Source organism: Streptomyces sp. NPDC047049 (assembly GCF_040643995.1).
Classification (GTDB): Bacteria; Actinomycetota; Actinomycetes; order Streptomycetales; family Streptomycetaceae; genus Streptomyces; species Streptomyces mooreae.
Map to the genome: position 1 here is coordinate 456,166 of NZ_JBEYVM010000002.1, position 57,671 is coordinate 513,836.

At 72.3% G+C, this 57,671-nt stretch carries 45 protein-coding genes, 2 tRNA genes and 1 pseudogene (2 of these 48 only partly in view); 39 read left to right on the plus strand and 9 right to left on the minus strand.

Annotated elements, in window-relative coordinates; all coding sequences use genetic code 11:
- Both mrdA and rodA read left to right on the plus strand, forming a co-directional pair.
- On the plus strand, positions 1 to 249 hold the final stretch of the coding sequence (gene mrdA, locus ABZ851_RS06060; RefSeq protein ID WP_361122771.1) for a penicillin-binding protein 2. Its footprint begins 1,902 nt before the window's first position; only the last 249 of its 2,151 coding nucleotides appear in the window; its start codon lies off the left edge, out of view; it ends in the stop codon at positions 247 to 249.
- A gap of 29 nt (positions 250 to 278) precedes the next feature.
- Positions 279 to 1,460, plus strand: a complete 1,182-nt coding sequence (rodA, locus tag ABZ851_RS06065) for a rod shape-determining protein RodA (protein ID WP_361123752.1) — start codon at positions 279 to 281, stop codon at positions 1,458 to 1,460.
- 11 nt (positions 1,461 to 1,471) lie between these two features.
- Here rodA and ABZ851_RS06070 read toward each other — a convergent pair whose 3' ends face one another.
- Entirely contained in the window at positions 1,472 to 1,912 is a 441-nt protein-coding gene (locus ABZ851_RS06070; protein WP_361122774.1) for an ATP-binding protein, read from the minus strand.
- Positions 1,913 to 2,122: 210 nt separating this feature from the next.
- On the opposite strand from ABZ851_RS06070, the gene ABZ851_RS06075 reads away from it, so the two are divergent.
- From ABZ851_RS06075 to obgE, 9 genes are all read left to right on the plus strand, one after another.
- Positions 2,123 to 3,769 (plus strand): CYTH and CHAD domain-containing protein, encoded by a 1,647-nt coding sequence (locus ABZ851_RS06075; protein WP_361122777.1) that lies wholly within the window; start codon positions 2,123 to 2,125, stop codon positions 3,767 to 3,769.
- 181 nt (positions 3,770 to 3,950) lie between these two features.
- Positions 3,951 to 5,876, plus strand: a complete 1,926-nt coding sequence (locus ABZ851_RS06080; protein ID WP_129296425.1) for a TIGR03960 family B12-binding radical SAM protein — start codon at positions 3,951 to 3,953, stop codon at positions 5,874 to 5,876.
- A gap of 77 nt (positions 5,877 to 5,953) precedes the next feature.
- The gene (locus ABZ851_RS06085) at positions 5,954 to 6,526 is read left to right on the plus strand and encodes a GNAT family N-acetyltransferase (protein ID WP_361122780.1); all 573 of its coding nucleotides are present in this window, start codon (positions 5,954 to 5,956) and stop codon (positions 6,524 to 6,526) included.
- A 52-nt stretch (positions 6,527 to 6,578) separates the two neighbouring features.
- Positions 6,579 to 7,727 (plus strand): hypothetical protein, encoded by a 1,149-nt coding sequence (locus ABZ851_RS06090; protein ID WP_361122783.1) that lies wholly within the window; start codon positions 6,579 to 6,581, stop codon positions 7,725 to 7,727.
- A 48-nt stretch (positions 7,728 to 7,775) separates the two neighbouring features.
- On the plus strand, positions 7,776 to 8,576 hold the full coding sequence (locus ABZ851_RS06095; protein ID WP_361122786.1) for a TIGR03936 family radical SAM-associated protein: 801 nt from the start codon (positions 7,776 to 7,778) through the stop codon (positions 8,574 to 8,576).
- Between the two features lie 220 nt (positions 8,577 to 8,796).
- Positions 8,797 to 12,642, plus strand: a complete 3,846-nt coding sequence (locus ABZ851_RS06100) for an Rne/Rng family ribonuclease (protein WP_361122789.1) — start codon at positions 8,797 to 8,799, stop codon at positions 12,640 to 12,642.
- A gap of 234 nt (positions 12,643 to 12,876) precedes the next feature.
- Positions 12,877 to 13,197 (plus strand): 50S ribosomal protein L21, encoded by a 321-nt coding sequence (gene rplU / locus ABZ851_RS06105; RefSeq protein WP_006605648.1) that lies wholly within the window; start codon positions 12,877 to 12,879, stop codon positions 13,195 to 13,197.
- A 14-nt stretch (positions 13,198 to 13,211) separates the two neighbouring features.
- Positions 13,212 to 13,469 (plus strand): 50S ribosomal protein L27, encoded by a 258-nt coding sequence (gene rpmA, locus ABZ851_RS06110; RefSeq protein WP_018088248.1) that lies wholly within the window; start codon positions 13,212 to 13,214, stop codon positions 13,467 to 13,469.
- A gap of 176 nt (positions 13,470 to 13,645) precedes the next feature.
- Positions 13,646 to 15,082, plus strand: a complete 1,437-nt coding sequence (gene obgE, locus ABZ851_RS06115; RefSeq protein ID WP_336049055.1) for a GTPase ObgE — start codon at positions 13,646 to 13,648, stop codon at positions 15,080 to 15,082.
- 159 nt (positions 15,083 to 15,241) lie between these two features.
- Here the strand turns inward: obgE and ABZ851_RS06120 are convergent, their stop codons facing one another.
- Positions 15,242 to 17,329 (minus strand): hypothetical protein, encoded by a 2,088-nt coding sequence (locus ABZ851_RS06120; protein ID WP_361122794.1) that lies wholly within the window; start codon positions 17,327 to 17,329, stop codon positions 15,242 to 15,244.
- 467 nt (positions 17,330 to 17,796) lie between these two features.
- Between ABZ851_RS06120 and proB the strand changes: the two genes are divergently transcribed.
- The 5 genes from proB (at position 17,797) to ABZ851_RS06145 (ending at position 22,920) form a co-directional block, all read left to right on the plus strand.
- Positions 17,797 to 18,894 (plus strand): glutamate 5-kinase, encoded by a 1,098-nt coding sequence (gene proB / locus ABZ851_RS06125; protein ID WP_361122797.1) that lies wholly within the window; start codon positions 17,797 to 17,799, stop codon positions 18,892 to 18,894.
- Positions 18,895 to 19,139: 245 nt separating this feature from the next.
- Positions 19,140 to 19,634, plus strand: coding sequence for a hypothetical protein (locus ABZ851_RS06130; protein WP_361122800.1), 495 nt, complete (start codon positions 19,140 to 19,142; stop codon positions 19,632 to 19,634).
- A gap of 72 nt (positions 19,635 to 19,706) precedes the next feature.
- Positions 19,707 to 20,975: a glutamate-5-semialdehyde dehydrogenase gene (locus ABZ851_RS06135; RefSeq protein WP_361122803.1), complete on the plus strand. Its 1,269-nt coding sequence runs from the start codon at positions 19,707 to 19,709 to the stop codon at positions 20,973 to 20,975.
- Positions 20,976 to 21,037: 62 nt separating this feature from the next.
- Positions 21,038 to 21,688 (plus strand): hypothetical protein, encoded by a 651-nt coding sequence (locus tag ABZ851_RS06140; protein WP_361122806.1) that lies wholly within the window; start codon positions 21,038 to 21,040, stop codon positions 21,686 to 21,688.
- A 107-nt stretch (positions 21,689 to 21,795) separates the two neighbouring features.
- A complete protein-coding gene (locus ABZ851_RS06145; RefSeq protein WP_361122809.1) occupies positions 21,796 to 22,920 on the plus strand; it encodes a hypothetical protein in 1,125 nt (374 codons plus the stop codon).
- Here the strand turns inward: ABZ851_RS06145 and ABZ851_RS06150 are convergent.
- Complete coding sequence (locus ABZ851_RS06150; RefSeq protein WP_361122812.1) at positions 22,917 to 24,035, minus strand: M48 family metallopeptidase; 1,119 nt, start codon at positions 24,033 to 24,035, stop codon at positions 22,917 to 22,919. The two genes, ABZ851_RS06145 and ABZ851_RS06150, sit on opposite strands and share 4 nt — an antisense overlap.
- Positions 24,036 to 24,188: 153 nt before the next feature.
- Here ABZ851_RS06150 and ABZ851_RS06155 point away from each other — a divergent pair, with 153 nt between their 5' ends.
- From ABZ851_RS06155 to ABZ851_RS06185, 7 genes are all read left to right on the plus strand, one after another.
- Entirely contained in the window at positions 24,189 to 24,338 is a 150-nt protein-coding gene (locus ABZ851_RS06155) for a hypothetical protein (RefSeq protein WP_164993054.1), read from the plus strand.
- 160 nt (positions 24,339 to 24,498) lie between these two features.
- Positions 24,499 to 24,660 (plus strand): hypothetical protein, encoded by a 162-nt coding sequence (locus tag ABZ851_RS06160; protein ID WP_336049048.1) that lies wholly within the window; start codon positions 24,499 to 24,501, stop codon positions 24,658 to 24,660.
- A 51-nt stretch (positions 24,661 to 24,711) separates the two neighbouring features.
- The gene (nadD, locus tag ABZ851_RS06165; RefSeq protein WP_311623709.1) at positions 24,712 to 25,323 is read left to right on the plus strand and encodes a nicotinate-nucleotide adenylyltransferase; all 612 of its coding nucleotides are present in this window, start codon (positions 24,712 to 24,714) and stop codon (positions 25,321 to 25,323) included.
- Positions 25,324 to 25,347: 24 nt separating this feature from the next.
- Positions 25,348 to 27,174 (plus strand): LytR C-terminal domain-containing protein, encoded by a 1,827-nt coding sequence (locus tag ABZ851_RS06170; protein WP_361122817.1) that lies wholly within the window; start codon positions 25,348 to 25,350, stop codon positions 27,172 to 27,174.
- Positions 27,175 to 27,482: 308 nt separating this feature from the next.
- The gene (gene rsfS, locus ABZ851_RS06175) at positions 27,483 to 27,917 is read left to right on the plus strand and encodes a ribosome silencing factor (protein WP_088797625.1); all 435 of its coding nucleotides are present in this window, start codon (positions 27,483 to 27,485) and stop codon (positions 27,915 to 27,917) included.
- On the plus strand, positions 27,914 to 28,567 hold the full coding sequence (locus ABZ851_RS06180) for a histidine phosphatase family protein (protein WP_336049075.1): 654 nt from the start codon (positions 27,914 to 27,916) through the stop codon (positions 28,565 to 28,567). The genes rsfS and ABZ851_RS06180 overlap by 4 nt, the downstream gene beginning before the upstream one ends.
- Before the next feature lie 112 nt (positions 28,568 to 28,679).
- A tRNA-Ala gene (locus ABZ851_RS06185) sits at positions 28,680 to 28,752 on the plus strand.
- A 133-nt stretch (positions 28,753 to 28,885) separates the two neighbouring features.
- On the opposite strand, the pseudogene ABZ851_RS06190 reads toward ABZ851_RS06185, so the two are convergent.
- A pseudogene (locus ABZ851_RS06190) lies at positions 28,886 to 29,053 on the minus strand (transcriptional regulator); the annotation flags it as partial.
- 179 nt (positions 29,054 to 29,232) lie between these two features.
- Here ABZ851_RS06190 and ABZ851_RS06195 point away from each other — a divergent pair.
- Positions 29,233 to 29,481 (plus strand): hypothetical protein, encoded by a 249-nt coding sequence (locus ABZ851_RS06195; protein WP_361122821.1) that lies wholly within the window; start codon positions 29,233 to 29,235, stop codon positions 29,479 to 29,481.
- A 3-nt stretch (positions 29,482 to 29,484) separates the two neighbouring features.
- Positions 29,485 to 29,718 (plus strand): hypothetical protein, encoded by a 234-nt coding sequence (locus tag ABZ851_RS06200; protein WP_004571982.1) that lies wholly within the window; start codon positions 29,485 to 29,487, stop codon positions 29,716 to 29,718.
- A 120-nt stretch (positions 29,719 to 29,838) separates the two neighbouring features.
- Here the strand turns inward: ABZ851_RS06200 and ABZ851_RS06205 are convergent, their stop codons facing one another.
- Positions 29,839 to 31,209, minus strand: a complete 1,371-nt coding sequence (locus ABZ851_RS06205; RefSeq protein ID WP_361122824.1) for a glycosyltransferase 87 family protein — start codon at positions 31,207 to 31,209, stop codon at positions 29,839 to 29,841.
- A 199-nt stretch (positions 31,210 to 31,408) separates the two neighbouring features.
- Here ABZ851_RS06205 and ABZ851_RS06210 point away from each other — a divergent pair.
- The 8 genes from ABZ851_RS06210 to ABZ851_RS06245 all read left to right on the plus strand — a co-directional run bounded on the left by ABZ851_RS06210 (position 31,409) and on the right by ABZ851_RS06245 (position 44,548).
- Positions 31,409 to 31,481, plus strand: a tRNA-Ala gene (locus ABZ851_RS06210).
- Positions 31,482 to 31,843: 362 nt separating this feature from the next.
- Entirely contained in the window at positions 31,844 to 33,802 is a 1,959-nt protein-coding gene (locus ABZ851_RS06215) for a S53 family peptidase (RefSeq protein WP_361122827.1), read from the plus strand.
- Positions 33,803 to 34,116: 314 nt separating this feature from the next.
- Complete coding sequence (locus tag ABZ851_RS06220) at positions 34,117 to 37,020, plus strand: class I tRNA ligase family protein (RefSeq protein WP_361122830.1); 2,904 nt, start codon at positions 34,117 to 34,119, stop codon at positions 37,018 to 37,020.
- A 268-nt stretch (positions 37,021 to 37,288) separates the two neighbouring features.
- Positions 37,289 to 38,134, plus strand: a complete 846-nt coding sequence (locus ABZ851_RS06225; RefSeq protein ID WP_361122833.1) for a hypothetical protein — start codon at positions 37,289 to 37,291, stop codon at positions 38,132 to 38,134.
- 241 nt (positions 38,135 to 38,375) lie between these two features.
- A complete protein-coding gene (locus ABZ851_RS06230) occupies positions 38,376 to 39,221 on the plus strand; it encodes a DegV family protein (RefSeq protein WP_336049041.1) in 846 nt (281 codons plus the stop codon).
- Between the two features lie 700 nt (positions 39,222 to 39,921).
- Positions 39,922 to 40,653 carry a ComEA family DNA-binding protein gene (locus ABZ851_RS06235; protein WP_361122836.1) on the plus strand — a complete coding sequence of 244 codons (732 nt, stop codon included), beginning with the start codon at positions 39,922 to 39,924 and terminating at the stop codon, positions 40,651 to 40,653.
- Positions 40,650 to 43,688, plus strand: coding sequence for a ComEC/Rec2 family competence protein (locus tag ABZ851_RS06240; RefSeq protein ID WP_361122839.1), 3,039 nt, complete (start codon positions 40,650 to 40,652; stop codon positions 43,686 to 43,688). Before ABZ851_RS06235 ends, ABZ851_RS06240 begins: the two co-directional genes overlap by 4 nt.
- Positions 43,689 to 43,750: 62 nt before the next feature.
- The gene (locus tag ABZ851_RS06245; RefSeq protein ID WP_361122842.1) at positions 43,751 to 44,548 is read left to right on the plus strand and encodes an arylamine N-acetyltransferase; all 798 of its coding nucleotides are present in this window, start codon (positions 43,751 to 43,753) and stop codon (positions 44,546 to 44,548) included.
- A 117-nt stretch (positions 44,549 to 44,665) separates the two neighbouring features.
- Here the strand turns inward: ABZ851_RS06245 and ABZ851_RS06250 are convergent, their stop codons facing one another.
- A complete protein-coding gene (locus ABZ851_RS06250; protein ID WP_093493720.1) occupies positions 44,666 to 44,932 on the minus strand; it encodes a hypothetical protein in 267 nt (88 codons plus the stop codon).
- A gap of 158 nt (positions 44,933 to 45,090) precedes the next feature.
- Between ABZ851_RS06250 and holA the strand changes: the two genes are divergently transcribed.
- Positions 45,091 to 46,074, plus strand: a complete 984-nt coding sequence (gene holA / locus ABZ851_RS06255; protein WP_361122844.1) for a DNA polymerase III subunit delta — start codon at positions 45,091 to 45,093, stop codon at positions 46,072 to 46,074.
- Between the two features lie 219 nt (positions 46,075 to 46,293).
- Here holA and ABZ851_RS06260 read toward each other — a convergent pair whose 3' ends face one another.
- Both ABZ851_RS06260 and rpsT read right to left on the minus strand, forming a co-directional pair.
- Complete coding sequence (locus tag ABZ851_RS06260; protein WP_361122846.1) at positions 46,294 to 47,316, minus strand: hypothetical protein; 1,023 nt, start codon at positions 47,314 to 47,316, stop codon at positions 46,294 to 46,296.
- 653 nt (positions 47,317 to 47,969) lie between these two features.
- Positions 47,970 to 48,236: a 30S ribosomal protein S20 gene (gene rpsT / locus ABZ851_RS06265; RefSeq protein ID WP_093492649.1), complete on the minus strand. Its 267-nt coding sequence runs from the start codon at positions 48,234 to 48,236 to the stop codon at positions 47,970 to 47,972.
- A gap of 215 nt (positions 48,237 to 48,451) precedes the next feature.
- On the opposite strand from rpsT, the gene lepA reads away from it, so the two are divergent.
- From lepA to ABZ851_RS06290, 5 genes are all read left to right on the plus strand, one after another.
- A complete protein-coding gene (lepA, locus tag ABZ851_RS06270) occupies positions 48,452 to 50,326 on the plus strand; it encodes a translation elongation factor 4 (protein ID WP_088797614.1) in 1,875 nt (624 codons plus the stop codon).
- A gap of 305 nt (positions 50,327 to 50,631) precedes the next feature.
- Complete coding sequence (locus tag ABZ851_RS06275) at positions 50,632 to 52,518, plus strand: AMP-binding protein (RefSeq protein ID WP_336049036.1); 1,887 nt, start codon at positions 50,632 to 50,634, stop codon at positions 52,516 to 52,518.
- A gap of 367 nt (positions 52,519 to 52,885) precedes the next feature.
- Positions 52,886 to 55,057 (plus strand): ATP-binding SpoIIE family protein phosphatase, encoded by a 2,172-nt coding sequence (locus tag ABZ851_RS06280; protein ID WP_361122851.1) that lies wholly within the window; start codon positions 52,886 to 52,888, stop codon positions 55,055 to 55,057.
- A gap of 100 nt (positions 55,058 to 55,157) precedes the next feature.
- On the plus strand, positions 55,158 to 56,390 hold the full coding sequence (gene hemW / locus ABZ851_RS06285; RefSeq protein WP_361122853.1) for a radical SAM family heme chaperone HemW: 1,233 nt from the start codon (positions 55,158 to 55,160) through the stop codon (positions 56,388 to 56,390).
- A 107-nt stretch (positions 56,391 to 56,497) separates the two neighbouring features.
- Entirely contained in the window at positions 56,498 to 57,067 is a 570-nt protein-coding gene (locus ABZ851_RS06290; protein WP_361123756.1) for a Uma2 family endonuclease, read from the plus strand.
- Here the strand turns inward: ABZ851_RS06290 and ABZ851_RS06295 are convergent.
- Positions 57,045 to 57,671 carry the 3' portion of a DUF3097 domain-containing protein gene (locus ABZ851_RS06295; protein ID WP_361122856.1) on the minus strand. Its footprint extends 207 nt past the window's final position, so only the last 627 of its 834 coding nucleotides appear in the window; its start codon lies off the right edge, out of view — the gene reads right to left on this strand; the stop codon is at positions 57,045 to 57,047. The genes ABZ851_RS06290 and ABZ851_RS06295 overlap by 23 nt on opposite strands.

Consider the following 57,671-nt stretch of genomic DNA (forward strand, 5'->3'; position numbering starts at 1 on the left):
TACACGATCGTTATGACGATCGCCCAGGGTGGTACCGGCTCCGGCGCCTCCGGTCCGGCCGTACGCAACATCTACAACGCCCTGTACGGAGTCGACGAGAAGGGGGGCATCAACCCGAAGGCCGCCCTGCTGCCGAAGCCCCAGGGCTCGCTCCCCAAGATCGAGGGTGACGGGACCATCGAGGCTCAGCCCATCAAGCCCTATGTCCTGCCGTCGCCGTCGCCGTCCCCATCGGAGAGCCCACAGTGACGACCAGCCCTACCTCCCGGGCGTTCTCGATCCGGCGCTACACCCCCGAGCTCGGTACCTGGGGCAAGCTGACGGCGCGTGATTCGGTGCTGCGCAAACTGGACTGGGCGCTGCTGCTGTCCTGCCTGGTGCTGTCGCTGATGGGGTCGTTGCTGGTCTTCTCCGCCACCCGCAACCGCACCGAGCTCAACCACGGCGACGAGTACTACTACTTCCTGCACCATCTGCTGAATCTCGGTATCGGCCTGGCGCTGGCCGCCGGCACGATCTGGCTCGGGCACCGCACCCTCCGCGGCGCGGTCCCGATCCTCTACGCCCTGTCGGTCGTGCTGGCGCTGCTGGTCCTGACGCCGCTGGGCGCCACCATCAACGGTTCGCGTTCCTGGCTGGCGATCCCCGGCGGCTTCTCGCTCCAGCCCGCGGAGTTCGCGAAGATCACCATCACGCTCGGCATGGCGATGATCCTGGCGTCCCGGGTCGACGCGGGGGACCGCCCGCACCCCGGCCACCGCACCGTCGTCACGGCCCTCGGCCTGGCGGCCGTCCCGGTCGCCGTGATCATGCTGATGCCCGACCTCGGCTCGGTGATGGTGCTCGGCGCCGTCATCCTGGGCGTCCTGCTCTCCTCCGGTGCCTCCAACCGCTGGATCCTCGGGCTGGTCGGCACCGGCGTCGTGGGCTGTGTCGCCATCTGGCAGCTCGGTCTGCTGGACGCCTACCAGATCGCCCGGTTCGCCGCGTTCGCCAACCCGAGCCTCGATCCGGCCGGCGTCGGCTACAACACCAACCAGGCACGGATCGCGATCGGCGGCGGCGGACTGACCGGCTCCGGGCTCTTCCACGGCAGCCAGACCACCGGCCAGTTCGTCCCCGAACAGCAGACGGACTTCATCTTCACCGTCGCCGGGGAGGAGCTCGGCTTCCTGGGCGCGGGCCTGATCATCGTGCTGCTCGGTGTCGTCCTGTGGCGCGCCTGCCGGATCGCACGCGAGTCCACCGAGCTCTACGGCACCATCGTCGCCGCCGGGATCATCGCGTGGTTCGCCTTCCAGTCCTTCGAGAACATCGGGATGACCCTCGGCATCATGCCCGTCACCGGCCTCCCCCTGCCGTTCGTCTCCTACGGCGGCACCTCGATGTTCGCGGTCTGGATCGCGATCGGGCTGCTCCAGTCGATCCGCGTACAGCGCCCCCTGTCGGCCTCGCGCTGACCCGTCTCACCTCACTGCCTGAGGTGGAGCTCGAACCACAGCGAGGTGGGCCGCGGCAGGTCCTCGGGCGGCGTCGTGCCCCAGTCGTCGGCGAGGTGGCCGGTCAGCAAAAGCCCGTAGTCGTCCGGCTGCTCGCCGGGCGCCGGGCGCGGAATCCGGACCGGTGCCCGGTCGTGCACGCTGATCCGCAGGCCGTGCCCGGCGGTCAGCATCCGCAGCAGGATGTCCGCCGTGTGCGGGGTGTGCAGATGCGCGCGGGTCACCGCCTCCGAGGTGAGCAGCACGGCGGTGTCGAGGAGCGGGGAGAGCTGGGTGCGGCGCAGCACGGCGTGGACGAAATCGCGGGCGGCCTTGGGGGCGGTGGGGGTGCTCGGTGCGGTGAGAACGTACGGCCGGGCGCCCGCCGAGACGCGGAGGCGTGTCCGGGTGACGGGCGCGGTTGAGGGGTGCACGGTGTCTCCCTCCCCTGGGGGCGAGTGAGTGGCGAGCGGGTTTGCCCGCTTGATTCGTACTCTGTGTACTCAATTCGTCACACAGAGTAACGCAGTTGGCGTGTGCGGCGCTACCCGTTCCCGCGGACCCCTGCCGCGGACCGCGCGGTGGGGCGGTTTTCCCCGCCCGGGTGGGTGGCCCGGGCGGGGGTGGGTGGCTAGCCTCGATGCATGGCGGACACCGTGCGGGAAATCGAACGGAAGTACGAAATCGACGACGGTGCGCGGCTGCCCGACCTGGCCGGTGCCGGCCGGGTCGCCAGCGTGGCGGAATCGGGTGTCGAGGAGCTGGACGCCTGCTACTACGACACTCCTGACCAGCGCCTCGCCGCCGACGCCCTCACGCTGCGCAGACGCACCGGCGGCAGGGACGCGGGCTGGCACCTGAAGCTGCCGGTCGCGCCGGGCGTCCGGGACGAAGTGCGGGCGCCGCTGTCCGACGCACCGCCCCCGGAGCTGACCGCGCTCGTCCGGTCCCGGGTGCTGGAGGGGGAGCTGGTGCCCCTCGTCCGGCTGCGGACGCGGCGCACGGTCCGGGTGCTGCGCGACGCCGCGGGCGCACCGCTCGCGGAGCTGGCCGTGGACGAGGTACACGCACAGCGGGCGGGGGAGTCCGCCAAGGGCGGCGCGGGCGCGTCCGGGGCCCGGTGGCGCGAGATCGAGGTGGAACTGCTCGGGGACGGCGACAGCGGGTTGCTGGACGAGGTGGGCCGGGCCCTGGTCGCGGCCGGGGCGCGCCCCGCCTCCTCGGAGTCGAAGCTGGCGCGGGCGCTCGCCGAGACGGGCCTGGCGCGCGAGCGCGCCGCGCGTCCCGGCGCCGGAGGGGGAACGTCCCGCCCGCAAGGCTCCGGCAAGCGCGGAGGCAAAGCCATGACGGCGAAGAACAGGGCCACGGCCGGGAAGAACAAGGCCACGGCCGGCAAGAAGAAGGAACCCACCGCCGGAGACGTGGTGCTCCGGTACGTCCGCGAGCAGGTACGGGTGATCATCGAGCTGGATCCGGCGGTACGGCGCGATCTGCCCGACTCGGTACACCGGATGAGGGTCGCCACCCGCCGGCTGCGCAGCGCCTTCCGCTCGTACACGAAGGTGCTCGACCGCGCCGCCACCCGGCCCATCGGCCTGGAGCTCCAGTGGCTGGCGGCGGAGCTGGGGGTGGACCGGGACCGGGAGGTGCTGACCGCGCGGCTGGAGCAGGCGCTGGCCGAGGTGCCCCGGACGCTGCGGCTCGGACCGGTGGCCGCCCGGCTGCGCATCTGGTCCGAGCGGCGCCGGGCCGACGCGCGCAGGGAAGTGCTCTCCGTCTTGGACGGACCGCGCTATCTGGAGCTGCTGAAGACCCTGCACGCCCTCCTTCAGGAGCCGCCGCTGTGCCCGGCCGCGGACCGGCCGGCGCCCGACGTGGTGGCCGGCGCCGTGCTGAAGGACTACCGGCGGCTGGCCCGCCGGGTGGAGGCCGCGCTGGCGGCCCCGGCCGGGCAGGCGCGGGACGAGGCGCTGCACGGCGCCCGCAAGGCCGCCAAGCGGACGCGGTACGCGGCGGAGGCCGCCCGTCCGGCGCTCGGCCGGCCGGCGAAGAAGTTCGCCAAGCGGATCAAGCGGGTCCAGCAGCTGCTGGGCGACCACCAGGACAGCGTGGTGGCGCGCGGCGCGCTGCGCGAGCTGGCCACCCAGGCACAGCGGGCCGGTGAGGGCGGCTTCACCTTCGGTCTGCTCCACGGGCGCGAGGAGGCCCGTGCGGCGGACCGGGAGCGGGAGCTGCCACGCCGGTGGAAGAAGGCCTCCCGGCGCAAGCACCGGGCCGCGCTCCGGCCGTGAGCGCACGGCGGGCGGGCCGCCCACCGCACGACGGCCGGCCGTCCCGCCATGCGCCCCCGGTGCCGCCCGCCACCCGCCTGCTCAGCAGGCGTGCCGCGGCCTGCCGCATCGCCGTGCGAGGGGGGTGGCTTCGAGCGGTTACGCTTGAGAGTCGCCCCCTGCCAGCTCACGAAGGTTCGAGATGTCTGCCGAGTCGGTCTTCCCGCAGCTCGAGGCCCTGCTCCCGCATGTGCAGAAGCCCATTCAGTACGTCGGCGGTGAGCTGAACTCCACCGTCAAGGACTGGGACTCCTGTGATGTGCGGTGGTCGCTCATGTACCCGGACGCCTACGAGGTCGGTCTGCCCAACCAGGGCGTCATGATCCTCTACGAGGTCCTCAACGAACGCGAGGGCGTGCTGGCCGAGCGCACGTACAGCGTGTGGCCGGACCTCGAAGCGCTGATGCGTGAGCACCACGTCCCGCAGTTCACGGTCGACGCGCACCGCCCCGTCGGCGCCTTCGACGTGCTCGGTGTCTCCTTCTCGACCGAGCTGGGCTACACCAACCTCCTCACCGCCCTGGACCTCGCCGGTATCCCGATGGAGTCCAAGGACCGCACGGAGGACCACCCGATCGTCCTGGCGGGCGGCCATGCGGCCTTCAACCCCGAGCCGATCGCGGACTTCCTGGACTGCGCGGTCGTGGGCGACGGCGAGCAGGCGGTGCTGGAGATCACCGAGATCATCCGCGCCTGGAAGGCCGAGGACCGGCCCGGCGGCCGCGATGAGCTGCTGTTCCGCCTGGCGAAGACCGGCAGCGTCTACGTCCCCAAGTTCTACGACGTCGAATACCTGGCCGACGGGCGGATCTCCCGTGTCGTGCCGAACCGCTCCGGCGTCCCGTGGCGGGTGTCCAAGCACACCGTCATGGACCTGGACGAGTGGCCCTACCCCAAGCAGCCGCTCGTCCCCCTGGCCGAGACCGTCCACGAGCGGATGTCGGTCGAGATCTTCCGTGGCTGCACCCGCGGCTGCCGTTTCTGCCAGGCCGGCATGATCACGCGCCCCGTACGGGAGCGAAGCATCACCGGCATCGGCGACATGGTGGACAAGGGCCTGAAGGCCACGGGATTCGAGGAGGTCGGCCTGCTGTCGCTGTCCTCCGCGGACCACACCGAGATCGGCGACATCGCCAAGGGGCTCGCCGACCGGTACGAGGAAGACAAGATCGGCCTGTCGCTGCCCTCGACCCGGGTGGACGCCTTCAACGTCGATCTTGCCAACGAGCTGACGCGCAACGGCCGTCGCTCCGGTCTGACCTTCGCGCCCGAGGGCGGCTCCGAGCGGATGCGCAAGGTCATCAACAAGATGGTCTCCGAAGAGGACCTGATCAGGACGGTCTCCACGGCCTACGGCAACGGCTGGCGGCAGGTGAAGCTGTACTTCATGTGCGGTCTGCCGACCGAGACCGATGAGGACGTGCTCCAGATCGGCGACATGGCGGTCAAGGTCATCGCCGAGGGCCGCAAGGTCTCCGGGCAGAACGACATCCGCTGCACGGTCTCCATCGGCGGCTTCGTCCCCAAGCCGCACACCCCCTTCCAGTGGGCGCCGCAGCTGTCGGCGGAGGAGACGGACGCCCGTCTCGAAAAGCTCCGGGACAAGATCCGCGGCGACAAGAAGTACGGCCGCTCCATCGGCTTCCGCTACCACGACGGCAAGCCCGGCATCGTCGAGGGCCTGCTCTCGCGCGGCGACCGCCGCGTCGGCTCGGTCATCCGCGCCGTCTACGAGGGCGGCGGCCGCTTCGACGGCTGGCGCGAGCACTTCTCCTACGACCGCTGGATGAAGGCCGCCGAGGAGACACTGCCCGGCTTCGGAGTCGACGTCGCCTGGTACACCACCCGCGAGCGGGAGTACGAAGAGGTCCTGCCCTGGGACCACTTGGACTCCGGCCTCGACAAGGACTGGCTCTGGGAGGACTGGCAGGACGCGCTCGACGAGACCGAGGTCGAGGACTGCCGCTGGACCCCGTGCTTCGACTGCGGCGTCTGCCCGCAGCTCGACCTCGACATCCAGATCGGCCCCACCGGCAAGAAGCTGCTGCCCCTGACCGTCGTCAAGTAGCGCCTCCCGTATGCCTCTTCGGCCCGGTCCCCGCACCCCGGGGGCCGGGCCGTGGTGTACTCCCGCACAATGACGTGATGTCACCGCAGCTCATCGCCCCCACCGTCCGCGTCCATGCCTCCTTCCTCGCCGCGATGGACGAGTTCCGTGCCGACGGCGCCGAGCAGGTGGCGCACTCCAGCCTCGCCCGCGAGCTGCGGACTTGGGCCACCCGCTGGCCGACCGCGGAGGGGTTCGCGGAGTATGTCGACGCGATCAGCGGCGCACCGGGTGAGGAACGCGCCGACGGGGTGGTCCCCAAGACCACCCGGTGGTGGGTGGCGGACGGCAGCTATCTGGGACGGGTCACCTTCCGCCACCGCCTCACCGACGAACTCCTCCACTACGGCGGCCACATCGGCTATGCCGTACGCCCCGGTGCCCGCCGCCGTGGTCACGCCACCGCGATGCTGCGCGCCGCACTGCCCGTCGCCCGTCACGAGCTGGGCATCGACCCGGTGCTGGTCACCTGCGACCACACCAATACCGGCTCGCGTAAGGTCATCGAGGCCTGCGGCGGGGTCTTCGAGGACCAGCGGGGGGAGAAGCTGCGCTACTGGATCCACGCGGCCGCGCCCGGCGTCGGAGAACAGCCGCACCGGCGCGTCTGAAGGGCCGCGGGACACGTCGTACGGGTACGGAAGAACAAGGGGGAGGGGCCGGATGGAGCCCACCGACAACGAGCGGCGGGTGCCCGCCCGTTACGCGCCGGGTGAGGGCTGTGTGACCCAAGTGGTCCGTATTCCGGTACGGATCGTGGTGCTGGTGCTCGTGGTGCCGGTGCGCCTGGTGTGGGACGCGCTGACCGCCGCCGGCCGGGCCGTCGACCGGAGCGTGCTGCGCCCCCTCGGCCGCGGCCTCGCCCGGCTGTGGCGCACCCTCGTGGTCGTCCCCCTGGCCTGGGCCTGGCGCACCCTCGTCGTGCTCCCGCTCGGGTGGACCTGGCGCACGCTGGTCGTCGCCCCGCTGGGGTGGCTGTGGCGCGCCGTCCTCGCCCCGGCCGGCCGGGGGACCGGCAGGGCGGTGGCGTGGCTGGTGCGGCGGCTGCTCGTGCTCCCCGCGCAGTGGCTGTACACCCACGTACTGACCCCGGTGGGGCACGGCCTCGCCTGGCTGCTGCGCGGACTGGGCACGGCCCTGGGATGGCTGGGCCGCGCATTGTTCGTGTGGCCGTGGGTGGCCCTGTGGCGGTATGTGCTGGCGCCCGTCGGCCGGGGGACCGGCGCGGTCCTGGCATGGCTGGTCCGCCTGCTCGTCGTCGTGCCCGCCCAGTGGCTGTACGCCCAGGTGCTGACACCGGCCGGACGGGGCCTCGCCTGGCTGGTGCGCGCCCTCGGCACCGTTCTCGCCACCCTCGTGCGGTGGCTCGTGGTCGTGCCGCTGGTCACCCTGTGGCGGTATGTGCTGGTGCCCGCCTGGCGGCTGCCGGCCGCCGTGGTGACGGTGGTGGTGCGCGAGACCGCAGCGGCGCTCGGGCACTGCTGGCGGGCCGCCGGGATCATCTCCAGGGCCCTCGGCCGCTTCCTCGCCGCGGTGCTGCGGTGGGTCCTCGTCGAGCCGCTGCGGTGGGTGTACCGCACGGTGCTCACCCCTGTCGGGCACGGCATCCGGGACGGCATCTGGCGGCCGGTCCGGCAGACCCTGCGCACCGCCCGCGCGACCGTGCGGCAGACCCGCGGGGAGATCCGGCGGGCACTGTTCGGCGCCCCCGCGGCGCCCCGGCCGGCCACCGCTGCCGAGCCCCGGCGGGAACCGGAAGCCCCCGGCACACGTACTCTAGGTAGCAGTACGACCGCACTCACGAAGGACTGAACGACACTGGGCAAGCGACAGCCCGAAGGCCCGCCGCCCGCACCGGCGGTGCAGCGCATCCGACTGCGCTACACCAAGCGCGGCCGCCTCCGGTTCACCAGCCACCGCGACTTCCAGCGCGCTTTCGAGCGGGCGCTGCGCCGCGCCGAGGTCCCCATGGCCTATTCGGCGGGCTTCACCCCGCACCCCAAGGTGTCGTACGCCAACGCCGCCCCGACCGGTACGGGCAGCGAGGCCGAGTACCTGGAGATCCAGCTCACCGAGCACCGCGATCCGGACACGCTGCGCACCCTGCTCGACGCGTCGCTGCCGCCCGGGCTCGATGTGACCGACGCGGTCGAGGCCCGCACCAGCGGCCTGGCCGACCGGCTCCAGGCCTCGGTGTGGGAGCTCCGGCTCGACGGGGTCGAGCCCCAGGAGGCCGGCCGAGCGGTCGAGGCGTTCCTCGCCGCGGACGAGGTGCTGGTCGAGCGGCGGACGAAAAACGGCATGCGGACCTTTGACGCACGGGCCGCGGTGACGCGTCTGGAGGCCACCGGTCACGCCGGCGATAGGCCTGACGGCAAAGCCTGTGCGATACTGCGGCTGGTTGTTCGGCATCTGACACCTGCCGTTCGACCCGACGACGTCCTGTCCGGCCTCCGAGCTACGGCCGACCTGGCGCCGCCGGTCCCCGCAGCGGTGACCAGGCTGGCGCAGGGGCTGCTCGATGAGGAGACCGGCGCGGTGACCGACCCGCTTGAGCCCGACCGCGACGCTGCCACGGCCGCCCCACCCACGGCCGCCGGGCTGAGTGCCGCGAAGGTGACGAGCGGGGCCTCCCCGGCAGCCGGGGACGGTACTGCGTAGGACCGCCGTCGTCGCGTCGCCGATCAGCCAGGGAGCCACCCCGGTCCGGCAGACGCACTGACCAGGAGACTTTCGCCGGTCCCTGCCCTACGGGGATCGGCGAGCGAGACGACAGCTCCCGTGCGGCGCCCACGCCCCGGACAGCGGGACCGCGCTCATCACGCGGACCGCGGCCGGAATCAGGCGCGGCGCCCGGGAGCGTGACGGGAGAACCGCCCGCATGCTCGAGCCCATTGAGCCCACCCGCGCCACGCAGTCCCAGGACCGTGGTGCCGACGACAATCACTCACCCAGCGACACGCTGCCGCCGCGCCGCCGGCGCCGTGCGGCCTCCCGGCCGGCCGGTCCTCCGGTGGCCGGTGGCGCCGCCGCAGCCGAGGTGGTGAGCACCGAGGCCACCGCCGCTGCCGAGGCCGGTCCGGCCCTCGGCGAGGAGGCCGCCGCCTCCGCGGTGACCACCGGGGACGAGGCCAAGCCGGCCCGCTCCCGCCGCCGCGCGACCCGTAAGGTCACCTCTCCCGCCGGAGCCCCGCAGCCGGCCGGTGACGAACCGGCCGAGGCCCCCGCCGAACCCGCCGCCGGGACGCCCGCGCCCGCCGCCGAGGCGCCCGCCGAGGAGCCGCAGGCCGAGGACGCCGCGCCGCGCCGAGGCCGCCGCCGGGCGACCCGCAAGGTGTCCGCCCCGGCCGGTGCCCCGCAGCACGAGGCCGGTCAGGAGCCCGCCGCCGAAGAGCCCGCGCCCGCCGCCCCGGCCGCCGCCGAGGAGCCCGCGCCCGCCGCGCAGCCCGCCCCGGCCGCCGCCGAGGAGCCCGAGGACGCCGCACCGCGCCGTACCCGCCGCCGGGCGACCCGTAAGGTCACCGCTCCGGCCGGAGCCCCGCAGGCGAGCGACGCCGGCGAGGCGGTCGTGGAGACCGCCGCGCCCGCCGCCGAGGCCGTGGCACCGGCCGCCCCGGCCGAGAGCGCCGAGGAGACCCCGGCCGCCGCCGAGGACGCGGGGCCCGCCCGCGCCCGCCGCCGTGCCACCCGTAAGGCCACCGCCCCCGCGGGCGCGCCGCAGGCCGCGGAAGCGGAGGCCGAGCAGACTCCGGCCGCCGAGGCCGCGACCCCCGGGACCGCCGACACCGGGACCGCCCAGGACGAGACCGCCGAAGCCCCCCGCCGCCGGGCCCGCCGCCGAGGTGAGCGAGCCGCCGAGCCCGCCGCCGAGGCGCCCCGCGCCGAGGAGGAGCCCGCGCAGGAGGCGCCGCAGCGCGGCCGCCGCCGGGCGCAGCGGCCCCCGACGGCCGTCTTCCAGGCACCGGTCTTCACCGAGCCGATGTTCCAGACGCCGGAGACCGCGGCCGCCGCCGCTGCCGCGGCGCGCCAGGAGGAGACCGCCGCCGAGCCGGCCGTGGAGGAGCAGCCCGCCGGTGCGCGCCGCCGTCGCCGCCGTGGCGCCCCGGCCGAGCCCGAGCAGGTGTCCGCCGCCCCCGCCGAGGAGCCGGCGGCGGAGGAGGCCGGAGCGGCGGCCGAACCGGAGACCGAGCAGGCCGCCGGCGGCCAGGGCGAGGACGAGTCCGACGGCCGTCCCTCGCGCCGCCGCCGCCGTGGTGGCCGTCGCCGCCGTCGCGGTGAGTCCGCCGAAGGCGCCGAGGAGTCCGCCGAGGACCGCGGCGCCGAGGAGCGCGAGAGCGAGCGGGCCGAGCCCGAGGAGGCCGACGAGCAGCCCGAGGCGGAGGAGGAGGCCGAGGAGCAGCCGGGCGGCGGCTCCAGCAGCAGCCGCCGTCGCCGTCGCCGCCGCCGTCGCACCGGTGACGCCGGCGAGGACGGGTCCACCGGCACCGACGACCCGGAGCGCACGGTCGTCAAGGTCCGCGAGCCCCGTAAGAAGGACGAGGGCACAAGCGCCGACGAGGTGCAGTCGATCAAGGGATCGACGCGCCTGGAGGCCAAGAAGCAGCGCCGCCGGGAGGGCCGCGAGCAGGGCCGCCGCCGGGTGCCGATCATCACCGAGGCGGAGTTCCTGGCCCGCCGCGAGGCCGTCGAGCGGGTGATGGTCGTCCGCCAGAGCGGCGAGCGCACCCAGATCGGCGTCCTCGAGGACAACGTGCTCGTCGAGCACTTCGTCAACAAGGAGCAGGCGACCTCGTACGTCGGCAATGTCTACCTCGGCAAGGTGCAGAACGTCCTGCCGTCGATGGAGGCCGCCTTCGTCGACATCGGCAAGGGCCGCAACGCCGTGCTGTACGCCGGTGAGGTCAACTTCGAGGCGCTGGGCATGGCCAACGGCCCGCGCCGCATCGAGACCGCGCTGAAGTCCGGCCAGTCCGTGCTGGTGCAGGTCACCAAGGACCCGATCGGCCACAAGGGCGCCCGGCTCACCAGCCAGGTCTCGCTCCCCGGCCGCTACCTGGTCTACGTGCCCGAGGGCTCGATGACCGGTATCAGCCGTAAGCTCCCCGACACCGAGCGGGCGCGGCTGAAGCAGATCCTCAAGAAGATCGTCCCCGAGGACGCGGGCGTCATCGTGCGCACCGCCGCCGAGGGCGCGAGCGAGGACGAGCTGGCGCGCGACGTCCAGCGGCTGCAGGCGCAGTGGGAAGAGATCCAGAAGAAGGCGAAGGCCGCTTCCACCAGCTCCCCGTCGCTCCTCTACGGCGAGCCGGACATGACCGTCCGGGTGGTCCGCGACATCTTCAACGAGGACTTCTCCAAGGTCATCGTCAGCGGTGACGACGCGTGGCAGACCATCCACGGCTATGTCGCGCACGTGGCCCCGGACCTCACCGACCGGCTGCAGAAGTGGACTTCGGACGTCGACGTCTTCGCGACGTACCGCATCGACGAGCAGCTGATGAAGGCGCTGGACCGCAAGGTCTGGCTGCCCAGCGGTGGTTCGCTGGTGATCGACAAGACCGAAGCGATGGTCGTGATCGACGTCAACACCGGGAAGTTCACCGGTCAGGGCGGCAATCTCGAGGAGACGGTCACCAGGAACAACCTGGAGGCGGCCGAGGAGATCGTGCGCCAGCTGCGGCTGCGCGACCTCGGCGGCATCGTCGTCATCGACTTCATCGACATGGTGCTGGAGTCCAACCGGGACCTGGTGCTGCGGCGGATGCTGGAGTGCCTGGGCCGGGACCGTACGAAGCACCAGGTCGCCGAGGTCACCTCGCTCGGCCTGGTCCAGATGACCCGTAAGCGGGTCGGCCAGGGCCTGCTGGAGTCCTTCTCCGAGTCGTGTGTGCACTGCAACGGCCGTGGCGTCATCGTCCACATGGACCAGCCGACGACGGCCGGCGGCGGTGGCAAGCGCAAGAAGAAGGGCAAGGGCACCCAGCCCGAGCCGCACGTCCACGAGGCCGAGGCCGTCGAGCCCGCCCCGGAGGCCGGGGCCGCGGAGGCCGCCGCCCCCGAGCTGGAGCCCGCCCCCGTGACGGAGGCCGAGCTGCAGCCCGCGGTGGAGGGGACCGACGAGTGGTTCGGCAGCCCGGCCGAGGCCGAGGCGGCCGCCGGACGCGGCCGTGGCCGCCGCCGGGCGAGCCGGAAGGTGTCCGCTCCGGCGGGTGCCCCCAAGGCCGCCGGTGGGGCCGCCGAGATCGTGGTGCCGGCCGAGCCGGCCCCGGCAGCCGAGCCGGAGCAGGCCCCCGAGCCGGTCGCCGAGGCGCCGGCCGCGGAGCCCGCGCCGGCCCGTCCGCGCCGTCGCGCGACCCGGAAGGTGACCGCTCCGGCGGGCGCTCCCAAGGCCGCCGGTGAGGCCGCCGAGATCGTGGTGCCCGCCGAGCCGGCGCCGTCGGCCGAGCCGGTCGGCGAGCCGGAGCCCGCCGCGGACGCCGGGGCGGAGGCGGAGCCCGCGGCCAAGAAGACCGCGAAGAAGACGGCGGCCAAGAAGGCCACCGCCAAGAAGACCGCGGCGAAGAAGACCACGGCCAAGAAGGCGGCGGCGAAGAAGACCGCCACCACCGCCAAGAAGGCCACGGCGAAGAAGACCACCGCCAAGAAGGCGACGACCAAGAAGGCGGCGGCCAAGAAGACCGCTGCTGCCGAGGAGTCGTCGGTGGCGCAGGCGGAGGGCGTGGCGTAAGCCGCGGCGCAGCACGGCCGTGCCCCGGACCGTCAGCGGTCCGGGGCCGGTTTGACCCCCTGGTCAAGGCCCCGTAATCTTGACCGTCGGTGTCTGTGACACCGAACCCCTGAGCAAACACCTCTCGGTCCGCCGAGGGAGGCCGCTCGTCCACTCGGATTCCACGGGCCCCATCCCGAGCCCGTGTGAGCGGCTGGCATCAGAGGATCCGTTCCTAGCGAAAGAGAGTTCCGCGTGTACGCGATCGTGCGCACCGGCGGACGCCAGCAGAAGGTTGCTGTTGGCGACGTCATCGAGGTTGACCGCATTTCCACCAGCAAGGTCGGCGACACCGTCGAGCTCTCGACGCTGCTGGTTGTCGACGGCGACTCGGTCACCAGCGACCCGTGGGTCCTGGCCGGCGTGAAGGTCCAGGGCGAGGTCGTCGACCACCACAAGGGCGACAAGATCCGGATCCAGAAGTACAAGAACAAGACCGGTTACAAGAAGCGGATCGGCCACCGCCAGCTCCACACGGCGCTGAAGATCACCGGCATCGACGCTCCGGCGAAGTAAGGGACTGAGGAGACATGGCACACAAGAAGGGCGCATCGTCCACTCGGAACGGTCGCGATTCCAATGCTCAGCGGCTCGGCGTGAAGCGCTTCGGCGGTCAGGCCGTCCTCGCCGGTGAGATCCTGGTCCGCCAGCGTGGCACCCACTTCCACCCGGGCACGGGCGTCGGCCGCGGCGGCGACGACACCCTGTTCGCGCTGGCTGCCGGTGCGGTGCAGTTCGGCACCCACCGTGGCCGCAAGGTCGTGAACATCGTTCCGGTCGCCGAGTAATTCCGGCCTGACCGAGCGATAGCTCAGCATCAGCATCACTCAGGGGCGGACCGCCTTCTCCCGCGCGAGCGGGAAGGCCGGTCCGCCCTTGCGTGTTAGGACAGAGATGTGCGCGCTGTACAGGACAAGCGCGCAGCACAGCGACATACCCGTAGTTATCTGGAGGCACCCCCACCATGACCACCTTCGTGGACCGCGTCGAGCTGCACGTCGCCGCGGGTAACGGAGGCCACGGCGTGGCCTCCGTGATGCGGGAGAAGTTCAAGCCGCTGGGCGGCCCGGACGGCGGCAACGGCGGCCGGGGCGGCGATGTGATCCTCGTCGTCGACCAGGACGTCACCACCCTTCTCGACTACCACCACCACCCGCACCGCAAGGCCACCAACGGCCAGCCCGGCGCGGGCGACAACCGGTCCGGCAAGAACGGCCAGGACCTGGTCCTGCCGGTCCCCGACGGCACCGTCGTCCTGGACCGCGCGGGCAATGTGCTCGCCGACCTCGTCGGCCAGGGCACCACCTTCGTCGCCGGGCAGGGCGGCCGCGGCGGCCTCGGCAACGCCGCGCTGGCCTCCGCCCGCCGCAAGGCCCCCGGTTTCGCGCTGCTCGGCGAGCCCGGTGAGGCCCGCGACATCGTGCTGGAGCTCAAGACCGTCGCGGACGTCGCGCTGGTCGGCTACCCGAGCGCCGGCAAGTCCTCGCTGATCTCGGTGCTCTCCGCCGCCAAGCCCAAGATCGCCGACTACCCCTTCACCACCCTGGTGCCCAACCTCGGTGTGGTGACGGCCGGTTCGACCGTCTACACCATCGCGGACGTCCCCGGGCTGATCCCCGGCGCGAGCCAGGGCAAGGGCCTGGGCCTGGAGTTCCTGCGGCACGTCGAGCGCTGCGAGGTGCTGGTGCACGTCCTGGACACCGCGACCCTGGAGTCCGACCGCGACCCGGTCTCCGACCTCGACATCATCGAGGAGGAGCTGACGCAGTACGGCGGCCTGGACAACCGGCCCCGGATGGTCGTCCTCAACAAGATCGACGTCCCGGACGGCAAGGACCTCGCCGACCTGGTCCGCCCCGACCTGGAGGAGCGCGGCTACCGCGTGTTCGAGGTCTCCGCGGCCGCCCACACCGGCCTGAAGGAGCTGTCGTTCGCGCTCGCCGACGTCGTCTCCAAGGCCCGCGCCGCCAAGCCCGTCCAGGAGGCCACCCGTATCGTCATCCGGCCCCAGGCCGTCGACGACGCCGGCTTCACGATCACGGCGGAGGGCGAGAACTTCTTCCGGGTGCGCGGCGAGAAGCCCGAACGCTGGGTCCGCCAGACGGACTTCAACAACGACGAGGCCGTCGGCTACCTCGCCGACCGCCTCAACCGCCTCGGCGTCGAGGACGAGCTGCGCAAGGCGGGCGCGCACGCGGGCGACGGCATCGCCATCGGACCCGAGGACAACGCGGTCGTCTTCGACTGGGAGCCGATGATGGCGGCCGGCGCGGAGATGCTGGGCCGGCGCGGCGAGGACCACCGTATGGAGGCGCCCCGGCCGGCCGCGCAGCGCCGCAGGGACCGGGACCTGGCACGGGACGAGGCCGACCAGGAGTACGAGGGCTTCCGGCCCTTCTGAGGCCGCCGGGCGGCCCGCCGGGCGGACTGCCCCGGCACAGCGGCCACGGCAGCGGCCGCAGCAACGGGGAAGGCCCCCGGGAGTTCTCCTCCCGGGGGCCTTCCCCGTTGTCGGTGTGGTCCCGCGCCGCGGCCGAAGCCGTGAGCGGCCCGCTGCGGCCTAGACGGCGGCCGTGGTGTCCGAGGCGCCACTGGCCTCGTTCTCGGCCGTCTCGGAGGCGTCCACGTCCTCCTGAGAGCGCTGGCCGGGGATACCGGACAGCCGGTTCTCCATCCGGATGCGCCGCTCGTCGGCCTTCGCGGCCAGCTCCAGCGCGGCCTGGTTGAAGCGGACCGACGACGGCGGGTCCGACGGGCCCAGCAGGTGCTCCTTGAGCTCGGCCCGCTCCGCGGCCAGGGTGTCGCGCTCCGGGTTGCGGACCGCGTCGAGCAGACCGGCCACCTCGTGCGCGTCGGGCGTGAGGATCGTCGCGGCCCGCACGGTCGGGAAGTTCGCCCGGAAGTCGTCCTCGCTCATCCCCGAGGTGTTGGCGACCGCGTACGGCTTCTCGCTGCTCAGGTAGTCGGAGACCACGCTGGAGACATCGCTGATCAGCACGTCGGCCTGGTTGAAGCAGCTGAAGATGCCGGGGCGGGCGGTGGTGATGACGCGGTGCTCCCACCGGGGGAAGGAGTTCCAGTACGCCGCCTCCCAGGCGGTGACGGCTGCTTCGACGGCGGCGGCGCGGCCCTCCTCGGGGGTGCCCTGCAGGCCCATCCGCTCCAGCTCGTCCGCGCTCTTGCGGAAGGCGGAGGTGGTCAGCGCGCTGAGCTCTTCGGCGCGGCGGGTCAGCTCGGCGGCGGCCTCCGGGCCGGGACGCTCCCCGCTGCGCCGGGTGTTCGCCTCCGCGATCATCGCCTGGATGCGGGTGTTGGCGGCGCCCGCCCGGGGGTCCACGGAACCGGTCATCGGGTGCGGCTTGTACAGCAGCTGCACGTTCTCGTCGGCGAGCAGTTCGCGGACGATGTTCTCGCCCGCCAGGATCACCGAGGTGTTGCCGGGGTTGCCGTCCCAGCCCTCCCAGGTCGGGGCGTACAGCACGGTGGTCATCCGGCCGGCCGGGGCGCCCGCGTACGGCTGGATCGGGGCCAGCTGGGGGCGGCCGACCTCGATGACGTCCTTGTCCTCGACGCCGATGTCGGCGAGCTGGTAGCGGTCACGGGCCGCCGGGCCCGCCACCCACACCTCGTCGTACGCCTTGGCGTACGGGTTGCAGGAGGACAGCTTGTCGCTCTCGCCGTGGTTGGTGAAGGCGTGCTTGATGGAGGGGATGCGCAGGATCTGCGAGGTCTTGCCGGAGTTCGCCGGGTGCAGCAGGACCTTGAGCGTGGAGTGCTCCAGCCGCATCAGGTTGGCGACCTTGGGGATGCAGACGATCGGCACGTCCGTGGCCTCGATCTTCTGCACCATGAAGCGCTCACGGAGCACGATGATCGGGTTGCCGTCGAGGGAAGCCAGGGTGCTCAGCCACATGTTGGCCTGGTAGGCGGAGGAGGAGCCGCCGGAGAAGTACATGCCGACCGTCGGCCGGTACTCGGCCAGCCAGTCGTCCAGCCACGCCAGGGCCTGCTTCTCGCTGGCCACCCGCTTCTTGGGCAGCAGCCAGGTGCCCAGGTAGAGGGTGCCGCCGGCGGACAGGGTCAGGGAGACGGCGAGGCCGATGCCGCCCCAGTAGGCGTCGGTGGTGATCGCGGTGAGCATCATGCCGACCGTGGTGGGCACGGAGAAGCGCAGCAGCCGCCGGCCCGTCTGGCGGGAGAGGATGCGCGGCGGGGCGTCACACAGTCGCAGCGCGCTCGCGTCGATGTTGCGGGTCACGAACGGCAGACTGCGGGTCCTGCGGACCAGCACCGCGACCGCCTGGCACACGAAGTGGGTGCCGTAGAAGAGGAGCAGCGTGATGGTGAGCGGCGCCTGCTCCTCGAGCGGGTTGATGCCGTCGATGTGCAGCAGGCCGACCAGTATCAGCATGTCGCGCAGCAACTGGCGCACCGTGACATCGAACCGGATCCGGCCGAGCACCGCGAGCAGGCCGGGCTGCTTGTGCTGGAGGACCAGGTCGAGACCCAGGTTGACCACGGATGCGGCGATGAACAGCGGGATGACGGGTAGCAGCGCACCGACCAACTGGGCGGTGAACGCGACCATCATCGCGAAGAGTGCCGCGAGCTGGACGGCTCGGCGGGGGGCGATTCCGGCGGAAGGCACGGGGGAGGGCTCCTGGCAGCACGAAAGGTCAAAGGGGAGGCCGAGGGGGGCGGCCGGGTCCCGCGCTGCGACGCCGCCGGAGCGGCGAAACGGGACCGATGGACACCCGACCGTATGACCTTGTTGGCCTTGGTGACAATCTGCTGTGGCTCTCATCACCGCGAAAGCGGACCAATCGAACGCAACCTCTTGGCCTCGGCTTCCCTCTTAAGGAAAACCGCGCGGGCGGGGAAAGGCACGGAAGCAACGCCCGGCATTTCGGCCCCTATTCTGCGCCCTTCGCCGGGCGCCGGAGACGGCCCCTCCCGCCCGCAGGGCGTCCGCCAGGCAATATCACGAAGCGCCCGGGGTCCGCTCTGCCGTAGATTGCGCCCGTAGGGCCGTGGTGCGGGTCGGGCGGTAATCCCCCGTACGGCGGTGAGATCGGCGAGCACAGGGGTACGCAGGTGGCAGGCGCAAGGCAGGACGTGAAGGACGCTCGCCGGATCGTGGTGAAGGTCGGCTCGTCCTCGCTGACCACGGCCGCCGGGGGACTGGACGCGGACCGTGTGGACGCGCTGGTGGACGTGCTGGCCAAGCACCAGGACAAGGAGATCGTGCTGGTCTCCTCCGGAGCCATCGCGGCCGGGCTGGCGCCCCTGGGGCTGGAGCGGCGGCCCCGTGACCTGGCCCGGCAGCAGGCCGCCGCCAGCGTCGGCCAGGGCCTGCTCGTCGCCCGCTACACCGCGTCCTTCGCCCGCTACGGCCGCCGGGCCGGCCAGGTCCTGCTGACCTCCGACGACACCAGCCGCCGGGCCCACTACCGCAACGCCTACCGGACCCTCGACCAGCTGCTGGCCATGGGTGCCGTGCCGATCGTCAACGAGAACGACACCGTCGCCACCGACGAGATCCGGTTCGGCGACAACGACCGGCTGGCGGCCCTGGTCGCCCATCTCGTCCGCGCCGACCTGCTGATCCTGCTCTCGGACGTGGACGGCCTCTACGACGGCGACCCGTCCGCCCCCGGGACCTCCCGGATAGCGGAGGTCGGCGGCCCCGCGGACCTGGAGGGCGTCTCCATCGGCAGCGCGGGCAAGGCCGGGGTCGGCACCGGCGGCATGGTCACCAAGGTCGAGGCGGCCCGGATCGCGGCCGCGGCCGGCATCCCGGTCGTCCTGACCTCGGCCGTGCACGCCGCGGACGCCCTGGCCGGCGGCTCGACCGGTACCCACTTCCTGCGCACCGGCCGCCGCTCCGCCGACCGGCTGCTGTGGCTCGCGCACGCCTCCACGCCGCGCGGCGCCCTCGTCCTGGACGACGGCGCCGTACGGGCCGTCGTCGACCGGCGCTCCTCGCTGCTGCCGGCCGGCATCGCGTCCGTGGACGGCGAGTTCTCCGCCGGTGACCCGGTCGAGCTGCGGGACGCCGAGGGCCGCGCGGTCGCCCGGGGGCTCGTCAATTTCGATGCCCGGGAAATCCCCCGTTTGATGGGGCGTTCGACCCGCGATCTCGCCCGTGAGCTGGGGCCCGCCTACGAGCGGGAGATCGTGCACCGCGACGATCTGGTGCTGCTGCACCCCTGAGCCACGCTCCGGTGCCCTCCGGCCGAGGGCGTCACGCTCCGTGAACCCCGCCCACCACGCCGTGCGGAGACCGGCCTTTCCGTGGAGACCTTGGGGAAAACGCCCCCGCGACGGGCCGCGGGCTGGTCAACTTTGTTGCGGGGATGCCGTAGGGGAGCGGCGCCCGCAGCGCGCGAGCGCACCCGCCGACGTACGAGGCTCCGCACCCCCGAGGGCGGAGCGATTCGCATCACAGGAGGCCGCCGGTGAGACGAGGGCGCCCAGGGGCGCTGCCCCGAGGGACGGCGGAGCGCACGCTGACCAGCGTCGGAACCGGCGAGGACACCGGCCGGCCGGACGAGCGCGGTGCACAGCGGGACGGGGCGGCACAGCGCGGACCGGACGCCGGGCAGCGCGAGACGTCCCGGCTGTGGCACATCACGCTCAGCGTCTCGGGCGCCGAGGCCCCGCTGAAGGAGGTCCGGCGGGCACTGGAACAGCTCGCCCACGACCATCCCTTCCTGCTGACCAGCCGCTACGCCAACGACCACGCCGAGATCCGCTACTGGGAGGAGGCGCGGGACCTGCACGACGCCGCGGCGGTCGCGCTGCGGCTGTGGGGCGAGCACCGCTCGACGGCCAAGCTGCCGCCGTGGGAGATCGTCGGCCTGGAGGTCATCGACCGTGATACCTACCATCAGCGCGTAGCGGAGGGTTACGGTCCGCCCCCGGCCTCCCCGGTCGGCGTCCACCCCTTCTGACCCTCGGTCGTCCGCGTCCCGCGCTGTGAGATACGGCGTGGCCGCGGCCCGCCGCCCCGTTAGGCTGCGGCCATGACCAGCAGCGCATCGCACTCCTCGCCCGTTCTCGAGACCGCCCGCCGCGCGCGGGAGGCCGCCGCCGTCCTGGCGCCGCAGCCGCGTACGGCCCGTGACGCGGCGCTGCTCGCCATCGCCGACGCCCTGGTGGAGCGGACCGACGCGATCGTCGCCGCCAACGCCGAGGACATCGACAAGGCGCGGGCGGCCGGCACCGCCGAGTCGATCGTGGACCGGCTCACCCTCACCCCCGAGCGGATCGCGGCCATCGCCGCGGACGTCCGCCAGGTCGTGGCGCTGCCCGACCCGGTGGGGGAGGTGGTGCGCGGCTCGACCCTGCCCAACGGGCTCGACCTGCGGCAGGTCCGGGTCCCCCTCGGGGTGATCGGCATCATCTACGAGGCCCGGCCCAATGTGACGGTGGACGCCGCCGCCCTGTGCCTGAAGTCCGGCAACGCGGTGCTGCTGCGCGGCTCGTCCTCCGCGTACGCCTCCAACAGCGCCCTGGTGGACGTGCTGCGCGACGCCGTCCGGAGCACCGGGCTGCCCGCCGACGCGGTGCAGCTGGTGCCCGGCGAGAGCCGCGACTCGGTGCGCGAGCTGATGCGCGCCCGCGGCCTGGTCGATGTGCTGATCCCGCGCGGCGGCGCCTCCCTGATCCGCACGGTCGTCGAGGAGTCCACGGTCCCGGTGATCGAGACCGGCACCGGCAACTGCCACGTCTACGTCGACGAGGCCGCCGACCTCGACATGGCCCTCGACATCCTGGTCAATTCCAAGGCCCAGCGGCCCAGCGTCTGCAACGCCGCCGAGACGGTGCTGGTGCACGCCGGGATCGCCGAGAAGTTCCTGCCGCGCACCCTGGAGGCGCTGACCCAGGCCGGCGTGATCGTGCACGGCGACGCCGCCTGGCAGCAGGCGGGCCCCGGACTGGTCGCGCCCGCCACCGACGAGGACTGGGCGACGGAGTACCTCTCGTACGACATCGCGGCCGCCGTGGTGCCCGACCTGGACGCCGCGGTGGCCCACATCCGGCGCTGGACCTCCGGTCACACCGAGGCGATCGTCACCACGTCGCAGGCCGCCGCCCGCCGCTTCACCCAGTTGGTGGACTCCACCACCGTCGCGGTCAACGCCTCGACCCGTTTCACCGACGGCGGCCAGTTCGGCTTCGGCGCGGAGATCGGCATCTCGACGCAGAAGCTGCACGCCCGCGGCCCGATGGGACTGCCCGAGCTGACCTCCACCAAGTACATCCTCACCGGAGACGGCCACACCCGCTGAAGCGTCCCCCGGATTCCCCGTTCTCCCTGCCCAAAATGAGCGCCCGGGGCTAACCTGGACGGGTGCCGGACGACGTGGGGGGCAAGCCGTTCCCGGACGGTGAAGAGCCCGACGAGCACCACCACGGGAGCCACGGAAAAGCGGACGAAGAATTCGCCTCCGTGGTCTTCGACGAGGAATTCGTCCGGTCCGCGCAGATTCACGAACCCTCGGCGGTCGAGCGGATGCTGGCCGCCGCCGAGGCGCGCGCGGAGGCCGAGGCGGCCCGCTCCGGGCCCGGCTTCGGCCCGGAGGGCGACGACGTGGACGAGACCGGCCTGCGCAGCCGGCGCCGCGTCCGGGGGAGCGACGACTTCGACGGGTACACCGACTACGCCGAGTACGACGACGGCGAGTTCGGCGACTACCCGCCCTACGGCCCGTACGGCCCCTACGGCGGCGCCCTGCGCCCCTACCGCAGCAGCACCCGCTGGCACCGCCCGGTCGCCTGGGTGCTGGCCGTGGTGATGGGCATCGGGCTGGTCGCGCTGGCCTTCAGCGCCGTCTACCGCGGCTCCTCGGGACGCACCCAGAGCCCCGCACCGGCACCCACGTCCAGCGGTGTGGACGCCCCCGCCACGGGTGTCCTGGACAGCGTCCGCACGGCGCGCCCCGGCCTGCCGTCGGCCGAGCCCCTGCGCCCGTCGTTCCCGGCGGCGCCCAAGCCGCACTGACGCCGTGGCGCCGTGCCCGCAAAACGCGTTTTCGAAACGGAATCCCGTCACGAAGTTGCCCGCCGCCCCGGCGTTTACCTTCGCCCCGGCAGACCTACTCTTGTTGTATGACCGGGCCTGGGGACCCTCCCGAAGGGACGCCCAACGGCGCCCCGGGAGGCGGTGAGGACGAATACCGATCCGTCGTCTTCGACGAATCGTTTGTCCGTGCTGCGCGACTGCAGGAATTCTCCGCGGACGAGCGGCTGGGTGAGCACCATTCACCGGCCGTCAAGACCCGGCACGCCTGGATGCGGCTGGGCGGCTCACGGCAGGCCGTCCTGCTGGTCCTGCTGATCGTCCTCGCCTTCGGCACCGCCGTCTACATGGGCGTACGCCACCCGTACAAAACCCCGGAGACGGTCCGGGCGCAGCCGCTGCGGTCCGCGGTGGTGCCCCTCGCGCCGGCCGGGGAGGTACCCGGAGCGACACCGGGGGACCTCTTCGCCCACAGCCCCGCGGCCAATTACCGGATCGGCGCGGCGGGCGTCAATCTGCCCGCCGTCACCCGCACCGAGCACTTCTCCGACGGTCAGATCGTCGCCGCCCTGACCGTCGCGAAGGACTACCTCGTCCGGTCCTCGCTGGACCCGGACACCCTCACCGGCGGGTCCGTACGGCCGGTGCGGCTGCTGCTCGACACCGGCCAACTCGACCAGTTCGACCGCAGCCTGGCGCGCCCCGACGACAACGGCCACGACGCGGCGACCGGGTGGCTGATCCGCTTCGACCCCCGGCAGACCCGGCTCGCCGACCCGGACGTACGGGTCAACGGCACGCTGGCCGCGTCGGAGTTGAGCCCGGACGCGCTGGACGTCACCGCCGACTACACCTTCGTCTACGCCGTCCGGCCCGCGCCCGGTGCCCCGGCCAAGGCCCCGGGCCAGGGCATCGGCAAGCCCACCCCGGGCGCCGCCTCGCTGGTCACCGTCCGGCGTGAGGTGCACTTCCGGCTGAGCCGGGAGAACCTCAACGACCACCGCCTGGAGGTCGTGCAGAGCAGTCTGCAGGCCGGGCCGCTGGCCTGCTCCTCGCGGCCCGCCGACGCGCTGCGCCCGCTGTTCGCGGGACAGCACGCCGGCCAGGACCGTCCCCGGGGCACCGACCCCTACGCCAGGGACCGCGCCAACCCCTCGCTCTGCGGTGAGCTGGCGCCCTCCGCCCAGCCGAAGCCGAGCCATCCGCTGCGTTAGGACGCCTCCGGGCCCTCGCTCCCGCCGGAGCCGTTGCTGCCGTTGCCGTTGCCGTTGCTGCCGTTGCCGGGGCCGTCGGAGCGCGTGCCGCCACGGAAGACCGTGTCGCGCAGCTTGCCGCCCAGATCGCCCGCACCGCCCGCGATATCGCGCACCAGGCCCATCAGCGGGTCCTTGCTGTTGCGCACCGAGTCGGCGTAGTGGGCCGCGGAGTCCCGGAACGAATCGGAGACCGAGGTGTCCTTGTCCTCGTCCCGGCGCGGGTAGTGGCCGTCCATGATCCGCTGGTAGTCGCGGCTGGCCGCCCACTTCTTCAGTTCGGCCGCCCGTACGGTCGTGAACGGGTGGCTGCGCGGCAGCAGGTTGAGGATCTTCAGCACGGAGTCGCGCAGATCGCCGCCGGCCTCGTACTCGTCCGCCTGCTTCAGGAAGGCATCGACGTTCATCTCGTGCAGATGATTGCCGCCGGCCAGCTTCATCAGGCCGCGCATCGAGGCCTGCAGGTCCTGGCCGACCAGCAGTCCGGCGCGGTCGGCGGACAGTTCCGACTTGCGGAACCACTCGCGCAGTGCCGTCACGATCGCCATGATCGCGACATTGCCGAGCGGGATCCAGGCGACCTTCATGGCCAGGTTCGTCAGGAACAGCAGGATCGTGCGGTAGACGGCGTGCCCGGACAGCGCGTGCCCGACCTCGTGGCCGATGACCGCCCGCATCTCCTCCTCGTCCAGCAGCTCGACCAGACCGGTCGTCACCACGATGATCGGCTCGTCCAGGCCGATGCACATGGCATTGGGCTGCGGGTCCTGATTGACGTACATCGGCGGGACCTTCTCCAGGTCCAGGATGTAGCAGGCGTCGCGCAGCATGTCGTTGAGGTGCGCGAACTGCTGCTCGCCCACCCGTACCGAGTCCGACAGGAACAGCAGCCGCAGGCTGCGCTCCGGCAACAGGCCGCTGAGCGTCTTGAAGACCGTGTCGAACCCGCTCAGCTTGCGCAGCGCCACCAGCGCCGAACGGTCCGCCGGGTGCTCGTACGACCGCGAGGAGATTCCGGGGAATCGCCGCCGGTCCCGGCTCGGAACGTTCGCGCTGCCGCCTGGGCTCTCCGTCATTGGGGCCTCCCCCTGTTCGACTGCGTGTGTTTCAGACTAGAGGACGCCGCCGACAGGAGAATGGATGCTCGGGCGTACGCTGGCGATCGCACCAATGACCGCACGGGCCCCTGCAGATGACCGCACGGGCCGTACCCGAGGGAGCGCACCGTCATGCCGTATCCGAGCGTGCTGCTCGCCGCAGCCCAGGAGACCGCCAGGGACGGTGGACCCGGGTGGATCCTGCGCACCGTGATCGTCGTCGGCTTCGTGGGCGCCGGCCTGCTCGCCTGGTTCCTGCTGCGCGGCTACGGCCAGGACTGACCTGACCCCGGCCAGGACTGACCTGAGCCCGGCCAGGAGTGACCTGACGCGCACGGCCCGGACGCCTCCGGGCGGAGTCGCCGTGAGCCCGCGGTGAGGCGGCGCTTACGATGTGGTGGAAGTCTCTGCCCGACCCCAGCCCGGATTGGTCCTGCCGACGATGAGCCTGCACACCACCGCACAGTCCCTGGTTTCCCTCGCCGCCGAGCCCGGACACGAGGGCGGTCACGCCAGCCTCAGCCCCTTCGTGACCGGCGGCGGCGCCCTGTTTGTCCTGCTCCTCCTGCTCTGGATCACCACCCGTTTCAACCGGGACCGCTGAGCCCGGCACCCGGCCCCCGGCATCGCGCACAGCCCAGTAGGGTCTGCACGCATGGGAGAGCACACAGGGCCCGTGAAGCGGCGACTCGGAGTGATGGGCGGCACGTTCGACCCGATCCATCACGGACACCTGGTCGCCGCCAGCGAGGTGGCCAGTCAGTTCCACCTCGACGAGGTCATCTTCGTGCCGACGGGACAGCCGTGGCAGAAGAGCCACAAGAAGGTGTCCCCGGCCGAGGACCGGTATCTGATGACGGTCATCGCGACCGCGTCGAATCCGCAGTTCTCCGTCAGCCGCATCGACATCGACCGCGGCGGCAAGACGTACACCATAGACACGCTGCGTGACCTGCGGACGGAGCACCGTGACGCGGATCTGTTCTTCATCACCGGCGCCGATGCGCTCAGCCAGATCCTGACCTGGCACGATGCCGCGGAGCTGGTTTCGCTCGCCCACTTCATCGGGGTGACCAGGCCCGGCCATGTCCTCGCGGACCCCGGGCTGCCCGCGGGGGCGGTGTCGCTGGTCGAGGTGCCGGCGCTGGCCATCTCCTCGACCGACTGCCGGGCACGCGTCGCCCAGGGGGATCCGGTCTGGTACCTGGTGCCGGACGGTGTGGTGCGCTACATCGACAAAAAACAGCTGTACCGCAACGACCGCTGACGGGGCTGACGGAAAGGGGCACCGGTGAGCGACCGACAGGATCCGTACGGGCCGCAGGACCCGTATGCCCACGACCCCTACGGCCAGGAGCAGCAGGGGCATACGAGCTACACCTACGACGCCTACGGGCAGCCGGTGTACCGCGACGCCGCGCAGTCGTCGTACGAGCAGCACTACGACGCCTACGGGCAGCAGACCGCCCCCTCCGCCTATGAGGGCTATGACCCCTACGGCGGCCACCAGGGCGGTCACCAGGGCGGTCAGGCCCCCCAGGGACAGCAGGCATACCAGGGGCAGGCGGAGTACGGCTACGACGCGTACGGCCGTCCGCAGGTGCAGGACCGGACCGGCTATCCGCAGCAGTACGACCCGTACGGCCCGCCCCAGCAGCAGCCGCACCAGCAGGAGTGGATCCCCCAGCAGGCCCAGCAGCCCCCGTACGAGCAGACCTCCTACGCAGACGGGCCCCGCTACGACGAGCCCGCTGCGCAGCACCAGGACCAGCCGCCGCGGCCGCCGGAGCGGCGCCGCGGCCCGGCGGACGACGGTGACGGGCCGGGGGCGCCCGGCGGCGCGCCCGGTTCCCCGGGCGAGGACCCGGAGTACCGCACCGAGCAGTTCTCCTTCATCGAGGAGCCGGACGAGGACTCCGAAGACGTCATCGACTGGCTGAAGTTCACCGAGAGCCGCACCGAGCGGCGTGAGGAGGCCAAACGGCGCGGCCGCAGCCGCATCGTCGCGCTGTCCGTCGTGCTGGCCCTGCTGGTCGCCGGCGGCGTCGGCTATCTGTGGTGGGCGGGCAAGTTGCCCGGCCTGGCCGGTCCCGGCACGGGCCAGGCGGCCGCGGCCGGCGGGCAGAAGCGCGACGTCCTCGTCGTCCATCTGCGGGACACCAAGTCCGGGAACAGCTCGACGGCGCTGCTGGTGGACAACACGACCACCCACAAGGGCACCACCGTCCTCCTGCCCAACAGCCTCGTCGTCCCCAAGGACGACGGCAGTTCCACGACGCTCGGCAAGTCCGTCAAGGACGACGGCACCGAACCGACCCGGGACTCCCTCAACAGCCTCCTGGGCGCCGACCTCAAGGCCAGCTGGCGGCTGGACACCCCGTATCTGGAGAACCTCGTCGAGACGGTCGGCGGGATCACGCTGGACACCGACGCCACCGTGCCCGGCGCCAAGAAGGGCGAGTCCCCGGCCGTCAAGCAGGGCAGTGCCCAGGACCTCAACGGCCAGGGAGCCGTGGCCTACGCCACCTACCAGGCGCCGGGCGAGCCCCAGACCCGGCAGCTGCAGCGGTTCGGCCAGGTCATGCAGGCGACCTTGAAGAAGGTCTCCAGCGACGCCGACGGCGCCACGGCCACCGTGAAGTCGCTGCTGCAGGTGCTCGACCCGCCGCTCACCGAGGGCCAGCTGGGCAGCTCGCTGGCGCAGCGGGCGGAGCTGGCGAAGACCGGTGCGTACCGCACGACGCTGCTGCCCGTGCAGGCGAACGGCACCCTCAGCCAGGCCGCGGCGGCCGGTGTGGTCAAGGACGTGCTCGGCGGCACGGTCAAGAAGACCGCCCCCGACGCGACGGCCCGGGTCGCCGTGCGCAACGCCACCGGCACCAAGGGCGCCACCAACAAGGCGCAGGTCGCGCTGCTCAACGGCGGCTACAGCTTCGTCGACGCGGGCACCGCGGGCCCGGCCGCCACGTCCCGCATCACCTACGCGGACGCCGCCCAGAAGGCCAAGGCCGCGGAGGTCGCCAAGACCCTGGGCCTGCCGGCGAGCGTGGTCAGGCAGGGCAAGGGCGCCTCGAACGCCGACATCACGGTGGTGCTCGGGCAGGACTACAAGGGCTGACGGGGCCACCGCCCGGTGCCCGCCGGTGGAGGCCGGCGGGCACCGGGCGGCCGCTCGCCCACTGTGCTGCCCCCTGCCCAGCCACCGCGCCCACCCTGCCCGGCCACCGTGCTGACCAGCCCGGACACCGGAACCGACCGACTGGTTCGAAAACCCAGTCGGGAGTGTCGGTGGTCCGTGAGACCCTTGAGGGGTACTTGACCGCCGATCCGGTCGTCCACGGGGACTGCGGCACGCGCCGCGGCTCAGCAGTGAGCCAGCTGCCCCTGCCCGGCCGGAGAGGCTGCCCTCGACCCGGAAAGCCGCTTGTGACCGCCACGGACCGTTCCCTCGAGCTCATCAACGCCGCCGCGCAGGCCGCGGCCGACAAGCTCGCGCACGACATCATCGCGTACGACGTCAGCGACGTCCTCTCGATCACCGACGCCTTCCTGCTGGCTTCGGCACCCAGCGACCGCCAGGTCAAGTCGATCGTCGACGAGATCGAGGAACGGCTCAACAAGGACCTCGGCGCCAAGCCGGTCCGCCGTGAGGGCGACCGCGAGGCCCGCTGGGTCCTGCTCGACTACGTCGACATCGTGGTGCACGTCCAGCACAGCGAGGAGCGCGTCTTCTACGCGCTCGAGCGCCTGTGGAAGGACTGCCCCGAGATCGACCTCCCCGAGGAGGCCAAGGCCACCCGCGGCAAGGCCGCCGAGCACGCCGAGGCCACGGCGGGCGAGCAGGACGGAGAACTGCTCTGAACGGCACCAAGGGCGGCCGGGGCCGCCGCATCGTCCTCTGGCGCCACGGCCAGACGGCCTGGAACCTGGAGCGCCGCTTCCAGGGGTCGACGGACATCGAGCTGACCGAGGAGGGCCGCGGCCAGGCGCGCCGCGCCGCCCGCCTCCTCGCCGCCCTGCGGCCGGACGTCATCATCGCCTCCGACCTGCAGCGGGCTGCGACCACCGCGAGCGAGCTGGCCACGCTCACCCGCCTGGAGGTCACGCACGACGCGGCCCTGCGGGAGACCTACGCGGGCTCCTGGCAGGGGCTGACGCACGACGAGATCCTTGCGCGGTACCGCGAGCAGTACACCGCGTGGAAGCGCGGTGAGCCGGTGCGGCGCGGTGGCGGCGAACTGGAGACCGAGGTCGCCGACCGGGCCGCCCCGGTCGTGCTCGGCCACGCCGACAAGCTGCCCGACGACGGCACCCTGGTCGTCGTCAGCCACGGCGGCACCATCCGCACCACCATCGGGCGGCTGCTCGGCCTGGAGGCCCACCACTGGGAGGGCCTGGGCGGTCTGTCGAACTGCTGCTGGTCGGTGCTGGGCGAGGGCGCGCGCGGCTGGCGCCTGCTGGAGCACAACGCCGGCACCCTGCCGGAGCCCGTGCTCGGCGACGACGACTGAGCCCGCCGGGCGCCCGCGGCAGACCGGATTTCACATCTGGGCAGGTCGCAGGCTAAAGTTCTTCTTGTTCGCGGCGCCGCCGGGGGAAACCCGGGGGAGCGGAACAAGACCCGGGGCTATAGCTCAGTTGGTAGAGCGCCTGCATGGCATGCAGGAGGTCAGGAGTTCAATTCTCCTTAGCTCCACAGCCGGGAAGATCCCGCCTCCAGACGGAGGCGGGATTTCTGCGTTCTGCGGGTTCTCCGCGTTCTGCGGGTCCTCGGCGTGGTGCCCGTTCTCTGCACGGCAGGGGATCTCTCCGGGTTCCGGGACGCCGCCCACCGCCAAGGACGTCGAGACCAGCCGTATCTCACCGCCCGTGGCGTGCCGGCTCACCTTCATGCGGTATCCCGGTGGCGAGACGTCCCCGGTCTCCCACAGGCGCGCGAAATCCGCACCGGTCCGTGACAGCCGCCCGGTCAGCGATTCCCCTGCCGGCTCGCCCACTTGGCATCGGTGCGGGCCTCGGGTGCGCCCACGGTCCCCCTCTTGCCGCCGCGTTGGGAACCGCAGGCAAGGTGTACGCGGGGAGGGGCGGGCTCGCCGGGGTGGCAAGAAGGCGGACCTGACCCGGTGCGTGGTCCGTGGCAGAATCGGACGGCGCCGGCAGGGGAGGAGATATCGCGATGCCCACGAGCATCCTCGAGGAGGTCAACGACCTGCTCGACGTGGCCGAGGCGCAGGGCTATGACTGGCTGCCGGAGTATGCGCTCCGCTTCACCTGTCCCGTGGACGCCCCTCCCCCCGCAGCCGGCGGCGATGACGGTTCCGCTCCGCAGTGTTCCTCGTGCGGCGCCTCCCATGTGGCGCAGGTGCTGGGTGACGACGGGGGCATTTCCTTCGTTTGTACGGCCTGCGGCCGCAGTTGGAGCTGATGGATGGGCGCCCACAGCAGGAAATGTGACTGGTGCGGCAGCGGTACGCCGATCGTCCGGGACATGGAACCGGTCAACGCCGACTACCAGTACTGGTGCGAGGAATGCGCCCGCGCCCTCGTCATAAAAGGCGACCCCATCGAGACCTACCGGGAACTCGACGGGGAGCCGATCTACGGACGGCTGCTGGACGAGCACTGCACCCTCAAGCGCTTCTACTCGTTCGCGACGGCCTGAGCAGGGCCCGTCCCGGCGAGGCCCGCGGCAGCCAGGACATGGCGAACTGCGGGTTTTGCGGGCGGCGTTGGGGCGGGGGCGCGACGGCCGCCACGTCATTCCGCCGCGCGGGCGCCCGGTTCACACCTCACGGCCGGCGGCCGCAGTGCTGTGCCCGCTGCCCCTTCCCGGCCGCCGGCCGCGCCGCCACAGCCGGGCCCCGGCCAGCGCCAGCAGCGCAAGACCGGCGAGCGGATAGACGTCGGAGAGCAGCATCTGGACGCCGTTCTGGTGCAGTTCCTCGTGGCGGTGCCAGCGGTGCGGCACCCACCACAGCGCGAACGAGCAGAACAGCACGCCCAGTGCGGTGGCCGCCGCCCACCAGCGGCGGGCGGCAGTGCCGTTCCGGTGCAGCGCCTCGGAGCCGAGCAGGATCACCATCGGTACGCACCACACCCAGTGGTGGGACCAGGAGATCGGGCTGACCAGGAGCGCGGTCGCCGCGCAGGTGACGGCCGCCCAGGCGCTCCCCCCGCCTTCGGCCGGGGGTGCCCCCAGCCCGCGCAGCAGCGCCGCGGCCGCCAGTGCCAGGCCCAGGGCCGCGGTCAGACCGGCGGCCACGAGCCAGGCGGAGCCCGGATCGTGGGTGTGCAGCAGCCGGGCGAGGGCGCCGCGCAGGGACTGGTTCGCGGTGATCTCCACCTCACCGACCCGGTCGGCGGCGAAGACGATCTCGGTCCAGAAGCGGTGCGCGTCACGCGGCAGCGCGAGCGCGGAGAGGAGGACGGTGGCCAGGAAGGTGGCGGTGGCGACGGCGGCCTGGCGCAGCCAGGGGTGGCGGACGGCGCGCACCCCCGCGCCGGAGCGGAGCAGCTGCCCGGCACGGACGGCGCCGGCCAGTGCGAAGAGCACGGCGAACAGTGCCGGGGTGAGCTTGAGGCCGGCCGCGATCCCGATGCCGGCACCCGCGAGCCGGTGGGTGTCCTTACGGGTCAGGTCCCACAGCACGAGCGCGGTGAGCAGCAGGTTGATCTGGCCGTAGCGCAGCGTCGTCCACACCGGCTCGCACCACACCAGCAGCGCCGAGACCGCGAGCGTCGCGGCCGGCCGGGGGAGGTGCCGGGGCCGGCCGGCCAGCCGCAGCGAGAGGTGGACGACGGCGAGGAGCAGGGCGAGGTTGCCGGCCGTGGCGAGGGTGCGCATCGCGGGGACGCCAAGGAGGGTGAGCGGGGTGAACAGCAGCGCCGCGAAGGGCGGGTAGGTGTTGGGCAGGTGCGCCGAGGTCGCCACCATGTCGTAGAGGGACCCGCCGTTGCGGACCGTGAAGCCCTCGGCGCGGTAGACCATGAGGTCGAGCATCGTCACATGGGCGAGGCGCTGCACGGTCCAGAAGACCGTGAACGAGAGCAGGCAGGCGAGGGCCGCCGCGCGGGTGGGGTGCCGGCGGAGGATGCCCGGGCCGGAGCGGGTGCCACGGGGGTCGGTGGGCGCTTCCAGCTCCAGCGCTGTCACGGCGTACGGCTCCCCCAGGACGAATCGGGCACGGCGTGCCGACAGTACCGCGCGGCGCGCCGAGGGGCCCGGGTGCGACGGCCGGGGGCTCCGGCGCAATGGCTGAGGGGCCCCGGACGGAACGATTTGGCAGAAGGCGGGGAGGTCCGTGTAATGTAGGCGATGCCGCAGCGGGGAACCGGGGCGGGAAACAGAATACGGGGCTATAGCTCAGTTGGTAGAGCGCCTGCATGGCATGCAGGAGGTCAGGAGTTCAATTCTCCTTAGCTCCACAGAGAACGGAGCGGGTCGTCCGATGCGGACGGCCCGCTTCGTCGTGTGTGCCCTGCGGGGCGAGTGCCCCGGCCGTCCGGTCTCGGCGGCGGTTCCTCCCGGGTTGCCCTGATATCTGGTCAGAGGGCCGTCCGTTATGGCGAGTTGAATGTTCGCTCCCTGTCCATTCGTGGTCAGTCCTTGCCGTTCCTTGGCCTCTTCTTGGTGATCGCATGTCCCTGACATGAACGGTTCACCGAAAGAGTGGCGCATCGCGTGAACGTCACATCCCACGCATTCACCGCTTGTGCGGTGCCGCGCACCTGCGTACCGGCGCAGCGCGGCACCCGCAGCGCACCGCATCGCCACAGCAGGGGGTTACATGAGATCCAGCCGCACCAGATCACCCCGCGCCCGCGCCGGTCTGGCCTGGGCAGCGACGCTGCCGCTGGTCGCCGGCGCGCTCGCGCTCGGCGCACCCGCCGCCGACGCCGCGGGCCACGACGGCGGACGGCACGCACTGCAGGGCACCAAGCCCCTGTGGGCCACCCGGCAGGCCGACCGGGGCGACACTTCCGCTTCTGCGGGCGTCACCGCCCGCGTCTACCTGGCGGGCCGTGACGCCAAGGGGCTCGCGGACTACGCCAGGGCCGTGTCCGACCCGCACTCCGCCGCGTACGGGAAGTACCTGAGCCCCGGCCAGGTGCGGGCCCGCTTCGGTGCCACGCACGAGCAGATAGCCAAGGTGACCGACTGGCTGAAGAAGTCCGGCCTGGCGGTCACCGGCACCACCAACCGGTATGTGACGGTCAAGGGCGATGCGGCCGCCGCCGAGCGCGCCTTCGCCACCGACCTGCACAATTACCGCAAGAGCGGCCATATTTACCACGCCCCGTCGACCACCGCCTCCGCGCCCGCCGCCCTGGCCGACTCGGTGCTGACGGTCACCGGCCTGGACAACGCACCGCGGATGGCCCGGCACCACTCCGGCGAACTGCCGCCGCCGGAGGGCGTCTTCCGCAACTCCGGTCCGTTCTCCTCGTACTACGGCTCCAGGACGGACAAGAAGCTGCCGTCCGCCTACGGTGGCAAGGCCCCGTACGCGATCAAGGGCTACACCGGCAAGCAGCTGCGCGCCGCCTACGGGGCGAAGAAGTGGACCGGCAAGAACGTCACCGTCGCGATCACCGACGCCTACGCCTCGCCGACCATCGCCCAGGACGCGGACACGTACGCCGCCCGTAACGGCGACCCCCGCTACCGCCGCGGCCAGCTCTCCCAGGTGCTGCCCAAGGACTACACGCACATCGAGGACTGCGGCGCGGCCGGCTGGTACGGCGAGGAGACCCTTGACGTCGAGGCCGTCCACGCGGTCGCCCCCGACGCCGACATCGTCTACGTCGGCGGCGCCTCCTGCATGGACGACGACCTGATCGACTCGCTCGGCAAGGTCGTCGACGGGCACCTCGCCGACATGGTCTCCAACTCCTGGGGCGACCTGGAGGCGAACGAGACCCCGGATGCGGCGGCCGCCTACGACCAGCTCTTCCAGCAGGGCGCGGTGCAGGGCATCGGCTTCTACTTCTCCTCCGGCGACGACGGTGACGAGGTCGCCAAGACCGGCACCAAGCAGGTCGACAGCCCGGCGAACTCCCCCTGGGTGACCGCGGTCGGCGGCACCTCCCTGGCCGTCGGCAAGCACGACGCGTACCAGTGGGAGACCGGCTGGGGCACCCAGAAGGCGCTGCTGTCCAAGGACGGCAACGACTGGACCGGCTTCCCCGGCACCTTCAACGGCGGCGCCGGCGGCGGCACCAGCAAGACCGTGGCGCAGCCCTTCTACCAGCGCGGCATCGTGCCGGACGGGCTCGCGAAGGCGAACGGCGGCGGCGCGATGCGCACCATCCCGGACATCGCCGCGGTCGCCGACCCCAACACCGGGTTCCTCGTCGGCCAGACCCAGACCCTGCCGGACGGAAAGCTCGGCTATGACGAGTACCGCATCGGCGGCACCTCGCTGGCCGCACCGGTGATCGCCGGTGTCCAGGCGCTCGCGCAGCAGGCCCGGCACGGCGTCGCCATCGGCTTCGCCAACCCCGCCATCTACCAGCGCTACGGCACCGCCGCCTACCACGACGTCACCGACCACCCGCTGGGCGCCGGCCGTGACCTGGCCGTCGTCCGCGTGGACTACGTCAACGGCGTCGACAGCAGCAAGGGCACCACGACCTCGCTGCGCAGCCTGGGCAAGGACAGCTCGCTGCACGCGGGTGTCGGCTACGACGACGTCACCGGCGTGGGCTCGCCGGGCGCCGGATACGTGAGCTCCTACCGCCCCTGACAGGGGCGCGCGGCACCGCCGGCCCGCGCCGTCCGTGACCCCGGTGGGGCGGCGGCGGGAGTGCGGCGTCACGGGGGCGGGGCCCGTGTTGGGGGAATCCTCAGCGCGGGCCTCGTACGCCCTGCGGTACCCTGACGCCATGCGTGCCGTACGCCTTCTGCTTAGCGGGCCGCGCTGATCAGTACCGACGGATGACAGAACCCGTCGGAATCGGCGCGGCGTCCCCTCCTGTGCGAGGGGTCTTTTTGTTTCCGGCGTGCCGGGATTGTGGCGCGTTTCCGCAGGCAGAGACGATCGATGGAGCTTTGAGGACGATGAGCGAGACGACCACTGCTGCCGAGGTGGCAGCACCGCACCGCTATACGGCAGCGCTGGCCGCCGACATCGAGGCCCGCTGGCAGGACTTCTGGGAGACGGACGGGACCTACGAGGCCCCGAACCCCACCGGGGGGCTGGCCGGCGACGCCGCGGTGGCGGCCCGCCCCAAGAAGTTCATCATGGACATGTTCCCGTACCCGTCGGGTGCGGGCCTGCACGTCGGCCACCCGCTGGGTTTCATCGCCACCGACGTCTACGCCCGCCACCAGCGCATGACGGGTCACAACGTCCTGCACACCCTGGGCTTCGACGCCTTCGGCCTGCCCGCCGAGCAGTACGCGGTGCAGACCGGCACCCACCCGCGGGTCTCCACCGAGGCCAACATCGTGAACATGCGGCGCCAGCTGCGCCGCCTGGGCCTGGGCCACGACCAGCGCCGCTCGGTCGAGACGATCGACCCCGCGTACTACAAGTGGACCCAGTGGATCTTCCTGCAGATCTTCAACTCCTGGTACGACCCGGAGGCGGACGCGGCCCGCCCCATCGACACCCTGGTCGCGCAGTTCGAGGCCGGCACCCGCCCGACCCCGGACGGCCGGGACTGGAGCGCCCTGAGCCCCCTCGAGCGCGCCAACATCCTGGGCGAGTACCGCTTGGCGTACGCCTCCGACGCGCCGGTCAACTGGTGCCCCGGCCTGGGCACCGTACTGGCCAACGAGGAGGTCACCGCGGACGGCCGCTCCGAGCGCGGCAACTACCCGGTCTTCAAGGCCAAGCTGCGCCAGTGGAACATGCGCATCACCGCCTACGCCGACCGGCTGCTGAACGACCTGGACGCGCTGGACTGGCCGGAGGCCATCAAGCTGCAGCAGCGCAACTGGATCGGCCGCTCCGAGGGCGCCCGGGTCGACTTCCCGGTGGGCGACGACAAGATCACCGTCTTCACCACCCGCCAGGACACCCTGTTCGGCGCGACCTACATGGTGCTGGCGCCCGAGCACCCGCTGGTCGCCGGCTCCGACAACGGCACCGGCACCGGCACCGGATCGATCGTCCCGGAAGCCTGGCCCGAGGGCACCCACGACGTCTGGACCGGCGGGCACGCCACTCCGGCCGACGCCGTCGCCGCCTACCGCAAGCAGGCCGCCTCCAAGTCGGACGTCGAGCGGCAGGCCGAGGCCAAGGACAAGACCGGCGTCTTCACCGGCGCCTTCGCGACCAACCCGGTCAGCGGCGCGCAGGTCCCGGTCTTCATCGCCGACTACGTCCTGATGGGTTACGGCACCGGCGCGATCATGGCCGTGCCCGCGCACGACAGCCGTGACTTCGCCTTCGCCCGCGCCTTCGAGCTGCCGATGCGCTGTGTGGTCGAGCCGTCGGACGACCGTGGCACCGACCCGTCCACCTGGGACGACGCCTTCGCCTCGTACGACGCCAAGATCGTCAACTCGTCGGGCGCAACGATCTCGCTGGACGGCCTGGGCGTGACGGCGGCCAAGGAGAAGATCACCGACTGGCTGGCCGCCGAGGGCATCGGCGAGGGCACCGTCAACTTCCGGCTGCGCGACTGGCTGTTCAGCCGGCAGCGCTACTGGGGCGAGCCGTTCCCGATCGTCTACGACGAGGACGGCGTGGCACACGCGCTGCCCGCGTCGATGCTGCCGCTGGAGCTGCCCGAGGTCGAGGACTACTCCCCGCGCACCTTCGACCCGGATGACGCCGACACCCAGCCGGAGACCCCGCTGTCCCGTAACGAGGACTGGGTCCATGTCGACCTGGACCTGGGCGACGGCAACGGCATCAAGCGCTACCGCCGCGAGACCAACACCATGCCCAACTGGGCGGGTTCGTGCTGGTACGAGATGCGCTACCTGGACCCCGGCAACGCCGACGCGCTGGTCGCCCCTGACATCGAGCAGTACTGGATGGGCCCGCGCGAGGGTCAGCCGGCCGGCGGCGTCGACCTGTACGTGGGCGGCGCGGAGCACGCCGTGCTGCACCTGCTGTACGCCCGCTTCTGGTCCAAGGTGCTGCACGACCTGGGACATGTCTCGTCCTCCGAGCCGTTCCACAAGCTGTACAACCAGGGCATGATCCAGGCCTTCGTCTACCGGGACAGCCGCGGCATCGCCGTCCCGGCCGCCGAGGTCGAGGAGCGCGACGGCGGCTACTACTACCAGGGCGAGAAGGTCAGCCGTGTCCTGGGCAAGATGGGCAAGTCCCTGAAGAACGCCGTCACTCCCGACGAGATCTGCGCGGAGTACGGCGCGGACACCCTGCGCCTGTACGAGATGGCGATGGGCCCGCTGGACGTGTCGCGGCCGTGGGACACCCGGGCCGTCGTCGGCCAGTACCGCCTGCTGCAGCGTCTGTGGCGCAACGTCGTCGACGAGGCGACCGGCGCGGTCACCGTCGTCGACACCGAGCCGGACGAGGCCACCCTGCGGGCCCTGCACAAGGCGATCGACGGTGTCGGCCAGGACCTGGCGAACCTGCGCTTCAACACCGCCATCGCCAAGGTGACCGAGCTGAACAACCACCTGACCAAGACGGGCGGCCCCGTTCCGCGCACGGTCGCGGAGCGGCTGGTGCTGCTGATCGCCCCGCTGGCCCCGCACATCGCCGAGGAGCTGTGGCGCAAGCTGGGCCACACGGACACCGTGGTGCACGCGGACTTCCCGGTGGCCGACCCGGCGTATGTCGTCGACGAGACCGTGACCTGCGTCGTGCAGATCAAGGGCAAGGTCAAGGCCCGTCTGGAGGTCTCCCCGTCGATCTCCGACGCGGACCTGGAGGCCACGGCACTGGCCGAGCCCGCCGTGGTCGCGGCGCTGAACGGGGCGGGCATCCGGAAGGTCATCGTCCGGGCGCCGAAGCTGGTGAACATCGTCCCGGCGTAGGCCGGTGGCGGGCGCCCGGGAGTGGTTCCGGGCGCCCGGGTGGGGGGCTTGCGTGTGGTGCCGCCCCGGTGGCCGGGGCTTCTGGTCGCGTGTGCCGCCGCTGCCTCTGTCGCTGCCGCTGTCGCTGCGGCGCCGGTGCCATGGGTGGTTTCCCCTACGGGCAGGTTGGGGGTTCGTCCGGAACCCGTGACCTGCCCGAGCCGTTTACCGTGGAGGGACAAGGGCGCGGGCGAGGAACCGGCGCCGCCGACACGTCTGGGGAGCGCCCATGGAAGCTGCTGTCGCCATCGTCGGGCTGCTCTTCGTGCTGTTCGTCCTGGCAGGCGTGTTCGTCACGGTCAAGGCGGTGACGGCGGCCAAGCGCGGCGTCGACCGCACGGTCGCCCAGGCCCGCAGAACCGTCGAGGACACCAGCCTCCGCGCCCGGCAGTTCGCCCAGCCCGGCGTGGTCGGCGAACTCGCACAGCTGCGTCTCTCGCTGCGTACGTCCATGCGCGCCACCCAGGAGGCGCTTCGCGGCGGCTCCTCCGACGACGCCTCCCTGAGCGAGGCGATCGGGCTCTTCGAGCGGCTGAGCGCCCATGGCCACGAGCTTGACGACGCACTCAAGCGGCTCGAACGCGAGCCCGACCGGGCCACCATCGCCGCGCGCCTCCCGGAGCTCAGGGAGCGCACGGAACGGATCACGCACTCCGCGGAGTCGCTGCGCTGGGCCGCCCGGGACCGCGCCCGCAAGTTCGCGGACGACGATCTGGCGGCGCTGAGCGACCAGATCGACGTCGAGGCGGGGGCGCTGCGCCACTGGACCCGGGTCGAGGACGCCGCGGACCCGCTGCGGGACCCCGTACAGCCGCCTGCGGACGGGGCGTCAGGGGCGCGTGCTGACGACGGGGGCCCGGACGACGGCGTCCGTACGGGCCGGCCTTCGGCGTCCGAGGGGGGCCACCCCGCGGAGCAGGCCCCCGAGGGCCCGCAGGCGCTGACCGCCCGTGACCCGCGCACCCAGCCGTCCTACCCGTGGGAGAAGACGCCACGGACACGGACGCCGCGGACCTCACGGCCGCCACGGACGGAGGACACGACCAACGGAGGTCACGACCAGGTGAGGCCGTAAGAAGACCTCGATGAGGTGAGGTGAGGGGGTGGGTGGGGGCGGGGCGGGACCCGGGGAGACGGAGAGGAAGCCCGGAGCGTCAGCGGCGTCGCGCGGATCTCGGGTCCGCGGACGGGGACGAGGACGTGGCCGGGGACGGCATGCTCCGGCGCCCTCTTGGCAGAGCCTTGGGGAAACCTGGAAGATCTTGGGGAGGGGCCCGCACTGTGCGGCGTCCGGATCCCCGGATAACCTCCCATTCATGTCCCGCCATGTCGCGATCGTCACCGATTCCACGGCCTACTTGCCGCGGACGGCTGTCGAGCGTCACCGCATCACGGCCGTTCCGCTGACCGTCGTCCTGGGGGACCAGGCCTTGGAAGAGGGCACCGAGATCTCCGCGAGATCCGTCGCCCAGGCACTCCAGAAGCGCCGGCCGGTGACCACTTCCCGGCCCGCCCCCACGATGTTCGCCGACACCTACCGCAAGGTCGCGGCGGCCGGTGCGAGCGGTATCGTCTCGCTCCATCTGTCCTCGGAGATCTCCGGTACGTACGACGCGGCGGTACTGGCGGCCAAGGAGGCGCCGGTACCCGTACACGTCGTGGACACCGGCATGGTCGCGATGGCCCTCGGCTTCTGCGCTCTCGCCGCCGCGGAGACGGCGGAGGCGGGCGGGGACATCGACGAAGCGGTAGCCGCCGCGGAGAAGCGTGCCGCTGCCACCTCCGCCTACTTCTACGTCGACACCCTCGACTATCTGCGCCGCGGCGGCCGTATCGGTGCCGCCCAGGCGCTGCTCGGCTCCGCGCTCGCCGTCAAACCGCTCCTGCAACTGGCCGACGGGCGGATCGAGCTGCTGGAGAAGGTCCGTACGGCGTCCAAGGCGATCGCACGGCTGGAGGAGCTTGCCGCGGAGCGGGCCGGCGAGGGCCAGGTCGATATCGCGGTGCACCATCTCGACGCGGCGGAGCGCGCGGATGCTCTGGCCCAGCGGCTCCGGGAGCGGGTGCCGGGGCTCAACGAGCTCCTGGTGAGCGAGGTGGGCGCGGTGATCGGCGCGCATACGGGTCCGGGGCTGCTGGGGGTCGTGGTTTCGTCGAGGTGAGGGGGGGAGCGGTGGCACCTCCTGTGGGTGACGGAGTTGTCCACAACTCGGCCTTCGTCCACCGGAATTGCGGCAGCTCAGCGAGATCTGCGGGACGTGCTTAGCGTCGATCGGTATGAACTCCTTTCGCTCTGCGTGGGTGGCCTCCCCGGCCTCATCATCTGCTTCCGGATCTGCTTCCGGGTCTGCTTCCGCCCCGTCGCTTTCGTCGGCGTTGCCGGTCTCTTGGGCCTTGCCGCGTCCGGCGTTCTCGGTCGGGGCTTGGGGTCCTCCGGGTCCTCCGGGTCCTTCGGGGCCCTCGGGACCGGTGCCCTCGGGCTCGGCCTCCTTGGGTTTGGCCTCTTCGGGCGTGACCGCAGCTTCCGTTTCCCCGTTCACCACCGCTGGCTCCCTGGCTCCGTTCGGCGCGTCGGAGCGGCGGGAGTCGGAGCGCGAGCGGGTACGGGACCGGGTCGCGGCAATCTTCGGCGAGGTGGGCGCGGGCGCGGGCGCGGGTGTGGGCGCGGACGCAGGTGCGGATGCGAGTGCTGGGTCGGCGGGGCCAGGTGACGAGACTGGGCCGGGTGATGGGACTGGGCCGGGTGATGGGACTGGGCCGGGTGGGGAGGCGGCTGCGGTGGCCGGGGGCGGCCCGCCGCCTCCGGGGCACGGTCCGCCGCCTCCTGCGGGCGATCCGCCGGGGCCGCGCCGACGGGAGCGGGTGTGGCTGGCCGTACACGAACGGCTGCCGCTCTGGGTGCAGTTACGGTGCGGCGCCGACCCGAAGATGCTCGCCGCCCTGGTCCTGGTGCTCGTGCTGGCAGTGGGATGGGCCGTACAGCACTTCTGGGCCGGCCGCCCCGAACCGGTACGGGCCCCGGCGGCCGAACGGCCCGCGGCGTCCGGACCCGCGCCGCACCCGCCGGCCCTGCCGTCGTCGTCCGCCGCAGCCATGGCGCACGGCCCGCCGGGCGGAGCAGGCCGGCAACTTGTCGTCGATGTCACGGGCAAGGTCCGGCACCCGGGCATTCACCGGATGCCGCCGGGGGCGCGGGTGATCGATGCGCTGCGGGCCGCCGGCGGAGTGCTGCGGGGAGCGAGCACCAGTGGGCTGAACCGGGCACGCCTGCTGACCGACGGCGAACAGATCGTGGTCGGCGCTGCCGGGGGCGCAGCGGGTACCGGGGGCGCTGCCGGGCCCGCCGGCCCGGGGGCATCCGGGACGGGAAGCGGGTCGCCAGGGGCCGGAGGCGGTCCGGCCGGACCGGTCAGCCTCAGCACGGCGACCGAGCAGCAGCTCGATTCGCTCCCCGGAGTGGGCCCCGTTCTGGCCCGGCACATCGTCGAATTCCGCACCCAGCACGGCGGGTTCACCTCGGTGGACCAGCTCCGTCAGGTGACCGGCATCGGTGACCGCCGCTTCGCCGATCTGCGGCCGCTGGTCCAGCCGTGACCGGTCTCCGCACCATCGTGCACGCCACGGCGTCGTCGTCGCGCGGTGCCTCGGACCCGCATCAAGAGGGCCCGGCCGATCTGCGGCTGGTCGCGCCCGCGCTGGCCGCCTGGGCGGGGGCGGTGATCGGCCTGGGCGCCCCCGGCGGGGGAGTGGCGGTGGTCTGCGGTGCGGCCGTGGTGCTCGCGCTGTGCGCGTGGCGGATGGCTGTGGTCCGGCGCGGGGCGGAGGGCGTCCCGGAGCGGGCCGGGCTGCCCTGCGCCGGGTCTGAGCCGGGAGCTTCCCGGCGAGGGCCGGGGCCGCTCCGGCCGCGCTCTCCCCGCGGCTGGTCCGCCGGGGCGTTCGTGGCCCTGGCCGCGGTGCTGCTGTGTGGTGCGGCGGGGGCCGCGGCCGCGGCGCTGCATGCGTCGGATGTCCGCCGCGGACCGCTGCCGGCCTTGGCGGAGCACTACGCGGGACTCACGGCGGAGCTGGAGGTGAGTGGTGATCCACGACTGACCCGCCCCAAGGTACGGGGCTCCCAACGGACGCCCCCGGTACTGGTGTTCACGGCCGATGCCGTCCGGGTCACGGCACCGGGCGGTGCGGTCACCACCGTACGCACCCCAGTGCTGGTGGTCGTACAGCATCGTGGAGGGGGAGACGAAGCGCACGGCTCCGGGGCACGCGAGAGCCTGTCGTCGGCGTGGCGCGGGCTGCTGCCGTCGACACGCATCCGGGTGACGGCGCATGCCGCGCCACCGCTCTCGCAGGCCGACCAGGTCGCCGCCGTGCTCCGGGTCACCGCTGAGGCGCCACCGGCCAAGGTCGGTGCCCCGTCCCCCCTGCAGCGGCTGGCAGGACACCTGCGAGCCGGGCTGCGCGAGGCCACCGACGGGCTGCGCCCCGATGCCCGCGCCCTGCTGCCCGGCCTCGTGGTGGGTGACACCTCACGTGTGCCGCCGGATCTCGACGACGCCTTCCGTGCCACCGACCTCACCCATCTGCTGGCCGTCTCCGGCAGCAACCTGACGATCGTGCTCGCCCTGCTGATCGGGCCGCCCCACCTCGCGACGCGCGCCGAGCGCCGCGGGCTGGCACCACGCCTGGGCCTGTCGCTGCGCGGCACGGCCGTCATCGGCGGTGCGCTCGCGCTCGCCTTCGTCGTGGTCTGCCGCCCGGACCCGAGCGTGCTGCGGGCCGCCGCCTGCGGCCTGATCACACTGCTGGCCATCGGCACCGGCCGCCGTCGCTCGCTGCTCCCCGCCCTCGCCGCCGCGGTTTTGCTGCTGCTCCTCTACGACCCTTGGCTCGCCCGTAGTTATGGCTTTCTGCTGTCCGTCCTGGCGACCGGCGCGCTGCTGCTGCTCGCGCCACGCTGGAGTGCCGCCCTCCAACGGCGCCGGGTACCGCCCCGGATCGCCGAGGTGATCGCCGCCGCGGCCGCTGCCCAGGCGGTCTGTGCACCGGTGGTCGCCGTGCTGGCGGCCCGGGTGGGCCTGGTCGCCGTGCCCTGCAATCTGCTGGCGGAAGTGGCCGTGGCACCCGCGACGGTGCTGGGCTTCGCGGCCCTCGCCGCCGCCCCGGTCGCGTTGCCGGCCGCGCAGGCGCTGTCGTGGTGCGCGGGCTGGCCGGCTGAATGGATCGCCGGCGTCGCCCGTACCGCGGCGACGCTGCCGGGGGCGGAGTTCGATTGGCCGGGCGGCTGGGGCGGCGGGTTGGTGCTGGCGGCTGCCCTGGTGGCCCTGGTACCGGTCGTCCGCGGAGTGCTGCGCCGTCCCTGGCTGTGTGTGCTGTGCGTGCTGGCAATGATCTTGGCAGTGTGGCGCCCCGCCCCGTTCACCCGCGTCCTCACCGGCTGGCCGCCGCCGGGGTGGCGGGCCGTGGTGTGTGACGTGGGGCAGGGCGACGGCCTGGTGCTGGCAGCCGGGGACGGTACGGCGCTGGTGGTGGACACCGGACCCGAGCCCCGGGCCATCGACCGCTGCCTCACCGACCTGGGTATCCGCCGTATCCCGCTCCTGGTCCTGACGCATTTCCACGCCGACCATGTGGACGGGCTCCCGGGGGCGCTCCGCGGCCGTGCGGTCGGTGCGATCGAGACCACGAGACTGCAAGATCCTCCGGGTCAGGTGCAGTTCGTACGCACTGCGGCAGCGGCGGCACGGGTGCCGGTCATCCGCGCCGCACCGGGGGAGCGGCGCCACCTGGGCCCCCTCACGTGGGAGGTCCTTTGGCCGCCGGCTCCACCTGCCCTCCCCGGCCCCTCTGGCCCCTCTGGCCCTTCCGGCCCTTCCGGCCCCGCCGGCCAACCGGTCGGTGCCGACGGTCTCGACGTCCTCGACGGCCCCAATGACGCCAGCGTCACCCTGCTCGTCCGTACGGGCGGCCTGTCCCTCCTGCTGCTGGGTGACCTCGAACCACCCGCGCAGCGCGCCCTGCTGGCGGCCCACCCGGAGCTGGGCGGCGTCGATGTCCTGAAGGTGGCACACCACGGCTCCGCCTATCAGGACCCGCCGCTGATGCACCGGCTGGCGCCGCGCCTGGCGCTGATCTCCTGCGGTACCGGCAATCCGTACGGCCACCCGGCGCCCCGCACCATCGCGGCGCTGCGCGCCCAGGGCGCCCGGGTGCTGCGCACGGACACCGACGGAGCCATCGCGATCCTGGGCACCACGGCCAGGCTGTCGGCGACGGTCAACGGCCACCGGACCAAGGCCGGCCCGGTCCCCGGCCGGAGAACCCGGCACCGCCCGGTAACGGACCGCAGAGCCCCGGCACGTCCAGGCGGTGGCCGTCCACCCGGTGACGGTCTGCCCGGCGGCCGTCGATCCGGTGGCTGTCGGCCCCGTCCCCCCGAATACACGGCCTCCCGGGGCCGCCCCGTCTCAGGAGTCCGCGCCCGCGCCGGACCGCGACCCCTCCGTGCCCCTCCCCGAACCCAGCGGAGAGGCCACGTAGGCGGCGGCAGCGGAGAAGGCTGTGCAGGCGGCGGCCGATGGGGCTGTGTGGTGCACGAGGCCGTGAGTCGAGCAGGCAGTGCAGGCCGGGCGTAGCGCGGATGCTGCTGGATCCGGATCTGTAGGATCCGGGGCATGAGGACGAGGACTCACGCCTGATGGACGCCGCCGCTGCCGACGCCTACCTCGACCGGATCGGTGCCGTCCGCGCCGCGGCCCCGGACGCCGAGGCGTTGCGTACGCTGCACCTCAGCCATCTGCGTACCGTCCCCTTCGAGAACCTCTCCATCCACCTCGGCGAAGAGATCCTGCTCGCGGAGCAGCCGCTGCTCGACAAAATCGTCCGCGCCCGGCGGGGTGGGTTCTGTTACGAACTCAACGGCGCTTTCGCGCTGCTCCTGGGCGCGCTCGGCTATGAGGTCGAGCTGCTTTCCGGCCGCGTGTTCGACGCCGACGGGCCCGGAATCCCGTACGACCACCTCGCGCTGCGCGTACAGACGCCGAGCGGGCCATGGCTGGCGGACGTCGGCTTCGGCAGGCACAGCCACTTTCCGCTGCGCTGGGACAGCCGCGCCGAGCAGGCCGATCCCGGTGGGGTGTTCCGGATCGAGGAGACGCGGGAGGGAGACCTCGATGTCCTGAGGGACGGCGAGCCGCAGTACCGCCTCGAACAACGCCCGCGTGCCTACGCGGACTTCGAGGCCGGCTGCTGGTGGCACCGGACCTCGCCCAAGTCGCACTTCACCCGGTCCCTGGTGTGTTCACGGCTGACCGAGAGCGGCCGGGTCACGCTCTCCGGTCGTACGCTCGTGACCTCCGGGGCGGATGGTGCACGGGACGAGCGTGAGCTGGGCGAGGGAGAAGTCCTCGCCGCCTACCGGGAACACTTCGGGATCGTTCTGGAGCGGGAGCCCCGGGTCGGCGCGGTGCGGGTGCCCGGAGGCAGCGGCACTTAGGCGCGCCCCCCGCGGGCCCTGGGCCCCACGACCTCTGGCCCCGCAGGCCCTGGGTCTCACGACCTCTGGCCCCACGACCTCTGGCTCCACGGTCTCTGGCCGACACGGGCCCTGTCGTTACTCGGCCTCGCGCCAGCCCTCGTACTCCGCCGCGAGGTCGTGCAGCCGCGCCGGGTCGTGGGCGGCGTCCGGGTCTTCGACCACCACCAGCCACTGGGCGTCCTCGGCGTCGTCCTCACCGGCCAGGGCGTCCCGTACGAGCTGGGGCTCCTCGGCGACACCAAAGCGTTCGGTCAGGGCCTCGGCCACCTCCTCCGCGGCATCGCGGTCGGGCAGTACCAGGACGTGCCGGAGGTGCGGTGGGTGTGGGGCAGCATCATTCACCCGGCCATTGTCCGACACGGCGATGGCGCCACTGTCAGGCAGGGGCCCGGAGCGGCCCGGCGCAGGCACCGGAGCGGGGTCGGGTCAGGGACGGGGCGTCAGAGCGGACCGGGCCGGACCGGGCGGGGGTGTCAGTGGGGCGTGGGATGCTGGACGCGATGGCCAGGAAGACAGCTCAAGACGACCCGCTCGCCCCCGTCACGATCGCGGTGGGCCAGGAAGACCTGCTGCTGGACCGCGCGGTGCAGCAGGTGGTGGCGGCTGCCCGGGCGGCCGACGCGGACACCGATGTGCGCGACCTCACTCCCGATCAGCTCCAGCCCGGCACCTTGGCCGAGCTGACCAGCCCCTCGCTCTTCGCCGAGCGCAAGGTCGTCGTGGTGCGCGCCGCCCAGGACCTTTCCGCGGACACCATCAAGGACGTCAAGGCGTATCTCGGATCGCCCGCCGAAGAGATCACGCTGGTGCTGCTGCACGCCGGCGGCGCCAAGGGGAAGGGCCTGCTGGACGCCGCCCGCAAGGCCGGGGCGCGGGAAGTGGCCTGTCCCAAGATGACCAAGCCGGCCGACAGGCTGGCCTTCGTGCGGGGCGAGTTCCGTGCGACCGGGCGGTCGGCGACGCCCGAGGCCTGCCAGTCGCTGGTCGATGCCATCGGCAGCGACCTTCGTGAGCTGGCCTCGGCCTGTTCGCAGCTGGCCGCCGATGTCGAGGGCGCCATCGACGAGGCCGTCGTCGCGCGCTACTACACGGGCCGGGCCGAGGCATCGAGCTTCACCGTCGCGGACCGTGCCGTCGAGGGCCGGGCCGCCGAGGCGCTGGAGGCACTGCGCTGGTCCCTCGCCACCGGCGTCGCCCCCGTCATGATCACCAGCGCGCTCGCCCAAGGCGTCCGCGCCATCGGCAAACTGGCCTCCGCCCCGCGCGGCGCCCGCCCCGGCGACCTCGCCCGCGACCTGGGCATGCCGCCCTGGAAGATCGACCGGGTACGACAGCAGATGCGCGGTTGGTCGGCGGACGGCGTGGCCACGGCGCTGCGCGCGGTGGCAGCGGCCGACGCGGGGGTGAAGGGCGGCGGGGACGATCCGGCGTACGCCCTGGAGAAGGCCGTCGTGGCAATTGCCCGGGCGGCCCGTTCGCGGTGACCCCCGGCCCCTCGCTGTCGGCGAGGGTGTTCAGCGGCGCGCTCAGATCCTGTGCGGTGTCGTCGGAGGCGGCGATGGCGTCGGGGTCGGCGCCGGCATCGGTATGGCGTCCGTGTGGGCGTCGGTATTGGCGTTCCGCGTCCGCGTTGGTGTCGGTATTGGCGTCGGCGTCGGACCGTGGGCAGGCCAGACCGTCATCGAAGACGATGGCCGGCGTGATCAGTGCCCTGGGCGCAGTCGCCTGAGAGTTTCCGTCGCGCTGGTCTTCAGCATCGTGGCCACTTCGGTGGCGGTCGGCTGCTTGCCGCTGTCGCTGCCACTGCCGCTGCTCGACGCATAGCTCGACCACGTCGACTGGTACGTCATCCAGCCGTCCCGGACGCCGAGGATCACATACGAGCTGCTGCTCGTGCTGCCGTCGTCCTTCCGGGTCACCAGGTAGGCCTCGTCGCCGAGCCCCGGTACGGCCTCGACCCGGTAGCCGACCGAGGTGTCCTGCTTCTCGTACGAGCGGTAGCCGTCGGCGAACTCCGGCGTCGGGTCGGTCTGTTTGTGCAGCGTGGCGGTGTTGTAGAGCCAGGTGGAGGAGTAGGCGGAGGTGCTTGCGCCGTCCTGCTCGAACGAGATGTTGCACGTCATCGTGTCCAGCGACTTCAGCTGGGCGCCGCTGTGCTGCGGATTGGCGTCCTTCGAGGCCGTACCGGTGCTTGCCTTGGTCTTGTAGCGGGCGTCCTCGAAGGGGGCCATCGCGGTGTCCGCACACAGATCGCTCGTGTAGGCGTAGCCCGCGAGGTCGGGGCCGGGCTCGGAGGAGAAACCCCCGGTGGCGAACAACAGCGAGGCCCAGATCGCGGACGCGGCGACCACCCCGCCGACGGCCCAGAGCCAGCCGGACGGGCCACGGCCCGCGCCCCCGGGTGCGGCGACGGGTGCCCACGCGGGTGGCCCTGTGGGCGGAGCGGGTACGCCGGGCGCGGGATAGCCGTATCCGCCGGTCTGTCCCGGAGGTATGGCCTGCTGTGGGTAGGGGTTCTCCGGTGCGTGGGAATTCTCCGGTGCGTGGGAATTCTGTGATGCCTGGGGATTCTGCGGTGCGTGGGGATTCTGCGGTGCGTAGGGATTCTGCTGTGCGGACACCGGATTCTGGGGTGTCGGCACCGGATTCTGGGGTGCGGGCACCTGGCCGTATGGGTTCGGCTGCGGCTGGGCGTACGGATTGTTCTGGTCCCCCGAAACAGACATGGCCGCAGCGTAGCGGACCCCGCGGAAAGCGAACCCGGTTCTGCGGCACGGAATTTCCCCCATGGTGAGCGGACCGAAATGCTGCCCCATTCACCCTCACCCGTAAGCTCACGCCACCTTCGCCCCTGCCGCGAGCCCGGGATCTGTCGCCTCAACTGCCCCAAAGCGCTACCCCCGCAGCAATGGCACCGCAGTAGAGACGCCGCAGCAGGAGCCCGGCGACGGAACGCCACCATGTATTCCGCCGTCCACGCCTCTTCGCAACAGAACACCACAAGAATCTTCGTAAACAACCCCCTGCAAAGAGCCCTCCCAGCGATCCCTCCCAGTGCCCCCCAAAGAAACCTCGAAAGGGAACTCCAGCGAATGAACTCGGAAGGGAACTCCAACGAAAGAAAGCCCCGCCTCACCCCCGGGGAAGGGGTGAGGCGGGGCCTCCGTATCAAGCTGTTGCGGCCTGGTCGGCGGAGCGCGCCGAGCGGGCCGGGTGTGCCGCACCCGCGTGGCGAACGCAGGCCGTGTGCGGCACGGTGGTGCATCGGTCAGGGAGCGGAGAGAGGGGCCGCTGGGTCCCCGTCGACAGGGGTACTGCGGGTACTGCGGGTGGAGGAAGACCAGGCCTGGACCGGCCGGTGACCTCCTCCGGCGGAAGGTCAGGCCTTGAGGGACGCGACCTTCTTCGCCAGCGCCGACTTCTTGTTGGCGGCGGCGTTCTTGTGGATGACACCCTTGCTGACGGCCTTGTCGAGCTTCTTGGCAGCCTCGGCCTGGGCGGTGGCGGCCTTCTGCAGGTCACCGGCCTCCACGGCCTCGCGGGTGCGACGGATCGCGGTCTTCAGAGTGGACTTGACAGCCTTGTTGCGCTGACGAGCCTTCTCGTTGGTCTTGATCCGCTTCATCTGGGACTTGATGTTCGCCACGAAAGAGCCTTTTCAGGTTCGTTGGAGTTTCGAGTGGCGCCTCGTACGAGAGAGGGCACGAAGCGCAGTGGACCAGGCTACCAGCAGGGTCTACGGCCACCCAAACCGGACCGCTGCCCTCGCCCGAACCGGACCGGGCCCCTCGGTCATGGGACGATGGGGGAGACGTCATATACCCGAGTCCCGCCTACCCGCGTTCACTGAATGGACCCTGCGTGCCCGCGACCCCTACGAACGTGCCGGAGCCGAGCCGTACCGATCCGGCCCTCCTCCGTAACTTCTGCATCATCGCGCACATCGACCACGGCAAGTCGACGCTCGCCGACCGGATGCTCCAGATCACCGGTGTCGTCGACCAGCGGCAGATGCGCGCGCAGTACCTCGACCGCATGGACATCGAGCGCGAGCGTGGCATCACGATCAAGTCCCAGGCGGTCCGGCTGCCCTGGGACCCCACCGAGGGTGAAGAGGGAAGTGGGACGACCCACATCCTGAACATGATCGACACCCCCGGCCACGTCGACTTCACCTACGAGGTCTCGCGCTCGCTCGCCGCGTGCGAGGGCTGCATCCTCCTCGTCGACGCCGCCCAGGGCATCGAGGCCCAGACCCTCGCCAACCTCTACCTGGCGATGGAGCACGACCTCACGATCATTCCCGTCCTCAACAAGATCGACCTGCCGGCCGCCCAGCCGGAGAAGTTCGCCGCCGAGCTGGCCAATCTGGTCGGCTGCGAGCCCGAGGACGTGCTGCGGGTCTCGGCCAAGACCGGCGTCGGCGTGGCCGAGCTGCTGGACAAGGTCGTCCGCGAGGTGCCGGCCCCGGTCGGCGTCAAGGACGCCCCCGCCCGCGCGATGATCTTCGACTCGGTCTACGACGCCTACCGCGGTGTCGTGACCTACGTGAAGGTCGTCGACGGCACGCTCGGCAAGCGCGAGCGCATCAGGATGATGTCCACCGGCGCCGCTCACGAGCTGCTGGAGATCGGCACGAACTCGCCCGAGATGAAGGCGGCCGACGGGCTGTCCGTCGGTGAGGTGGGCTACCTGATCACCGGTGTGAAGGATGTCCGGCAGTCCAAGGTGGGTGACACGATCACCCAGCTGAACAAGGGAGCCGAGGAGCCGCTGGGCGGCTACAAGGACCCCAAGCCGATGGTGTTCTCGGGGCTGTATCCGCTGGACGGCTCGGACTACCCCGAGCTGCGCGACGCCCTCGACAAGCTGCAGCTCAACGATGCCGCGCTGGTCTACGAGCCGGAGACCTCCGCGGCTCTGGGCTTCGGCTTCCGCGTCGGCTTCCTGGGGCTGCTGCACCTGGAGGTCATCCGCGAGCGCCTGGAGCGCGAGTTCGGCCTCGATCTGATCGCCACCGCACCGAACGTGGTCTACCGCGTCGACATGGAGGACGGGGCCGAGCACGAGGTCACCAACCCGAGCGAGTTCCCGACCGGCAAGATCGACAAGGTGCACGAGCCGGTCGTCCGGGCCACGATCCTGGCGCCGAGCGAGTTCATCGGCGCGATCATGGAGCTGTGCCAGAACCGCCGCGGCAACCTCCTCGGCATGGACTACCTCTCCGAGGACCGGGTCGAGATCCGCTACACCCTCCCGCTCGCCGAGGTCGTCTTCGACTTCTTCGACCAGCTCAAGTCCAAGACCCGCGGCTACGCCTCGCTGGACTACGAGCCCACCGGCGAGCAGATCGCCGACCTGGTGAAGGTCGACATCCTGCTGCACGGCGACAAGGTCGACGCGTTCTCCGCGATCTGCCACAAGGACAAGGCGTACGCGTACGGCGTGCGGCTGGTCGCCAAGCTGCGGGAGCTGATCCCGCGGCAGAGCTTCGAGGTGCCGATCCAGGCCGCCATCGGCAGCCGGGTCATCGCCCGTGAGACGGTCCGCGCCATCCGCAAGGACGTCCTCGCCAAGTGCTACGGCGGCGACATCTCCCGTAAGCGGAAGCTGCTGGAGAAGCAGAAGGAAGGCAAGAAGCGGATGAAGATGGTCGGCAGCGTGGAGGTCCCCCAGGAGGCCTTCATCGCGGTGCTGTCCTCGGACTCCGACGGCGACGCGAAGTCGAAGAAGTAGGAAGAAGCAGGCGGAAGAAGGCGGAAGGCAGGGCGCGGGTCCCCGGGCAGGGGGCCGGTGCCCTGTCGGCTTTCCTCCGGGGACCGGCCGCCGGCGGTCCGGTTCCCGGTCCCCGGTGGCCCGCTGCGGACGCGCGCCGCGGCCCCTATCGGACATTGCGCGTGCTACGTACACCTATCGCACTGGTCACATCCTTAACCAGTCGGTCGTAGCCTCTTACGCGTCGGCGCCTCGCGCTCTAGTCTGATCACTGCTCAAAGGTTACTCGCGAGTCACCAGCATCGAAGCGGGCCCCGGAGGACGCCGTGACGGACACCCACACGCTGATCGAAAACCGGCCGCCCTCGGTGGCGCATCTCTTCCTGGAGCGGGTCGCGGCCACGCCCGATATCGAGGCCTATCGCTATCCGGTCCCGGCCTCGGGACCGGGACCGGACGACTGGAAGTCGATCAGCTGGGCGCAGGCCGCGGAACGGGTCTACGCCGTGGCCGCCGGGCTCATGGCGCTCGGCATACTGCCCGAGGAGCGGGTGGCGCTGGCAGCCAGTACCCGCGTCGAGTGGATCCTCGCCGACCTCGGCGTGCTCTGCTCCGGCGCCGCCACCACCACGGTCTACCCCAGCACCAACGCCGAGGAGACCGCCTACATCCTGGCCGACTCCGGCAGCCGGGTGCTGATCGCGGAGGACGCCGGACAGCTCGCCAAGGCGCGCGAGCGGCGCGCCGAGCTGCCCGAGCTGGCGCATGTCGTCGTCATCGACGAGGCGGGCGCGGAGCCCGCCGAGGGCGATCCGGAGGGCTGGGTGCTCACCCTGGCCGAGCTGGAGAAGCGCGGCACCGCCTATCTGGAGGACCACCCGGACTGCGTCAGGGAGCGGGTCGCCGCACTGCGCGCCGACCAGCTGGCCACATTGATCTACACCTCCGGGACCACCGGCCGCCCCAAGGGCGTACAGCTCCCGCACGACTGCTGGGCGTACATGGCGCGGGCGATCCCGGCCACCGGCATGGTCACCGAGGAGGACGTGCAGTACCTCTGGCTGCCGCTGGCGCACGTCTTCGGCAAGGTGCTCACCGCGGGCCAGATCGCGGCCGGCCATGTGATCGCCGTGGACGGCCGGGTCGATAAGATCATCGAGAATCTGCCGGTCGTCCGGCCCACATACATGGCGGCGGTGCCGCGGATCTTCGAGAAGGTCTACAACGGTGTCGCGGCCAAGGCCCGGCAGGGCGGCGGCGCCAAGTACAAGATCTTCCAGTGGGCGGCCGACGTGGCCCGCGAGTACGCCAAGGTCTCGCAGGACAACTTCCGCCGCACCGGCAACGCCTCGGTGCCCTTCGCGCTCGGCGCCAAGCACCGGATCGCCGATGCCCTCGTCTACGCCAAACTGCGGGAGGCGTTCGGCGGCCGGCTGCGCGCTGCGGTCTCCGGCTCGGCCGCGCTCTCCCCGGAGATCGGCTACTTCTTCTCCGGCGCCGGTATCCACATCCTGGAGGGCTACGGCCTGACGGAGTCCAGCGCCGCCAGCTTCGTCAACCCCGGCGAGGCCTACCGCACCGGCACGGTCGGCAAGCCGCTGCCCGGCACCGAGGTGCGGATCGCCGAGGACGGCGAGATCCTGCTGCGCGGCCCCGGCATCATGCAGGGCTACCACGGCCTGCCGGACAAGACCGCCGAGGTGCTGGAGGAGGACGGCTGGTTCCACACCGGTGACATCGGCGAGCTCTCCCCGGACGGCTATCTGCGGATCACCGACCGCAAGAAGGACCTGATCAAGACCTCGGGCGGTAAGTACATCGCGCCCGCCGAGGTCGAGGGCCAGTTCAAGGCGGTCTGCCCGTTCGTCTCCAATGTGCTGGTGCACGGCGCCAACCGGAACTTCTGCACCGCCCTGATCGCCCTCGACGAGCCGACGATCATGACCTGGGCCAAGGAGCACGGTCTGGAGGGCAAGACGTACGCCGAGGTCGTCGCGACCGCGCAGGCCCGCGAACTGATCGACGGCTATGTCGAGCGGGTCAACGAGGGGCTGCAGCGCTGGCAGCAGATCCGCAAGTTCCGGCTGCTGCCGCGTGACCTGGACATCGAGCACGGCGAGGTGACTCCGAGCCTCAAGGTCAAGCGGCCGGTGGTGGAGCGGGTGTTCAAGGACCTGATCGACGAGATGTACGCGGGGACGCGCGAGGCGTAGCCGCAACGAGGACACGGCGGTACGGGGCGGGTCGGCGCGTCCCGTACCGCCGGGCTCGTGCGGGTCGCGGCGGCGGGGCGTCGCGCCCTTACGGGCCGGCGCGTTCCCGCCCGTACGGGGGTGCCGCATGCCGCCGCGCCCGTACGGGTGAAGACGGCGGCCGGCGGGAACCGCGGCCGCCGTCGGGGTGTCCCTACAGGTACCCCGGGCGCCGCTTGGTGCGCGTCGGCCAACTCCCTCGGTGCGTCAGCCGAATTGGCCGCCGTGACCACCCACTTCTGTGACTCCGTGCTTATGGCTGCGCTCGTTCTGTCACTCTGTCGTTGGCGCATCCGGCGCTGTAGCGGAGCTGGTCGGGAGTTGCTCAATGCGGACGACAACTTCGTCGCCACGGGACGACGGTGTCACGGCGACGCGCAGGGCGAGGGCGGGCGGGGCCCGTGGCGGACCCGCGGCCGGGCCTGCCGAGGGGGCCGTGGCCCGTTCCCGGTGGGCCAGCCTGCCCGGTGATCCGCAGGCCGCTGCCGCCGCCCGCCGCTTCGTCCGGGCCGCCTTCGCCGACTGGGCCGACCAGGGGCTGGCCGGCGCGGAGAGCCTGACCGGCCGGCTCGCGGACGAAGCGGTGTTGCTGGTCAGCGAGTTGGTGACGAACGCGGTGGTGCACGCGGGCACCACCGTCGAGCTGCGCTGCCGCCTGGAGCCGGAGCGGGAGCCGGGCGCGGAATCCCCGGGGAGCCGGAGCGGGGAGCCCCATGAGGGCCGGAGCGGTGAGTCCCGCGGGAGCCGGAGCGGGCAGCCGTACCCGGCGCCGCTCGCGTACGCCCCCGGCGCGGGCCTCGACGGCACACCCGGCACCGGCCCCGACGGCCCAGCCGGCCCCGGCCTCGTCATCGAGGTCTCCGACCACCACCCCGCCCAGCCGGTCCGCGCCCCCGAGGACAGCGCCGCCGCCGAGAACGGCGGCCACGGCCTCCAGCTGATCAGCGCCGTCGCCGAATCCTGGGGCATCACCTACCGCCGGGCCATGAAGACCGTCTGGTTCCGGCTGCCCGTCGGCGCCCGGGACGGCGCCGGGCCCGAGCCGGAGCTCGCCTTCGACGGCCAGTTGCTGCGGCACGGACTGCGGGCCGCCGAGCTGCTGGCCCCGGCGCCGCGCCGCTCCGCCCGGCCCGACCACGAGGCCGGCTGGGTCGACAACGGCGCCCTCTCCTTCCTCGCCGAGGCCTCCGACCTGCTCTCCGGCCAGCTCGACGCCGATCAGGTCGCCTCGCTCGCCGCCCAGTTGATCGTGCCGCGGCTCGCCGAATGGTGCGCGGTGTGGCTCTACGACGGCGACAGCGGCGCCCCCGGCCGGGGCATCGCCGCCGACGGCGAGGAACAGCGGCTCGCCCGCGTCTGGCACGCCTCCGAGAGCCGGATCGACGCGCTGCGCACGGCGCTGGAGAAGCAGCCGCCGGAGCTGCCGGACGGCGCCTCGCCCAGCGGTGCGCCCGGCGCGGCCCCCTGGCCCTGGCCGTACGAACCGGGCGGCTACGGGCCGGGCGGCGCCGCGCTCGCCTGCCCCCTGGTCGCGGGAGGCCGCCGCCTCGGCACCCTGCTGCTCGGCCGGAGCGGGCTGCTGCGCTTCCCCGACGAGGTGGTCGGGCTGATCGAGGACCTGGGCCGCCGGGTCGCCCGCGCCGTCGCCACCGCCCGCGCCTACAGCCGCCAGGAGCGCATCAGCCAGGTCCTGCAGCGCCGGCTGCTGCCGCGCGGGCGGGCGCAGGTGCCCGGCGTGGAGTCGGCGGTGGTCTACGAACCGCGCGAGGGCGCCTGGGCGGGCGGCGACTTCTGGGACCTCTTCGACGCCGGGGACGGCCGCTGGTGCTTCGCCCTCGGCGACGTCTGCGGCAGCGGCCCCGAGGCGGCCGCGGTGACCGGGCTGGCCCGCCCGGTGCTGCGGCTGCTGGCCCGGGACGGCTTCGGGGTGGCCGCGGTGCTCGACCGGCTGAACAAGACCATGGCACGGGAGGCCGCCGACTCGGTCGCGGCGGTCGCGGCGGCGGTGGCGGCGGCCGGCGCCGGTGCGGAGGCCCCGGTCGAGATCCGTGAGGAGGGCGAACAGGCCCGCTTCCTGTCCCTGCTCTACGGCGAGATCGTCCCGTACCCCGGCGGCTCCGGCGGCGCCCGCTGCACCCTCGCCAGCGCCGGCCACCCGCTGCCGCTGGTGCTGGGCACGGACGGCCGGGTCCGGGTCGTCGCGGCGCCGCAGATGCTGCTGGGAGTGGTGGAGGACGCCGCGTACGTCAGCGAATCGTTCGACCTCTGCCCGGGTGAAACGCTTCTGTGCGTCACGGACGGGGTGACCGAGCGGCGCTCGGGACGGCGGCTCTTCGACGACGAGGACGGTCTGGCCCTCACCCTCGCCGCGGGCGCCGGCCTGGGCGCCACCGCCCTCGCCGACCACATCCGCAACACCGTCCACGCCTTCGGCCCGGTCCCGCCCGACGACGACCTGGCCCTGCTGGTCCTCCAGGCGGCCGGGCCGGGGGAGTCATAGGCCCGGGGTGCCGTAGGCCGGGGGCGGCGTGGGTCCGGGGTGCCGTAGGGCACACCGGGCCCGGGTCGGCACCGCCCCGCCATGACGGACAATGGTTCCCATGCCTTCCGCACTGCCCGATGGTGAGCCGATGCCCGAGGACGGGGCGCTGCCCGGTCATACGCCGGCGGCCGCCGCCGGCCGGCCCCTGGGCTTCTATCTGCATGTGCCGTACTGCGCGACCCGCTGCGGCTACTGCGACTTCAACACCTACACCGCGAGCGAGCTGCGCGGCTCCGGCGGCGCCCTGGCCTCCCGCGACAACTACGCCGACACCGTCGTGGACGAGATCCGGCTGGCCCGCAAGGTGCTGGGCGACGACCCGCGCCCCGTCGAGACGGTCTTCGTCGGCGGCGGCACCCCGACCCTGCTGCCCGCGGCGGATCTCGGCCGGATGCTGGCCGCGATCCGCGAGGAGTTCGGCCTGGCGCCGGGCGCGGAGATCACCACCGAGGCCAACCCGGAGTCCGTCGGCCCCCGCTACCTCGACGGGCTGCTCGCGGGCGGCTTCAACCGCGTCTCCTTCGGCATGCAGAGCGCCCGGCAGCACGTCCTGAAGATCCTCGACCGTACCCACACCCCCGGCCGTCCCGAGGCCTGCGTCGCCGAGGCCCGCGCGGCCGGCTTCGACCACGTCAACCTCGACCTGATCTACGGCACCCCCGGTGAGACCGACGACGACTGGCGCGCCTCCCTGGATGCCGTGATCGGGGCCGGCCCCGACCATGTCTCCGCCTACGCCCTGATCGTCGAGGAGGGCACCCAGCTGGCCCGCCGGATCCGCCGCGGCGAGGTGGCGATGACCGACGACGACGTCCACGCCGACCGCTACCTCATCGCCGACGAACGCCTCGCCGCGGCCGGTTTCCGCTGGTACGAGGTCTCCAACTGGGCCACCACCGACGCCGCCCGCTGCCGCCACAACGAGCTGTACTGGACCGGCGCCGACTGGTGGGGCGCGGGCCCCGGCGCCCACAGCCACGTCGGCGGCGTCCGCTGGTGGAACGTCAAACACCCCGGCGCCTACGCCCAGGCCCTCTCCGAAGGCCGCTCCCCGGGCGTCGGCCGCGAACTCCTCACGGACGAGGACCGCCGGGTCGAACGCATCCTCCTGGAACTGCGGCTGGCGGACGGCTGCCCCCTGGACATCCTGGCCCCGGCGGGGGCGCGGGCGGCGTCCCGCGCCTTGGAGGACGGCCTGCTGGAGGCCGGTCCGTACGGCCGTGGGCGGGCTGTCCTGACACTCCGGGGGCGGCTGCTGGCGGATGCGGTGGTGCGGGATCTGGTGGACTGATCACTCGGCCGGGGGATCCCGTCCCGAGGCCCGGCCCACCCGGCCACGCCGTCCCTAGGCTGCAGGCGGTACCCCTGCACGCAAAGACAGTTGGGCGGTTGGCCACAGTGCATGATCAGCACATCGAGGAGTACTTCGCGGCGTTCGAGCCGCCGGAGGGGCTGCGGGCGGAGCTCCTGCGCCGGGAGATCCTGCTGACCGGCGGGACGGATATCGTCCACAACACGATCGTCAGCGAGGTGACGGGCCAGATTCCGCACGACCGCTGGCACAGGTTCGCGACCCAGCACGTCTCGTTCCCGGGGGAGCTCAGCAAGCCCCAGCCCGACCTCGTGGTGCTGGAGTGCGGAAGGGGCGAGGGTTCCGGATGGCTCGTACCCGCCTCGGACGTGACGCTGTTGGCCGAGGTGGTTTCCCTGCGCAGCGCTGACCGTGACTACGGCTTGAAGCGCTCGGTTTACGCCGCCGGGAGCGTCCCCGGGTATCTGATCATCGACCCGTACGACGCCCGCTGCGTACTGCTGACGGAACCGGGCGGCGCGGGAGAGGACGCCGACTACGAGGTGCAGCGCACCGTCCCGTTCGGTGTTGCGCTCCGCGTCGACACCCTCGGCATCACGCTGGACACCTCCCGGTTCGGCACTCTTCCTGCCGTCACCCGCCACCGCCGGCCGTGACGAAGTCGATCAGCTCCTCCACCCGCCCCAGCAGCGCCGGCTCCAGGTCCTTGTAGGAGCGCACGCAGGACAGGATGCGCTGCCAGGCGGCGCCCGTGTTCTCCGGCCAGCCCAGCGCCCGGCACACCCCGGTCTTCCAGTCCTGCCCGTGCGGAACGGACGGCCAGGCCGCGATCCCGACCGAGGACGGCTTCACCGCCTCCCAGATGTCGATGTAGGGGTGGCCCACCACCAGCGCATGGTCCCCGGTCACCCCGGCCGCGATGCGCGACTCCTTCGAGCCGGGTACGAGATGGTCGACGAGGACGCCGAGGCGGGCGTCCGGGCCGGGGGCGAAGCCGCGGACGATCGCCGGCAGGTCGTCGATGCCCTCCAGGTACTCCACGACCACGCCCTCGATGCGCAGGTCGTCGCCCCACACCCGCTCCACCAGCTCGGCGTCGTGCCGGCCCTCCACATAGATGCGCCCGGCGCGGGCGACCCGTGCGCGGGCGCCGGGCACGGCGAGTGATCCCGATGCCGTACGCGCCGGCGCGGCGGGCGCCGGCCGGTCCTGGGGGCGTACGAGCGTGACCACCCGCCCCTCCAGGAGGAAGCCGCGCGG

Coding starts and splice junctions, on each gene's coding strand:
- ABZ851_RS06075 (WP_361122777.1), top strand. CDS start 2,123: ATGGCGGACACCGTGCGGGAAATCGAACGGAAGTACGAAATCGACGAC.
- ABZ851_RS06080 (WP_129296425.1), top strand. CDS start 3,951: ATGTCTGCCGAGTCGGTCTTCCCGCAGCTCGAGGCCCTGCTCCCGCAT.
- ABZ851_RS06085 (WP_361122780.1), top strand. CDS start 5,954: ATGTCACCGCAGCTCATCGCCCCCACCGTCCGCGTCCATGCCTCCTTC.
- ABZ851_RS06090 (WP_361122783.1), top strand. CDS start 6,579: ATGGAGCCCACCGACAACGAGCGGCGGGTGCCCGCCCGTTACGCGCCG.
- ABZ851_RS06100 (WP_361122789.1), top strand. CDS start 8,797: ATGCTCGAGCCCATTGAGCCCACCCGCGCCACGCAGTCCCAGGACCGT.
- rpmA (WP_018088248.1), top strand. CDS start 13,212: ATGGCACACAAGAAGGGCGCATCGTCCACTCGGAACGGTCGCGATTCC.
- obgE (WP_336049055.1), top strand. CDS start 13,646: ATGACCACCTTCGTGGACCGCGTCGAGCTGCACGTCGCCGCGGGTAAC.
- ABZ851_RS06135 (WP_361122803.1), top strand. CDS start 19,707: ATGACCAGCAGCGCATCGCACTCCTCGCCCGTTCTCGAGACCGCCCGC.
- ABZ851_RS06145 (WP_361122809.1), top strand. CDS start 21,796: ATGACCGGGCCTGGGGACCCTCCCGAAGGGACGCCCAACGGCGCCCCG.
- ABZ851_RS06150 (WP_361122812.1), bottom strand. CDS start 24,035: ATGACGGAGAGCCCAGGCGGCAGCGCGAACGTTCCGAGCCGGGACCGG.
- ABZ851_RS06155 (WP_164993054.1), top strand. CDS start 24,189: ATGCCGTATCCGAGCGTGCTGCTCGCCGCAGCCCAGGAGACCGCCAGG.
- ABZ851_RS06160 (WP_336049048.1), top strand. CDS start 24,499: ATGAGCCTGCACACCACCGCACAGTCCCTGGTTTCCCTCGCCGCCGAG.
- nadD (WP_311623709.1), top strand. CDS start 24,712: ATGGGAGAGCACACAGGGCCCGTGAAGCGGCGACTCGGAGTGATGGGC.
- ABZ851_RS06195 (WP_361122821.1), top strand. CDS start 29,233: ATGCCCACGAGCATCCTCGAGGAGGTCAACGACCTGCTCGACGTGGCC.
- ABZ851_RS06200 (WP_004571982.1), top strand. CDS start 29,485: ATGGGCGCCCACAGCAGGAAATGTGACTGGTGCGGCAGCGGTACGCCG.
- ABZ851_RS06215 (WP_361122827.1), top strand. CDS start 31,844: ATGAGATCCAGCCGCACCAGATCACCCCGCGCCCGCGCCGGTCTGGCC.
- ABZ851_RS06220 (WP_361122830.1), top strand. CDS start 34,117: ATGAGCGAGACGACCACTGCTGCCGAGGTGGCAGCACCGCACCGCTAT.
- ABZ851_RS06225 (WP_361122833.1), top strand. CDS start 37,289: ATGGAAGCTGCTGTCGCCATCGTCGGGCTGCTCTTCGTGCTGTTCGTC.
- ABZ851_RS06230 (WP_336049041.1), top strand. CDS start 38,376: ATGTCCCGCCATGTCGCGATCGTCACCGATTCCACGGCCTACTTGCCG.
- ABZ851_RS06245 (WP_361122842.1), top strand. CDS start 43,751: ATGGACGCCGCCGCTGCCGACGCCTACCTCGACCGGATCGGTGCCGTC.
- holA (WP_361122844.1), top strand. CDS start 45,091: ATGGCCAGGAAGACAGCTCAAGACGACCCGCTCGCCCCCGTCACGATC.
- ABZ851_RS06260 (WP_361122846.1), bottom strand. CDS start 47,316: ATGTCTGTTTCGGGGGACCAGAACAATCCGTACGCCCAGCCGCAGCCG.
- ABZ851_RS06280 (WP_361122851.1), top strand. CDS start 52,886: ATGCGGACGACAACTTCGTCGCCACGGGACGACGGTGTCACGGCGACG.
- hemW (WP_361122853.1), top strand. CDS start 55,158: ATGCCTTCCGCACTGCCCGATGGTGAGCCGATGCCCGAGGACGGGGCG.